50 protein-coding genes and 1 tRNA gene (1 of these 51 running past the window's edge) are annotated in these 57671 nt (G+C 40.1%); 36 read left to right on the top strand and 15 right to left on the bottom strand.

What is annotated here, in order from left to right; all coding sequences use genetic code 11:
* The 6 genes from thrA to BMY70_RS29975 form a co-directional block, all read left to right on the top strand.
* A protein-coding gene (gene thrA / locus BMY70_RS30000; RefSeq protein ID WP_090342175.1) for a bifunctional aspartate kinase/homoserine dehydrogenase I crosses the window boundary here: on the top strand, positions 1-1262 show its 3' portion. The gene continues 1195 nt to the left of window position 1, outside the view; 1262 of the gene's 2457 nt are visible here — the last part of the coding sequence; its start codon lies off the left edge, out of view; it ends in the stop codon at positions 1260-1262.
* 43 nt (positions 1263-1305) lie between these two features.
* Complete coding sequence (locus tag BMY70_RS31745) at positions 1306-1644, top strand: nucleotidyltransferase domain-containing protein (protein ID WP_090342172.1); 339 nt, start codon at positions 1306-1308, stop codon at positions 1642-1644.
* Entirely contained in the window at positions 1641-2009 is a 369-nt protein-coding gene (locus BMY70_RS29990; RefSeq protein WP_090342168.1) for a HEPN domain-containing protein, read from the top strand. Before BMY70_RS31745 ends, BMY70_RS29990 begins: the two co-directional genes overlap by 4 nt.
* A 19-nt stretch (positions 2010-2028) precedes the next feature.
* On the top strand, positions 2029-2967 hold the full coding sequence (locus BMY70_RS29985) for a homoserine kinase (RefSeq protein WP_090342165.1): 939 nt from the start codon (positions 2029-2031) through the stop codon (positions 2965-2967).
* A 114-nt stretch (positions 2968-3081) separates the two neighbouring features.
* Positions 3082-3408: a HesB/IscA family protein gene (locus BMY70_RS29980; RefSeq protein WP_090342161.1), complete on the top strand. Its 327-nt coding sequence runs from the start codon at positions 3082-3084 to the stop codon at positions 3406-3408.
* 242 nt (positions 3409-3650) lie between these two features.
* On the top strand, positions 3651-4550 hold the full coding sequence (locus BMY70_RS29975; protein ID WP_090342157.1) for a nucleotidyltransferase family protein: 900 nt from the start codon (positions 3651-3653) through the stop codon (positions 4548-4550).
* A 78-nt stretch (positions 4551-4628) separates the two neighbouring features.
* On the opposite strand, the gene BMY70_RS29970 is transcribed toward BMY70_RS29975, so the two are convergent.
* From BMY70_RS29970 to modA, 4 genes are all read right to left on the bottom strand, one after another.
* The gene (locus tag BMY70_RS29970; protein ID WP_090342153.1) at positions 4629-5306 is read right to left on the bottom strand and encodes an SGNH/GDSL hydrolase family protein; all 678 of its coding nucleotides are present in this window, start codon (positions 5304-5306) and stop codon (positions 4629-4631) included.
* A gap of 92 nt (positions 5307-5398) precedes the next feature.
* On the bottom strand, positions 5399-6289 hold the full coding sequence (locus BMY70_RS29965) for an ABC transporter ATP-binding protein (RefSeq protein WP_229209828.1): 891 nt from the start codon (positions 6287-6289) through the stop codon (positions 5399-5401).
* Positions 6270-6944: a molybdate ABC transporter permease subunit gene (gene modB / locus BMY70_RS29960; protein WP_090342150.1), complete on the bottom strand. Its 675-nt coding sequence runs from the start codon at positions 6942-6944 to the stop codon at positions 6270-6272. Before modB ends, BMY70_RS29965 begins: the two co-directional genes overlap by 20 nt.
* A 59-nt stretch (positions 6945-7003) precedes the next feature.
* The gene (gene modA / locus BMY70_RS29955) at positions 7004-7756 is read right to left on the bottom strand and encodes a molybdate ABC transporter substrate-binding protein (RefSeq protein WP_090342145.1); all 753 of its coding nucleotides are present in this window, start codon (positions 7754-7756) and stop codon (positions 7004-7006) included.
* Positions 7757-8085: 329 nt separating this feature from the next.
* On the opposite strand from modA, the gene BMY70_RS29950 reads away from it, so the two are divergent.
* From BMY70_RS29950 to BMY70_RS29940, 3 genes are all read left to right on the top strand, one after another.
* Positions 8086-9243, top strand: a complete 1158-nt coding sequence (locus BMY70_RS29950) for a pyridoxal phosphate-dependent aminotransferase (RefSeq protein WP_090342141.1) — start codon at positions 8086-8088, stop codon at positions 9241-9243.
* A gap of 64 nt (positions 9244-9307) precedes the next feature.
* Positions 9308-10165 (top strand): prephenate dehydrogenase, encoded by an 858-nt coding sequence (locus tag BMY70_RS29945; RefSeq protein WP_090342344.1) that lies wholly within the window; start codon positions 9308-9310, stop codon positions 10163-10165.
* A gap of 54 nt (positions 10166-10219) precedes the next feature.
* Complete coding sequence (locus BMY70_RS29940; RefSeq protein WP_090342136.1) at positions 10220-10789, top strand: Uma2 family endonuclease; 570 nt, start codon at positions 10220-10222, stop codon at positions 10787-10789.
* Between the two features lie 67 nt (positions 10790-10856).
* Here BMY70_RS29940 and BMY70_RS29935 read toward each other — a convergent pair whose 3' ends face one another.
* Positions 10857-13334: a hypothetical protein gene (locus BMY70_RS29935; protein ID WP_090342132.1), complete on the bottom strand. Its 2478-nt coding sequence runs from the start codon at positions 13332-13334 to the stop codon at positions 10857-10859.
* Between the two features lie 318 nt (positions 13335-13652).
* Between BMY70_RS29935 and pfkA the strand changes: the two genes are divergently transcribed.
* Positions 13653-14627 carry a 6-phosphofructokinase gene (gene pfkA / locus BMY70_RS29930; RefSeq protein ID WP_090342129.1) on the top strand — a complete coding sequence of 325 codons (975 nt, stop codon included), beginning with the start codon at positions 13653-13655 and terminating at the stop codon, positions 14625-14627.
* Between the two features lie 95 nt (positions 14628-14722).
* On the opposite strand, the gene BMY70_RS29925 is transcribed toward pfkA, so the two are convergent.
* Positions 14723-15493 carry a YdcF family protein gene (locus BMY70_RS29925; RefSeq protein ID WP_090342127.1) on the bottom strand — a complete coding sequence of 257 codons (771 nt, stop codon included), beginning with the start codon at positions 15491-15493 and terminating at the stop codon, positions 14723-14725.
* 103 nt (positions 15494-15596) lie between these two features.
* Between BMY70_RS29925 and BMY70_RS29920 the strand changes: the two genes are divergently transcribed.
* On the top strand, positions 15597-17006 hold the full coding sequence (locus BMY70_RS29920; RefSeq protein WP_090342124.1) for a TlpA family protein disulfide reductase: 1410 nt from the start codon (positions 15597-15599) through the stop codon (positions 17004-17006).
* Between the two features lie 85 nt (positions 17007-17091).
* Here BMY70_RS29920 and BMY70_RS29915 read toward each other — a convergent pair whose 3' ends face one another.
* Positions 17092-18195 carry a lactonase family protein gene (locus BMY70_RS29915; protein ID WP_090342122.1) on the bottom strand — a complete coding sequence of 368 codons (1104 nt, stop codon included), beginning with the start codon at positions 18193-18195 and terminating at the stop codon, positions 17092-17094.
* Between the two features lie 117 nt (positions 18196-18312).
* Here BMY70_RS29915 and BMY70_RS29910 point away from each other — a divergent pair, with 117 nt between their 5' ends.
* The 12 genes from BMY70_RS29910 (at position 18313) to BMY70_RS29855 (ending at position 30663) form a co-directional block, all read left to right on the top strand.
* Positions 18313-18651 carry a tRNA-binding protein gene (locus BMY70_RS29910; RefSeq protein ID WP_090342120.1) on the top strand — a complete coding sequence of 113 codons (339 nt, stop codon included), beginning with the start codon at positions 18313-18315 and terminating at the stop codon, positions 18649-18651.
* Between the two features lie 92 nt (positions 18652-18743).
* The gene (locus tag BMY70_RS29905; protein ID WP_090342117.1) at positions 18744-20981 is read left to right on the top strand and encodes a heavy metal translocating P-type ATPase; all 2238 of its coding nucleotides are present in this window, start codon (positions 18744-18746) and stop codon (positions 20979-20981) included.
* Between the two features lie 73 nt (positions 20982-21054).
* Positions 21055-22269 carry an alginate lyase family protein gene (locus tag BMY70_RS29900; protein ID WP_177197167.1) on the top strand — a complete coding sequence of 405 codons (1215 nt, stop codon included), beginning with the start codon at positions 21055-21057 and terminating at the stop codon, positions 22267-22269.
* Between the two features lie 111 nt (positions 22270-22380).
* Entirely contained in the window at positions 22381-22950 is a 570-nt protein-coding gene (locus BMY70_RS29895) for a Uma2 family endonuclease (protein WP_090342114.1), read from the top strand.
* 156 nt (positions 22951-23106) lie between these two features.
* Positions 23107-23322, top strand: a complete 216-nt coding sequence (locus tag BMY70_RS29890; protein WP_090342111.1) for a heavy-metal-associated domain-containing protein — start codon at positions 23107-23109, stop codon at positions 23320-23322.
* A gap of 75 nt (positions 23323-23397) precedes the next feature.
* A complete protein-coding gene (locus BMY70_RS29885) occupies positions 23398-23862 on the top strand; it encodes an HYC_CC_PP family protein (RefSeq protein ID WP_090342108.1) in 465 nt (154 codons plus the stop codon).
* Between the two features lie 81 nt (positions 23863-23943).
* Positions 23944-26178, top strand: coding sequence for a TonB-dependent receptor (locus BMY70_RS29880; RefSeq protein ID WP_090342103.1), 2235 nt, complete (start codon positions 23944-23946; stop codon positions 26176-26178).
* A gap of 54 nt (positions 26179-26232) precedes the next feature.
* Positions 26233-26814: a helix-turn-helix domain-containing protein gene (locus BMY70_RS29875; RefSeq protein WP_090342101.1), complete on the top strand. Its 582-nt coding sequence runs from the start codon at positions 26233-26235 to the stop codon at positions 26812-26814.
* A gap of 25 nt (positions 26815-26839) precedes the next feature.
* Positions 26840-27085, top strand: a complete 246-nt coding sequence (locus BMY70_RS29870; RefSeq protein WP_090342337.1) for a heavy metal-binding domain-containing protein — start codon at positions 26840-26842, stop codon at positions 27083-27085.
* 29 nt (positions 27086-27114) lie between these two features.
* Positions 27115-27459, top strand: a complete 345-nt coding sequence (locus BMY70_RS29865) for a heavy-metal-associated domain-containing protein (protein ID WP_090342098.1) — start codon at positions 27115-27117, stop codon at positions 27457-27459.
* Positions 27460-27477: 18 nt separating this feature from the next.
* On the top strand, positions 27478-28881 hold the full coding sequence (locus BMY70_RS29860; protein ID WP_090342095.1) for a TonB-dependent receptor: 1404 nt from the start codon (positions 27478-27480) through the stop codon (positions 28879-28881).
* 1038 nt (positions 28882-29919) lie between these two features.
* Positions 29920-30663, top strand: coding sequence for a class I SAM-dependent methyltransferase (locus BMY70_RS29855; RefSeq protein ID WP_090342092.1), 744 nt, complete (start codon positions 29920-29922; stop codon positions 30661-30663).
* Here the strand turns inward: BMY70_RS29855 and BMY70_RS29850 are convergent, their stop codons facing one another.
* The 3 genes from BMY70_RS29850 to BMY70_RS29840 all read right to left on the bottom strand — a co-directional run bounded on the left by BMY70_RS29850 (position 30664) and on the right by BMY70_RS29840 (position 33276).
* Complete coding sequence (locus tag BMY70_RS29850; protein WP_090342088.1) at positions 30664-31185, bottom strand: DUF6691 family protein; 522 nt, start codon at positions 31183-31185, stop codon at positions 30664-30666.
* A gap of 28 nt (positions 31186-31213) precedes the next feature.
* Positions 31214-31789 carry a YeeE/YedE family protein gene (locus tag BMY70_RS29845; protein WP_090342086.1) on the bottom strand — a complete coding sequence of 192 codons (576 nt, stop codon included), beginning with the start codon at positions 31787-31789 and terminating at the stop codon, positions 31214-31216.
* Between the two features lie 95 nt (positions 31790-31884).
* On the bottom strand, positions 31885-33276 hold the full coding sequence (locus BMY70_RS29840; protein ID WP_090342083.1) for an MBL fold metallo-hydrolase: 1392 nt from the start codon (positions 33274-33276) through the stop codon (positions 31885-31887).
* Between the two features lie 438 nt (positions 33277-33714).
* Between BMY70_RS29840 and BMY70_RS29835 the strand changes: the two genes are divergently transcribed.
* Positions 33715-39099, top strand: a complete 5385-nt coding sequence (locus BMY70_RS29835) for a S8 family serine peptidase (protein ID WP_090342081.1) — start codon at positions 33715-33717, stop codon at positions 39097-39099.
* Between the two features lie 97 nt (positions 39100-39196).
* On the opposite strand, the gene BMY70_RS29830 is transcribed toward BMY70_RS29835, so the two are convergent.
* The gene (locus BMY70_RS29830; RefSeq protein ID WP_090342078.1) at positions 39197-40582 is read right to left on the bottom strand and encodes an MATE family efflux transporter; all 1386 of its coding nucleotides are present in this window, start codon (positions 40580-40582) and stop codon (positions 39197-39199) included.
* 333 nt (positions 40583-40915) lie between these two features.
* On the opposite strand from BMY70_RS29830, the gene hflX reads away from it, so the two are divergent.
* From hflX to BMY70_RS29785, 9 genes are all read left to right on the top strand, one after another.
* Positions 40916-42166 (top strand): GTPase HflX, encoded by a 1251-nt coding sequence (hflX, locus tag BMY70_RS29825; protein WP_090342076.1) that lies wholly within the window; start codon positions 40916-40918, stop codon positions 42164-42166.
* 77 nt (positions 42167-42243) lie between these two features.
* A tRNA-Arg gene (locus BMY70_RS29820) sits at positions 42244-42315 on the top strand.
* Positions 42316-42499: 184 nt separating this feature from the next.
* Positions 42500-43687, top strand: a complete 1188-nt coding sequence (locus tag BMY70_RS29815) for a site-specific integrase (RefSeq protein WP_090342074.1) — start codon at positions 42500-42502, stop codon at positions 43685-43687.
* A 2-nt stretch (positions 43688-43689) separates the two neighbouring features.
* Positions 43690-44451 (top strand): hypothetical protein, encoded by a 762-nt coding sequence (locus BMY70_RS29810; protein WP_090342072.1) that lies wholly within the window; start codon positions 43690-43692, stop codon positions 44449-44451.
* A gap of 84 nt (positions 44452-44535) precedes the next feature.
* On the top strand, positions 44536-44811 hold the full coding sequence (locus tag BMY70_RS29805) for a helix-turn-helix domain-containing protein (protein ID WP_090342070.1): 276 nt from the start codon (positions 44536-44538) through the stop codon (positions 44809-44811).
* A 102-nt stretch (positions 44812-44913) separates the two neighbouring features.
* Positions 44914-45303 carry a S24 family peptidase gene (locus tag BMY70_RS29800; RefSeq protein WP_090342068.1) on the top strand — a complete coding sequence of 130 codons (390 nt, stop codon included), beginning with the start codon at positions 44914-44916 and terminating at the stop codon, positions 45301-45303.
* Between the two features lie 101 nt (positions 45304-45404).
* Positions 45405-46691: a primase-helicase family protein gene (locus BMY70_RS29795; protein WP_090342064.1), complete on the top strand. Its 1287-nt coding sequence runs from the start codon at positions 45405-45407 to the stop codon at positions 46689-46691.
* A gap of 441 nt (positions 46692-47132) precedes the next feature.
* Positions 47133-48005, top strand: coding sequence for a DUF8464 domain-containing protein (locus BMY70_RS29790; RefSeq protein ID WP_090342061.1), 873 nt, complete (start codon positions 47133-47135; stop codon positions 48003-48005).
* A 382-nt stretch (positions 48006-48387) separates the two neighbouring features.
* Entirely contained in the window at positions 48388-49470 is a 1083-nt protein-coding gene (locus BMY70_RS29785) for an ATP-grasp domain-containing protein (protein WP_090342058.1), read from the top strand.
* 336 nt (positions 49471-49806) lie between these two features.
* Here the strand turns inward: BMY70_RS29785 and BMY70_RS29775 are convergent, their stop codons facing one another.
* The 3 genes from BMY70_RS29775 to BMY70_RS29765 all read right to left on the bottom strand — a co-directional run bounded on the left by BMY70_RS29775 (position 49807) and on the right by BMY70_RS29765 (position 52755).
* Complete coding sequence (locus tag BMY70_RS29775; RefSeq protein ID WP_090342052.1) at positions 49807-50241, bottom strand: hypothetical protein; 435 nt, start codon at positions 50239-50241, stop codon at positions 49807-49809.
* A gap of 26 nt (positions 50242-50267) precedes the next feature.
* Positions 50268-51230 (bottom strand): RES domain-containing protein, encoded by a 963-nt coding sequence (locus BMY70_RS29770; RefSeq protein WP_090342050.1) that lies wholly within the window; start codon positions 51228-51230, stop codon positions 50268-50270.
* Positions 51231-51717: 487 nt separating this feature from the next.
* The gene (locus BMY70_RS29765; protein WP_090342047.1) at positions 51718-52755 is read right to left on the bottom strand and encodes a DUF4917 family protein; all 1038 of its coding nucleotides are present in this window, start codon (positions 52753-52755) and stop codon (positions 51718-51720) included.
* A gap of 408 nt (positions 52756-53163) precedes the next feature.
* Here BMY70_RS29765 and BMY70_RS29760 point away from each other — a divergent pair, with 408 nt between their 5' ends.
* The 3 genes from BMY70_RS29760 (at position 53164) to BMY70_RS29750 (ending at position 57343) form a co-directional block, all read left to right on the top strand.
* Positions 53164-53982, top strand: coding sequence for an FRG domain-containing protein (locus tag BMY70_RS29760; protein ID WP_090342044.1), 819 nt, complete (start codon positions 53164-53166; stop codon positions 53980-53982).
* 77 nt (positions 53983-54059) lie between these two features.
* On the top strand, positions 54060-54818 hold the full coding sequence (locus tag BMY70_RS29755) for a methylamine utilization protein MauJ (RefSeq protein ID WP_090342042.1): 759 nt from the start codon (positions 54060-54062) through the stop codon (positions 54816-54818).
* Positions 54819-54868: 50 nt separating this feature from the next.
* Entirely contained in the window at positions 54869-57343 is a 2475-nt protein-coding gene (locus BMY70_RS29750; protein WP_143072181.1) for a type ISP restriction/modification enzyme, read from the top strand.
* Positions 57344-57420: 77 nt separating this feature from the next.
* Here BMY70_RS29750 and BMY70_RS29745 read toward each other — a convergent pair.
* Positions 57421-57671 (bottom strand): ATP-binding protein (locus BMY70_RS29745; RefSeq protein WP_177197092.1); only part of this gene is annotated, 251 nt, incomplete at its 5' end.

The following is a 57671-nucleotide window of genomic DNA, read 5'->3' as shown; positions in this document are numbered from 1 at the left end:
CGATTGTGGGAGAGGGCATGAAAAAAAGCACGGGTGTTTCCGGTAAACTTTTTTCTGTTTTAGGTAAAAACGGTATCAACGTCGTGGCTACGGCTCAGGGTTCTTCCGAGTTAAATATTTCCGTTGTGATTGCAAAAAGTGATTTGTCCAAAGCGCTGAATGCAATTCACGGTGTTTTCTTCCATTCGGAAACCCGTTCTCTCAACTTGTTTGTCGTTGGGGTTGGACTTATCGGGAAAACACTTTTAGAACAAATAAAAAATCAGACAAAGTATCTGCGGGAAGAAAAATTCCTGAATCTGAATATTGCCGGACTTTCGAACACGAAAAAAATGCTGCTTGATCCGGACGGAGTCGGATCGGCACATTGGAAGGAAAGAATTGAAGGTGAAGGTGTAAAAACCAGTTTGCCGGCTTTCGTTCAGCGGATGATCGAACTGAACCTGCCAAACAGCGTTTTTGTGGATTGTACTTCTGATAAGGATATCGTACAATATTATAATATGCTGCTCGATGCCAGCATATCCGTTGTTACTCCTAATAAAGTAGCAAATTCAGGTACCTATGCAGAATATATTTCCCTGCAAAGAACGGCATTGAAGAGAGGCGTTAAGTTTTTATATGAGACCAACGTGGGTGCGGGATTGCCGATCATTAATACGATCCAGGGACTAATGTCAAGCGGTGATAAATTTCTGAAAATTGAGGCGATTCTTTCCGGAACTTTATCCTATATTTTTAACTCATTCGGGCCGGGAATACGGTTTGTGGATGTTGTTAAGGAAGCAAAAGCAAAAGGTTTTACCGAACCGGATCCACGCGACGATTTGAGCGGCGCTGATGTGGCGCGTAAAATATTAATTCTGGCTCGTGAAGTAGGTGTTCCGCTTGAATCAGAAGACGTAAAAGTCGCACAGCTTTTACCGGATAATTGTTTGCAGGCGCCGACAGTTGAATCATTTTTTGATGAGTTGATTATTTCAAATGATTATTTTGCAACGTTGCAGGCAAATGCAGAAGCCAATGGTGAAGTGCTGCGCTTTATTGCAACTTTGGAAAATGGAAAAGCGGTTGTTGAATTGCGAACTGTAAATCAGCAGCACCCGTTTTATACTTTGTCAGGAAGTGATAACATTATTTCTTTTACAACAGAAAGGTATAAAGATCGTCCTTTGGTAATTAAAGGCCCTGGTGCAGGAGCGGAAGTTACCGCGTCAGGAGTGTTTGCAGATATTATGAGCATCAGTAGTTATTTGGGGTAGAAGGTTTTAAATTGATGTAGATTTTCAGATAGCCATTTGAACTATGAGCAATAGAAAGATTCCGGAATCGGTAGCCAGGTTAACTGAGGATTTCATAACTCATGTTGATAAATTACATGGCGAAAGGCTAGATAAAGTAATTCTATACGGATCATACGCAAGAGGAGAAGAACGGATAGACTCAGATGTAGATTATCTGGTTATACTAAATGATGATGAAATCCGAACTTTTAAAGAGATAAGTAATCTATCTCCGGTAACGTTTGAGCTATCTATTCAATATTCCGTTTCGGTTTCTGCTATTCCTGTGTCTAAGTCGAAGTTTATGCAAGAATGGTCTCCACTATACCACAATGTTCGTAATGAAGGTATTGTAATATGAGTTACCATTCAATAGCGAATATAATATCAAAAGCATCTGATTGTCTGGATGATTCGATGTTGCTATTGTCAGAGGAAAGTTATGATGCAGCATTAAATAGGTCATACTATGCAATGTTTCATAGTATTCAAGCGCTACTTTTAACAATCAGCTTCGTTGCAAAATCTCATTCAGGTGCACATAATGCTTTTCACAAGCAATTTATTCTAACACAGATATCGCCTCGCAATCTCGGTCTGGTACTTAAAAGAACCTTTGAAAAGCAACAGTTTGGAGATTATGACTATGATGAGGTGCTGTTTGAAGATGCCAAGGAATCTGTGGAAGATGCGAGACTTTTTTCGAAGCAACTGTCCTCTATTTAAAGGAAAATAATTTTTTAAAGTGAATTATATAAAAGCTTTTGCCCCGGCCACAGTTGCCAATGTTTCCTGTGGATTTGACATTTTCGGTTTTGCCATTGAAGAACCAGGTGATGTGGTTGAAATATGGCGCCGCGACGAACCGGGAATTATTATTAAAGACATTTTTGGTGACGAAGGCAGATTGCCACGAAATCCTGAAAAAAATGCAGTGACGGGCGTGATGATTCATTTGCTGAAACATCTTGGCATTACCAATTTTGGCTGTGAAGTAGCGCTTCATAAAAATATGCCATTGGGAAGTGGTATGGGATCAAGTGCTGCCAGTGCCGTAGCAGGTGTTGTCGCGATGAATGAACTTCTTGACTGCCCGCTTGCAAGAACAGAACTTCTGCCATTCGCGATGGAAGGCGAGCGCATAGCTTCCGGTTCTGCTCATGCCGACAATGTTGGTCCTGCACTTTTGGGTGGTTTTGTGATCATAAGAAGTTATAGTCCTTTGGATGTTTTCTCTATTCCTGTACCAAAAGATCTTTATTGCACATTAGTTCATCCCGATATTGAGATCAATACAAAAGATGCCCGGTATATTCTTAGGGATGAAGTTTCGCTCAAAAATACCATTTCTCAAATGGGAAATGTCGCCGGTTTGGTTGCTGGGCTTATGAAGGAAGACTATGATCTGATCAGCCGATCGATGGTTGATGTGATTATTGAACCTGTTCGTTCCATACTGATTCCCGAATTCAATAAGGTAAAACAGGCAGCTCTGGATCATGGCGCTTTGGGGTGCAGTATTTCTGGCTCGGGGCCTTCCATGTTTGCTTTGAGCCGTGGGATTGAAAATGCGAAAAAGGTAGGAGAAGTGATGAAAAGAACGTTTTCCGAAGCCGGGATTGAATCCAGTACGCATGTTTCGCTTATTAACCAGGGCGGGCCGCTTATTATGGAAAAGAATTAATCTTCATTGACAACAAATATTTTACAATTACCGCAGCGTTTAAACTTGTCTTTTTCTGAACTTTCTGCGTAATTTTAAATGTTACATAATCCATAAGCATTAAATAAAAAGATCATGGTTACTGTAAGTGATACTGCGAAGAATAAAATCATAGAATTACGTAAGGCTGATGGGCACGAGGATGATTACCAGATCCGTGTTGGTGTTTTAGGTGGAGGTTGTTCAGGGTTGACATACAATCTTGAATTTAACTCAGATACCAATCCTAATGACATGGTCTTTGAAGATAAGGGCGTTAAGATTATCGTCGATAAAAAAAGCATTCTCTATCTGGCAGGTACTACGTTAGACTTTTCTGACGGCCTGAACGGTAAAGGATTTCAGTTTGTTAATCCAAATGCCACACGTACTTGTGGTTGTGGCGAAAGTTTTGCCGTATAAATTTTAGATTTTGTGGATAATAGTAAAGGCGTTGTGACTTATCACGGCGCTTTTTTTCATTTTGTGACGAAGCAAAAAAGAAGAAGTAGTATATTTTCCTTATTTTATTGTTTTTTTGTGGAAGGAAAGCGTTTGTCCGGTATCAGGTTGCTTCAATTTGTATGAAACCAAGCCGGGAAACAAAATCCAACCGTATCAGCGGACCGTTTTCAATTTTCCACTTTCAATTTTCAACCTAATAAATGAAACCAACTCTTTTAATTTTGGCTGCCGGAATAGGAAGCCGTTATGGAGGTATTAAACAACTTGACCAATTCGGTCCCAATGGAGAAACCATTATTGATTACTCTTTATATGATGCAATTCGCAGTGGTTTTGGCAAGGTGGTATTTATAGTACGTAAGGAAATAAAGGATGAAGCGGAAGCATTATTTGCTCCAAAATTAAAAGGAAAGATTGACTACGATTTCGCGATTCAGGGCGTGCAGTCTTATGTGCCGGAAGATCTTGGAGCCGTTGAGCGTGTGAAACCCTGGGGAACGGGGCACGCAACATTATGCGCATGGGAACAAACTGATACTCCTTTTGCCGTAATCAATGCGGATGATTTTTACGGTCTGGGTGCTTTTGAAACCATGTCCAAATTTTTGAGTACAGATACCAATGACAAGCAGCATGCGATGATTGGTTATGAAATAAAAAGAACACTTTCAGAAAACGGCACGGTTTCAAGAGGTGTTTGTATTGAAAGAGAAGATCAGAATCTTGCTTCAGTTGTTGAAAGGACCAAAATTTTTGAAGAGGACGGGACTATTTATTTTGAAGAAGAAGGTGAAAAAACAGAGCTTGCTCCTGAAACACCGGTTTCTATGAATTTCTGGGGCTTCAAACCTTCGATGTTCCCAATCACGAAAGAATTATTCGAGGAGTATGCACGTATTAATCTAAACACACCCAAAGCTGAGTTTTATATTCCAACTGTGATGACTTACATCATTGAAAATGGACTGGGCGATTGCAGGGTTTTCCGCAGTTCATCCGATTGGTTTGGCGTTACTTATCCGGAAGATAAACCGAAAGTTCAGGCATCGCTTGCATCCCTGCACGATTCAGGAGAGTATCCTGCAAAACTTTGGGAATAGAGTAGTTATTTATAAGAACAAAAAGTCAAGGCTAGGTTTGACTTTTTGTTCTTCTTCTATTCAGGAAATATGTTCAACTTATTTCTTTAATAACGCTTCCATCATTTTCTCAGCCAGGAATTTATTTCCTGTTTCATTTAGATGAACGCGGTCTGTCGTCAGAATTTCCTTCTCTTTGTTTTCAGGATTGTTTTTCACTTCATATTCCTGGAAATATTTTCTCAGATCACAAAGCTGAAGGTTATTTTTAGCGGCAATGTCACGGATCAGTTTTGAATAATGATTAAGATCGCCATCCTGCATATTTGAATTATCATTTCTTTCTCCAATCACAGTCGGCGTACAAAGAATCACGCGGATATTTTGTGCCTTCATTTTTTTGATAAGCGCCTCGTAAAACTTCACATATTTGTCAGGATCAGTCCCCGTCCCCATCGAACTTTTGTGCCAAACGTCATTAATTCCGACGTATATAAAGACAACATCCGGTTTTTTGGATAACACGTCATCTTCCAGACGCAAATACAGATCATAAACCTTATTTCCTCCAATACCTGCACCCATCAACTCAAACTGACCACTTTGATTATTTGTTTTCAGCATTTCTGTCATCATCGTGATATAACCCTTCGGTCCAACACCAGCCTGCGTAATAGAATCACCAAAAAATATAACGCGCAATGGCTTATCCTGCTTCATAGCGAGCAATGGGAAAGCGATAAGTGCAATTTGTAAAAGTCTGAAAATAATTCGCATGAGTTTAAAAAGATTAGTTTTTAGAGGAAAAGACAGAGATATATAAAAGTTACCCTGAAATATTATTTTCCATTTCAGACAAGAATCCGAGATTATTTTATCAATTCGATTTCAGGAATATCAAGCGAATAACGAAGTGCAAAAGCTCGTCCGGGCGACATATCCGGCTGCCATTGAAGGGGAAGTTTGATGGTCCGGACAGCTTGCTGAATTAAGGCGGTGACCAATAAATGATTATCAAAAACAGTACAGGTTAAAACTTCTCCAAACAAAACCAGTTGCTCGTCTGTTTGATGTTTTGGTAAATAGACCTCTGACGGCGTCCCCTGATTGATAATCTGGCCATTTTCTATAACAATCACCTGATGTGCCATTCGGAAAATTTCACCAAGGTCATGGGTGACGATAATCATTGTAAAACCGTGTTCCTGTTGAAGATTCAGCAAATATTCCTGCAAGCGCCGCCGCATATGATGATCCAATGCAGCAAGGGGTTCGTCAAGTAACATTAAATCTGGTTTTCTTACGAGCGCGCGGGCCAGTGCGGCACGTTGCTGTTGCCCTCCGGAAAGCTGATGAGGTTTTCGTTCTGAAAGCTGGGTGAGCTCAACGGCATTTAGCAGGTCGTCTACAATTTTTTTATCAGAATTTTTGTCAAGTGCAAAGAGAAGATTTTCTCTCACACTCAGGTGTGGAAATAAAGCATAATCCTGAAAAACAAAACCGATACTCCTGTGCTGCGGGGAAATTGAAAAGTTGACAGAAGTGTTTAACCAGACGTCATTGCCAAACCTGATTTTCCCTGAATCCGGAGTGATTAATCCCGAAATTTGGCGTAACAATGTGGTTTTACCTGCACCAGACGGTCCGGTAATTGCTGTGATACTCCCTTTTGGGGCAGAAAATACAATATCCATCGGAAGAATTCCGCTGGCTGTTTGTAAGGAATGCCTGATGGAAATATCAAGAAGTTTGTCGGACACTTAATAAGCGGTTGTTGATAGAATATACCAAAAGTAAGATAATAAAAGTGACGGTAAAAAGTACCAAAGCGTATTGGTTGGCACCAGCATAATTTAATGCTTCCACTTCATTGTATATTGCAACCGAAGCAACCTTGGTTACACCCGGGATATTTCCCCCGATCATTAATACGACTCCAAATTCGCCAACTGTATGAGCAAATGTGAGTACGATCGCAGTCAAAATCGCAGATTTGCTATTGGGTAAAAGGATTTTGTAAAATGTTTCAAACTGACTTTTTCCCAGTGTATAAGAAGCTTCTCGCAAAGATGCAGGAAGAGATTGCAAACCGGCTCGTAACGGATATACCATAAAAGGCAGGCTGTAAATAACAGAACCAATGACCAATCCGGGAAATGAAAATACGAGCCGCAAACCTAAAATATTTTCAATCCAGGCGCCAAACCAGTAGGATGGACTAAATGCGAGCAATAAGTAAAAACCCAAAACGGACGGTGGAAGAACCAGTGGCATTCCAATTACCGCCTCAACCAAACCCCGCCCCTTAAACTTTGCAAAAGCCAGCCAATAGGCAAGAGGAAGGGCGACGACAAAAAGAATAATCGACGTGATGATTGCCAGCCTGAATGTGAGCCAAAGTGGTTGCCAATCCATATTAATTTTGATTGATAGAATGAGTGAATGATAGAATGTATCGCCCGTTTCGAATTTGTTTACTTATATCCGTATTTTTTAAAAATCGTTTTTGCCTTTGGTGAGTACAGGAAGTCGTAAAATTTCTGACTTGTTTCTTTTTTTGGAGAATTTTCACTGTGGCGAAGGAGCAACGCTGCTTGCGCGATTGGATTGTATAAGCTTGAATCCACAAGCGAATAATGTCCTTTATCTTTCATTTCCGGCGCCAGTATTACCGAAAGGGCGGTAAATCCTGCTTCTACATTGCCAGTCGTGATATACTGTGCTGCCTGTGCGATGCTTTCTCCGTAAACAATTTTATTTTTTATTGGTTCGAATAAATTTTGCTTCGTTAAGGCCTGAATTGCTGCGTCGCCATACGGGGCAAGTTTTGGATTTGGTAGTGCTATTTTTTTGACCTTATCCGAGTTTAAGATGCTCAGATTTAAATCCTTTTCAGGAATTGTGAGAGACCATAAAGCTAATGTCCCATAAGCGTAAATTTTAGGTTCCACATCGGAGCCTCCGTTTTTATAAATTTCGCCGGGATATTTGGTATCTGCTGAGACGAATACGTCAAAGGGTGCGCCTTCGCGAATTTGTGCTGTTAGTTTTCCGGAAGAACTGACTACAATTTCAATCTCCTTGCCGGATTCTTTTTCAAATTCAGCCTTTAACTCTTTCATAACGTATTGTACGTTGGCCGCCGTGGCAACGATAATTTTTTCCGAAGGTTTTGAACAACCTCCAAGAAGAATCAAAATCAGAAGAAAAATGTGTTTCCGGTTCATTTCGCTAATTTAACGCATTACGATGAATAGACACACAAAATCAAAAAAACCAAAATCAACACAGCCCTGAAAGGGCGCGATATCTTGGCATGGGGCATCGCCCTGTGGCTGTGATGCCGGATGTTAATATGGTGCCGTAATGACTATATTATTTGATGGGCGTTATTAATAGGGCGTTGCCCTATTCTCAGATATAGCGCCCTTTCAGGGCTTTCGGCTTGGAAAGTTTTGGATCGTTGTCTGCTAATTGCATCCATTGTATTTAAATATCGTAAATTGCGTCCCATTTTGACCGGCACAGCCGGAAATAATAATTAATGCGTTAAACAATGATAATAGAAACTGCCCAGCGCACCCGGCAAACGTCGGAGTATTACTTTTCAGTAAAGCTGGCCGAAGTAAGAAAATTAGTAGCCGAAGGACATGACGTGATCAATCTTGGGATTGGAAATCCGGACATGATGCCTTCTGAGCAAACGCTAACAGCACTTTCAGAGGCCGCTTTAAAGCCTCAGGCACATGGTTATCAACCGTATGTCGGTACTGTATCTTTTCGGAATGCAATTGCAGAATATTATCAAAGGACCTATGGAGTTACCCTAAATCCAAGTTCTGAAATCCTTCCTTTGATTGGATCGAAAGAAGGGATTACACATATTTCTCTGACATTTCTTGATCCGGGAGATGAAGTGCTGGTTCCCGAATTAGGTTATCCTGCTTATCGTGCCGTCAGCCAGATGGTCGGTGCAGCGGTGAAAGAATATCCCTTACAGGAAGAGTCCGGATGGCAGCCGAACTGGGAAGTGATGGAAGAATTGGTCACGCCGCGGACCAAAATAATGTGGCTTAATTATCCGCATATGCCAACGGGTGCTCCTGCAACCGAAGAATTATTTGAGGCAGCGGTCGCTTTTGCCAAAAAGCACAAGGTATTGCTTTGCCATGACAATCCATATAGCCTCGTTTTGAACAAAAAAGAACCGATCAGTTTGTTGTCGGTCACTGGCGCAAAAGATGTTGCGATCGAGCTTAATTCGATGAGTAAATCACACAACATGGCTGGCTGGCGATTAGGCTGGCTGGCAGGTGCGAAACCTTACATCGATGCCGTTTTGACAATAAAGAGCAACGTCGATTCCGGAATGTTCTGGGCTTTACAGGAGGCGGCGGTTGCTGCGCTTGGAAATTCTCAGGAATGGCATGACGATAGGAATGCTGTATATCAGGGACGTCTGGAAGCATCCGAAGCATTTTTAAATGCTGTCGGCTGTACGTGGGATAAAAAGCAGGAAGGGATGTTTTTATGGGGAAAACTACCAGATTCAGTCGAGTCTGCTGAAAAACTGGTAAACAACCTGTTGACAGAAAAGCATGTTTTCATCGCACCCGGATTTATATTTGGACCAAAAGGGCAGCGTTATATCCGTCTTTCTCTTTGTATGCCAAAAGAAAGAATCTGGGAAGCCGTTGAGCGTCTCAAAAGTTAATTATTATTCTTATAAAATCTCATATCCTGCAAGAAGTCTTCTTGCAGGAAAATTTTCAATATACATGATAATCAGCATTATAGGAGTGGGCCTGCTTGGCGGCTCATTCGCATTATCGCTCCGGGAAAAATACCCGAATATGAAATTTGTTGGTGTTGACCAATCCGTTGTCAATCAAAAAATTGCGCTTGCAAAAGGGATCGTCGACGAAATCATGACGCTGGAAGAAGCGTTACAGGTGGCAGAACTGAATATTCTGGCAACACCTGTTGATGCTATTACTTTACTTTTGCCAAAAATATTGGATCAGATTCCTGAGGGCAGAACACTGATGGATTTTGGCTCTACAAAAGAATTGATTTGTAAAGTGGCAGATGCGCATCCAAAACGTACACAATTCGTAGCCGTTCATCCTATGGCCGGTACTGAAAACTCGGGACCGGGTGCTGCGTTCAAAGAATTATTGCCGGGAAAAAACGTGATCATTTGTGATAAGGAAAAAAGTGATACCGACTGTCTGACATTGGCCGATACTTTCCTGCGGGACATCGGTATGAAAATTCATTACATGAAACCAGTTGAACATGACCTTCACCTGGCCTATGTTTCGCATTTAAGTCACATCAGCTCTTTTGCACTTGGCCTTACAGTGCTTGAAAAGGAACGTGATGAAAAGGCAATTTTTGATATGGCAAGTACCGGGTTTTCTTCAACAGTTCGTCTGGCAAAAAGCTCTCCGCAAATGTGGGCGCCAATTTTTGACCAGAATAAACAGAATGTTTCAAAAGCACTTGGAGATTATATCGAATTCCTGAAAAAATTTAAAGTTGCCATTGACAGTGAAGACCTACCAACAAGTCTGGATTTTATGTCGAAAGCAAATGATATCGGCAGGATTTTGAGTGGTATAGAAAAAAAGTAAACCATCTGATGCCTGAAATTTGTTATATTTCGTAATCACTAGAAATGTAATCGCATGGAATTTCCGTTAATCATACGTCCCGTGGCCGGTCTTACTGAGGATATGTTCTTCGATCTTTGTCAGGCGAATGAGCAGCTTTGCATGGAGCGAGATAAAGACGGAAATATAATTGTTATGGCGCCGACAGGATCAGATACGGGGAATTATAATTTTGAATTTGGTTTAGAGCTTGGGCTTTGGAATAGGGAAACTAAGTTAGGTTACGTTTTCGATTCTTCATCCGGTTTTACCTTGCCAAATGGAGCTGTAAGATCTCCTGATCTTTCCTGGATTTCTAAAAGTAGATGGGAAGCTTTAACAGAAGCAGATCGTAAAAAATTTGCGCCTATATGTCCTGATCTTGTTGTAGAAGTCCGTTCTTTAAGTGATGATATCTCTGATCTCCATGATAAGATGAGAGAGTATCAATTGAATGGTTGCCTTTTAGGATGGCTCATCGATCGAATCAACAAAAAAATCCACATTTACAGACAAGACGGTTCTGTTGAAGTTAAAGTAAATATTCCAGTAAAGTTGAGTGGTGAGGATATACTTCCTGGTTTGATTGTAGAAACGAGATTTTGATTACAACATAACAAAAACACCCCGGCAAATTTATTTGCCGGGGTGTTTTTGTTATGATCTATTTTGTCTAACTCTTCTTCTTCACTTCAACAACCACCGCACCGACAACCAGAGCGATCAAAAGCAGCGAACTTACCAGATCAATTTTATTTCCGACAGCGATTGAAACAGGTTCGAATCGGAATTGAATCGTATGTTTTCCGGCTGGAACACGCAGCGCACGAAGCACATAATTCGCCCGGATCATGTCGGCAGGTTTTCCGTCGATCGTTACTTTCCATTCATTGCGAACGTTATAGTAGATTTCCGAGAATACCGCTAAGCCTTCATTTTTCGCATTGCTTTCATAGATCAGTTCATTCGGCTTATAAGTAATCAGACTGATTTTATCAGTAGAATCTGTTGCCAGTTTTAATCCTGTCAACTTATCGGCAAAACGCTGATCGATCACAGCGGTTTCTCTCGGTTTTAAAGAATCAAGTGCCGCCATTTCTGCATCCGCATTTGGCACCAGTTTATAATTGCTAACAAACCAGGCATGACCAAAAGCGTCAGGATTTGGCTGAGCAACCTGCTGCCCCTGCTGATCAACACTTAAAATGTACTTCGTATTAAGCATATTCAGGATGCCTGGATTCGCATTTTGCTTCGCGATCTGATGCTCAAATAATTCCTGATAACGTCTCAGTTTTGCTCCGTGGTACCCCCCCAGAGATTTATGGTAATAAGAAGCGTCAGCACTGTTAAACGTACTTCTTGACACATCCAGAACTTTATAGTCAGGATCCGGATCGGCCATAATTCTTTCATCGGCAGGACTCGGCGCAAGAGCCGCCTGCGATGCACTTTTACTAACAAAGTCAGCATTGTTCAGATACCTTTTGTCGATACCGAACATATCAAAAATCATCAATAAAAGTAAGATTGGATATAGCAGAGCAGTTTTAATCTTGTCTCTCATCCACATCCAGATCAAACCAGCTGTTACAACAATGAAAAATAAGCTGCGGAAAGCATCGGTACGCATCAAACCGGCACGATCCTGAACGATGGCGTTAACTATTTGCTGCCCGAAAGCTTTATCGTTTGCCTGCTGTCCAAAGTTTTCAGCCAGTTGCTGATCGCTTAATCCCTGGAAATTGAAAAACAAGGTTGGCATAAGAGCCAGAATTAGAGAAATCCCACCTGTAATTGCCAGACTTATCAGCAATGGACGTTGCAAATCTTTCCAGCTGATCTTCTTTTGTGCCAACGTATGAAGGGCTAAAACGGCCAGGAAAACCATTAAAAGCTGCACAAGTGCCAGAACCATTGTGATTGCTCTGAACTTGTTGAACATTGGGAAATAATCGTAAAAGAGATAATTGAAAGTAGCGAAGTTTTTACCCCACGACCAGAATAAGTAAAGTACAACTGCGCCTGCAATCCAGTTTTTTATCGGCCCTTTCACGATAAATAAACCCAAAATAAACAAGAAGAATATAATCGCACCCGCGTAGACCGGACCACTTACGATCGGTTGATCTCCCCAATACAATGGCAAGGATTGAACGACACTGCTCGCAGTTGCTGCGTCAAGGCCTCTGTTTACCAATACTTTATAAGTTTCTGATGTATTGGAAAGTGACGCTCCATTAGAACCGCCATAAGCGTTTGGTATCAGTAAAGTAAGTGTTTCCCCAATTCCATAACTGTAAGAAAAGGCATATTCCTTGTCTAACCCACTTTGTTTTTCATCCGTTTTTACACCATTCGAAACACTCAGTTCAGGTTTGCCACGGATGGTTTCATTGCTGTAATCATATCCATTCCATAAGCGTGTTGTATGTGTTCCGACAGCAACAGCCGCGGAAAATGCCAGACCGATAATGATAAATGAAAGTTTTTTTATCTCACCGCTTTTGATCAGCGGAAGACTTTCAATGATTACCAAAATAATAATTCCGATTCCCAGATAATAAGTGATCTGAACGTGGTTTGCGTAAAGTTCAAGAGACAGAAAAATAGCCGTTACTGCCGCTCCTGCCAGCCAGTTTTTCCGGAAAGCCAAAATTACACCAGCCAAAACCCCCGGCGCATAATAAATCGCCAGCATCTTGGAAACGTGCCCCGCTTCCAGACTCACAAGATTCCAGGCTGCAAAGCCGAATGAAATAGCTCCCAATGCGGAAAGCCAGATTCCCGCACCGGCGACAAGGAACAGAATATAGGCGCTGACACAGCCGATCAGAAAATAATTGGCAGGAGCAGGTAAAATCTTATTCACAGCCTGTCCAATTTTTGTCGAGATACTCGTTGGATAATCTCCGGCAATCATGTAGGCTGGCATTCCGGCAAACATACTATTGGTCCAGTTTGACCATTCGCCTGTTTTTTCGTGGTAAGTAACTACTTCACGTGCAGCAGCTTTTGCCTGTACATCGTCATGCTGATTCAGTTTTTTGCCTTCCAGAACCGGGAATGCATACATCAGCGACAAAAACATAAAGCCTACTACTGCAACCAGATGCGGCCAGATTCGTTGCCAGGAGAATAAATTTTTCATTTTGATAATAGTAAACCGAAAGGGTATTAAAAATGATGATGTTATAATATCAATAATACGTACAAATGTGACTTTTCTTTCACAATACTCCCAAAGATCATTTAACCTTGTACGTTAATTTTTTGTTAACAAGCGCAAATATAAAAGTATTGATATATGTTTGGGATGTAAAATTTGAATCTGTTTTTGGTATTTTTTTGATAGAAATCCGAAATAGGACGTAAAATTTCAGAAAATACCCGATAAATTTGCAGAAATTGTGCCTTCAAGTTAGATCACAACAGAAATAGGATTGATTAGTAGTAACCCGATATATAAATGAAAAGAATTGGAGTTTTTACCTCAGGAGGAGATGCACCCGGAATGAACGCTTGTATCCGTGCGGTTGTGCGCGGTGCTGTGTACCATGGAATTGAAGTGTATGGAATCCGCAGAGGATATAGTGGTATGATTGCCGGAGATGTCTATAAAATGGAATCACACTCGGTGAGTAATATTGTACAACGTGGCGGAACAATACTTAAATCTGCTCGTAGTAAAGAATTTATGACGCCGGAGGGCCGTAAAAAAGCGTACGATCAACTCAACGAACATGGTATTGAAGGGTTGGTTGCGATTGGTGGAAACGGAACGTTTACTGGTGCAATGATTTTTGGTAATGAATATGGAATTCCTACCGTAGGCGCGCCGGGAACAATCGATAATGACTTGTATGGAACAGATTATACAATTGGTTTTGATACTGCAGTAAATACAGCTTTGGACGCGATCGACCGGATCCGTGATACTGCAAGTTCTCACGACCGTATCTTTTTTATTGAAGTAATGGGCCGCGATTCAGGTTATATCGCTGTACAGTCTGGTATTGCAGGTGGTGCTGAGTTGGTAATGGTGCCGGAAGTTCTTACGCCGTTGTCAGAGGTTGTTGAAACTTTGAAACAAGGATGGAGCCGTTCAAAATCTTCTTCGATTATCGTTGTTGCAGAGGGTGATGAAGCAGGTAGTGCAGTGGAAGTTGCAGAAAAAATTAAATCTCAGGTGGATGAAAACGCGGATATCCGTGTAACAACTTTGGGACATACACAGCGCGGAGGTTCCCCTTCTGCTTATGACCGTATTCTTGCCAGCCGTTTAGGTTTGGGCGCATTGGAAGGACTTATCGGCGGACAGAAAAATGTAATGGCAGGTATTATAAACAATGACCTTGTCTATACACCGTTCGAAGATACAATCCGTCTTCCCAAACCAATCAGCGATGATTTGTTGAGAATGGTTAAAATATTGAGCGTTTAGTTATAAGAAATTTGTAGTCAGGAATAGTCACTTGTTGTTACGCATTGAATGGTAACAATAAATGACAATTACCTGACTTGCATCACGAGCAACTTTTAACAGTAACCCATAATTTTATAGATTACAATTCCTACCAGCTCTCTAAATAAAAGTTGTGAATATCCGAGTACTTCTGGACTTGGAATAAAATATTCTTTGATCTGCGGATCATAATTATTGCCATAAAAATCGGCGGGGAACTGATCAGTTTTAATTCCTGCTTTTTCAAAACAGCCAACCGACCGGCGCATATGGAAAGCAGAGGTTATCAGAAGATAGCTGCCTTTGGGAAATTCCCGATTTAAGATTTTTGCCGTGAAAAGTGCGTTTTCTCTCGTGTTTCGGGCACTTTGTTCCAAAATAATATCGTTCGGATTAACTCCCCATTGTATTAAAAAATTTGCCGCTTGCTGCGCTTCTCCCTTTCCAATATCTGTAAATTGTTTTCCGCTGGCTCCTGTGATAACTATCTTTTTAATTTTTCCGGCTTTGTATAATTCGTAAGTCTGTAAAAAACGGTCTGCATGAAGTCCAAGACCAGGATCGGAAGACAATCCAGGAATATTTATTAATCCTCCGGTAAGCAAAATACCGGCGTCATACATTTTAGAAACCTCTCTGATTTTGACAGGTTTATATTCCCACCAGACAAAGGCCTTATTGATCAGATAAGAATTGGATATTAAAAACAGAATCAGAAAAGACAGTACGACAGCATTTTTCTTACGTTTTGGTTTTTTAGTGCCAAGTGCATATAGTAAAAGAATCAGGCTGATACTTAGCGGCATCAAGAGGAAATCGATCGTTTTGGATAGAAAAAAAAACATTTGGGTACGAAGCTGGTAGAAGTAAGCGTTTTGATTTTAATTTTGTGTTCAAGTCACGATTTAGCTTAATAATTATACAGATCATAATTTCCCCTCATTTCAAATGAAAAAAACGACGCACACGGCATTTTTGACTTCTTTGTTTCTCCTCAGTTTAGTGGCGTACTCTTTCGGTCAGGGATACCGTATCGAGGCGACTTTGAAAGGCGTCAGGGATAGTTCTTTTGTCCTTGGCCATTATAGTTACAGCAACAAACAGTTCGTAGCAAAAGATACTGCAAAAGCGGATGCGAATGGTCATATGGTCTTTGAAGGCAAAACAAATTTGCCGGGCGGACTTTATCTGTTGCTTTTTCCGGGCAATCAGAAATGGATCGAGATTGTTTATTCGGGAAAGGAAACCAACTTTTCCATGGAAACAGACACGGCCAGTTTAGTTGAAAGTATGCAGGTGAAAGGCTCTAAAGATAATCAGCTATTTTATGCTTATCAGAAAGAACTGAAAAAAGGAGTTCAGCAAATCGAAGCGCTGAATCAAAATAAAACGGCTGATACTCCGGCAAAAATGAAGGCTGCACAAGATAATTTCAAAACTTACCGCGATAAATTTTTTAAAGAGAACGCAGATTCTTTTACAATAAAATTATTTAAAATGTCCAGCGAGCCTGAGGTGCCGGCGGCTCCGAAACTTGCTAACGGTAAAACAGATTCACTTTGGGTGTTTAATTATTATAAAGGACACTATTGGGACGAAATCGATTTTTCAGACGACAGAATCTTGCGTACTCCTTTTCTGGAAGCAAAAATTGATCGCTATATCAAAAATCTGGTTGTTCAAACGCCTGATTCCTTAATCAAGGACACGGACTGGCTGGTAGCAAAAGCATCAGCGAATAAGGACGTGAAATCGTATGTAGTTTTTTACATAATCAACCAATACGAAAATCCAAAAACCGTAGGAACTGAGGCGCTTTGGGTTCATATGGCGAATAAATATTATTTGTCCGGGGATATGGGGATTTCGGAAGATGCTAAAAAACGTATCTCGGAGAAGGTCAACACGCTTAAAGATGTGTTGGTAAACAAAACTTTCCCACCCTTGCCTGTAACAGATGCGGCGGGGAAAAAGATTAATCTTCAAGCAATTGACGCCAGTTATACCGTTCTGTTTTTCTACGCAGCAACATGCGGACATTGCAAGGAGGCATCTCCGGTATTGAAATCTTTTTATGATAAAAATAAAGCTGACGGTGTGAAAGTAATTGCCATTGATACGGAGCATAACCAGGAAGAATGGAAATCATTTGTTAAAACCTACCATCTGGAAGAACTGATCAACGGTTTTGATCCATTAAATCAGGTTGATTTTAATAAAAGGTTCGATGTGGTAACAACGCCAACGATTTATGTTTTGGATAAAAACAAAAAGATTATCGCACGTAAAATGCCAGTTGAACAGCTGGATGATTTCCTGAATTATTACAAGAAAAAACAACTGGCTTCTGCCAAATAGTATTCTAGATTTTAGCAAACAAAAACGCCGCAAAAGATAGCTTTTGCGGCGTTTTTGTTAGTTCCAGATTGAATCTGAAATGATTTTATAAAAATGCTACGCAAATTGGCAGTTTTGCCGATATGCTCTCGTGTTTAAAAGTTAGTTTCCCCGTTTTAGCATTCACTTCATAAACAACAAGATTATCCTTATCCTGATTCGCTACGATCATATATTTGCCCGTCGGGTCGATATTGAAATCACGTGGCGTTTTGATTGCCTGTGTCTGTTCATCCACTTTTTGTAACGTCCCATCAGCTTTGATCTGAAAAGCGCTGATACTGTTATGACCGCGGTTTGAAGTGTAAACAAATTTTCCATTTGGATGTAAGCGAATGGCAGAACTGGTACTTGGGTCTTTGAAATCTGCCGGAATAGTCGGATAACTTGCGATCGCTGTGATCACGCCGACATCATTGATGGAACAGGCCGTCACGGTCAGGTCTAGTTCATTGAGGATAAACATATTTTTTCCTGACGGAGTAATCACAAAATGTCTTGGTCCGGCGCCAGGTTTTGCTTCAAATGCAGCTTGTGCGGGATTCGGTTTTAACTCACCTGTTTGCGTATTAACTACATAATTCATCACATGATCCGTCCCCAGATCCACTGTATAAACGTATTTTCCGTTTGGTGACGCCGCCGAAAAATGCGCGTGTGCTTTTTCCTGACGTTTTTCGTTAGGGCCTTTTCCGGTGAATTGTTGCGAAAAAGTTGGTGGATTTACTTTCCCATCGGCTGCTAGTGTATAAGCCGTAAAACTTCCACCTGTATAGTTAGAGGCAAAAGCCATTTTCCCGGACGGATCTACCGAAACATGGCAAGGGTTCATACCTTCGGAAGACTGGCTGTTCAAATACGTTAATTTGTGATCTGTTCCGATGGCATATGCGGAGATCTTATTATCACCGGTAACTGCGTATAAGTTTTTTTTACTTGGAGAAATACTTACATAACCGGGTGCTGGTGCCGTTTTAAAAGATTCTTTCAGCACGATCTGTCCGGTCGCCAAATCGAGTTCGGCCAGTGAAATTGCAGCATTTTCAGATTTGTCCTGTGAACCAATATAGAACAGAACCGTTTTATCTTTAAACGAAAAGGCTGATAAACCCAGAGCGAGGACAAATATCAAACTTATTAGTTTTCTCATGAGAGTGTAGTTTTGATTTTATGGAATAATCAGCAAAGGGGAATTGACTGTATTTTTAATGTACAAATCTGTTTTATAAATCAGAAAAGAATATTTTAATCAATAAAGTGAAAAATAATGGATGCAATTACCTGGCAGGATTTTGAAAAAGTTGATCAGAGAGTTGGCACAATTATCCGGGTCGAAGATTTTCCGAAAGCGCGAAAACCGGCCTATAAAATTTGGATTGATCTTGGCGAAGAAATTGGAGTAAAACAAAGCTCCGCACAAATCACGAAACGATATTCGAAAGAGGAATTAGTTGGAAAACAGGTTTTATGCGTCGTCAATTTTCCAATAAAACAGATTGCTGATTTTCGTTCGGAAGTATTGACGACCGGATTTGTTCTGGATGATGGTGAGGTTGTTCTGGCGGTTGCGGACCAATCTTTGCCAAATGGTACCAGGCTAGCATAAGCGTTTCATAATCATGTAAGTCCGGACTGGAATTCTGTAATAAAATCGGCGTCGGCTTACCGTATCTTTGATACATAGATTTTAGAAATACCATGGATACGGATCAAAAAGTTTTAAATACAAAAAAAGTCACATTACCAGTAATGGGAATGTCCTGTGCGGCATGTGCGGTAAGTGTGGAATCCATGCTTAAAAGTACTTCCGGAGTTGCTGACGCCGGTGTCAATTATGCAAATCAATCTGCGTGGGTCGATTTCGATCCCAAAACGACAGATTTACTATCACTGGATAAGGTTTTGCAAAGTGTTGGTTACGGCTTTATCATTAATGAGGACGAAGACGAAAGTATCGCGGAGCAGGAAAAATTGAAGCTGGAACATTATCATAAACTGAAAAGTAAAACAATCCGGACAGGAATTTTGTCCGTTCCGGTTGTTATTATCGGGATGTTCTTCATGGATATGCCCTATGGCAATTATATCATGATGGCGCTGACTGCACCGGTACTGTTCATTTTTGGAAAAGATTTTTTTATAAATGCCTTCAATCAAGCGAAACATGGAAAGTCAAACATGGACACGCTGGTCGCATTGAGTACCGGAATTGCTTTTTTATTCAGCACTTTTAATACATTTTACCCACAGTTCTGGCACGAAAAAGGGTTGCATCCGCATGTGTATTTCGAAGCAGCCGCGGTGATTGTTTTTTTTATTTTACTTGGGAAATTGCTGGAAGAGAAGGCTAAAACAAATACGTCGAATGCGCTTAAAAAGCTGATTGGATTACAGCCAAAAACAATCAAAGTAATACGGGATAATGCCGAACAGGAAATTCCTGTTAAAGATGTTCTGCTGCATGACGAAATTGTAATTCGTTCTGGAGAAAAAATTCCAGTGGACGGAAAGGTAGTCAGCGGGAGTTCGTATGTGGATGAAAGTTTAATGACTGGAGAGCCCATCCCTTCTGAAAAAACGGCCGGCGCACAGGTTTTTGCAGGAACAATCAACCAGCAGGGAAGCTTCACTTTTGTCGCTGAAAAAATCGGTAAAAACACGTTACTCGCCCAAATTATCAAGACCGTTCAGGCTGCTCAGGGAAGCAAGGCACCGGTTCAAAGACTGGTTGATAAAATTGCCGGGATTTTTGTTCCGGTTGTGATTGCCATTTCTATTGTTACATTTATTTTGTGGATGATTTTCGGCGGTGAAAATGCCTTAACACAAGCTCTTTTGGCTGCTGTTTCGGTGCTAGTTATTGCTTGCCCATGTGCACTTGGTCTGGCTACGCCGACAGCCATTATGGTAGGTGTTGGAAAAGGCGCAGAAAATAATATCCTTATCCGTGATGCAGAAAGTCTGGAAAAAGCGCATGAGGTGAATGCAGTAATTTTGGACAAAACCGGAACATTAACGCAGGGACATCCACAAGTTACAAATTGGAAGTGGAGCTCAAATATCTCTGATCATGCCAAACATGCTCTCGCAATAAAGCTTTTAGAATCTCGTTCCGAACATCCCCTGGCTTCTGCGGTTGTGGGTTTTGTTAAAGAAAATGGTAACGCCAAAGTCGAGAATTTTAAATCCGTAACAGGAAACGGAGTCAGAGGAATTGTTGATGGTAATGAATACCTGATTGGAACTCTGTCGTTTCTTCAAAAAGAAAAGGTGACACTTGATAGTGATCTGGAAGAATTGGCTGACATGCAAAGAGAAGCGGCCCAAACAGTAATTGGAGTCAGTGTGAATAAAGCTCAGATTGCTTTGATATCAATCGCGGATCAGCTGAAAGCAACTTCTGCGGATGCTGTTAAGAAATTAAAGGAACAGGGGATTGAAGTATATATGCTGACGGGAGATAATAATCAGACGGCTGCTGAGGTTGCACGTCAGGTGGGTATCAAAAATTATCTGGCCGAAGTAAAACCGGATGATAAAATGCAGTTTGTAAAAAAATTGCAGGCCGAAGGTAAAATCGTAGCAATGGTCGGAGATGGAGTTAATGATTCGCAGGCATTGGCGCAGGCTGATGTCAGTATCGCGATGGGAAAAGGATCTGATATTGCGATGGACGTTGCCAAAATGACTTTGATAACTTCCGATCTGATGACCTTGCCGAAAGCATTAAGGCTTTCTAAAAAAACGGTTAGAACGATCAAACAAAATCTCTTCTGGGCGTTTATTTACAATTTGATCGGAATTCCTGTTGCCGCCGGAATTTTGTATCCATTCAACGGGTTTCTATTAAATCCGATGATTGCGGGAGCGGCGATGGCGCTGAGTTCTGTATCTGTCGTGACCAATAGTTTAAGATTGCGCAGTGCAAAATTGTAGTTGATCAGTGGGGGAGAATGGCCAGTCGCTTGTCTTTGTTGTAAAGCAGTTCAATCCATTAGCCAGATAAATCATGCTCATCAATTTTCTTTGCAGATTGTTTGAAAACCAAAGATTTAGCCATACGCTTAATCCTTTGGTTTTTTGTTTTATAGTCTTCCCCAATTTCAGTTTTGGACAGGGAAATGCAGTCGAGTCGGAAGTGATCTGGACGCTGCGAACGCATATTATGACCGAAGCAGGGTGGGCAATGATGCAGGAGCCTGTCACCGTGACCGCAGAAACAAGTCCAAGAAGCCAGGGAGGAAAACATGATTTTTATTCCGAAGGCGATTATTGGTGGCCGGATTCACTCAATCCTGACGGTCCGTATATACAACGTGACGGTTTGACAAATCCTGCAATTTTTACAGCTCATAGGCTGGCAATGATCCGGTTTAGCCGGATTGTCGGTGCTCTGGCTTCGGCATATAAAATAACCGGAGAAGATAAGTATGCGACGCAGGCTTTCCGGCATATCAATGCATGGTTTGTTGATTCTGAAACAAGAATGAATCCGTCGCTGCTTTTTGCACAGGCTATCAAAGGACGCGCAACAGGACGGGGAATTGGTATAATCGATACCATTCATTTAATGGAAGTGGCACAGGGAATTATTGTAATGCAACAGGCAAAGTCGGTCAGGCAAAAAGATGTTGCGCAAATAAAAGACTGGTTCGCTGACTATATCAACTGGCTGATGACGCATCAGTATGGTAAGGACGAAATGGAAGCAAAAAATAATCATGGGACATGCTGGGCCATGCAGGTCGCTTCCTTTGCTAAATTAACTGAAAATAAAGAAGTTATGGATTTTTGCAGAAACCGATATAAATCCGTTTTTCTGCCGTATCAAATGAATGCGAACGGAAGTTTTCCTCAAGAATTAAGAAGAACAAAACCTTATGGGTATTCTATTTTTAATCTGGATGCGATGGTAATGCTTTGCCAGATTTTGTCTGACAAGGAAAATAATTTGTGGATATACCAGACCATCGATGGAAGGAGTATTAAAAGAGGAATTTTATATCTCTATCCTTTCATCGCAAACAAGAAAAAATGGCCGTTAAAACCGGATGTGATGTATTGGGACAATTGGCCAGTTGCGCAACCTTTCCTGGTTTTTGGCGCCCAGGCGTTCAACGAAGACGACTGGCTTGAAACATGGAAGAAGCTGGATCACAATCCCAAAGTTGAAGAAGTGCTGCGGAATTTACCCGTGAGAAATCCCGTAATCTGGTTTGAGTGATTTTAAGCGTAGATAAATATTCAAATTTGGAATAAAGAGTTTTTTGGTGGTATGATCAGTTTGGGAATTTTGTAAATTTGATGATATCCACACACTATTTTTAAGCTTTTTATGCAAACAGCAACGCTTGTGACGCACGAAGAATATTTTGACCTTTCAGCGAAATCTGATGTAAAACTGGAATATAATTCCGGAGAGGTGACTGCTATGGCCGGCACTCAGCCTGCTCATAATATTCTGGCGGCGAACCTGTTTATTGAATTTGGAAAGTGCCTGAAAAAGAAGGGCTGTGTTTTGTTTTCCGGCGATCAATTAATCAAAGTTGAGCATTGCGATAAATATACTTTCTCTGATTTGGTTATTGTTTGTTCTAAACCAATATACGAGAAGTCTCCACAAGGCCTGAATGCACTACAAAATCCGGAAATCATAATCGAAGTATTATCTGATTCTACTGAGCCTTATGACCGCTCCGAAAAATTTGACTGCTACAAAACAATTGACTCATTTAGGGAATATATTCTTGTTTCTTCCCGAAAAAAAAGAATTGAAGTAATCAAGAAACTTAATGAAGCGGAATGGCTCAGTCATACTTATACCAAGGACAATGAAAGTGTCCAAATTGGTGATTGCCTGGTCTTACTGGAAGACATATACAGCACGATTAACTTTTCGGAATAATATTGTGTTTTGAAAAACGGGGACTGAAAATTCCTGAAAACCAAAAACTCTGTAACGCCTCTCCTTAATTCTGTAATAATCATTCCGGGTTTCATGCCGATCTTTGCAAAGAGGTAATTATCAAGGATTATCTCAATTTAAAAATCATTAAATCAAATGGAAACTCTAAAATTCAAAACCAATATAAAATGCGGAGGCTGTATTGCCGCTGTTACTCCTTTTTTAACTGCTGAAAACGGTATTGATAAATGGGAGGTTGACCTTCAGAATCCTGACCGCATTTTGTCAGTAGAAACCGATAAATCTGCCGGTGAAGTGGCTGAGGTTTTAAAGAAAGCAGGGTATGCCGCTGAGCCGATTGCATCTTTATAGCCATAATTAATAAGAATAAGTTAGCCGAAGGCAATCTGTTTGGTATTGCTTCAATAAGGTTTTACTTTTGTACAAATGGAAAATAAATTTCATAAATTCATCACCATCTTCATGGCCACCCTTGTGCTCGTTAGCAGCACAGGATTCGGGCTGATAGAGCATCAGTGTATGATGCGGGGCATGACTATGAAGTTCGTTTCCGAGAAAAAAGCTGATTCTTGTGAGAAGAAAGTCATTTCTTCCTGTTGTGCAAAAAGCAAAGCGCTGCAAGAATCCGGTAAGGTTTTTTTCAAAAAAACAGAGTGCTGCAAGGATCAACAAAAATTTGAAAAAGTTGACGTTGTTTCCTCTCTGGCACAAATGCATGCCAAAGCACTGAAAATGATTGCTGACGGTGACCTTTGGTCGGTTCAGTCTTTCGTTTTCCTTTCGCAGGAATGGATTTACCCTCCTGCCAGCTCTTTTTCCAATACCATATCATTCTCTTCTCTATTTCATGGGAGAAGTATGCTCTCTTTTGTACAGACTTTTCTAATATAAATTACTGATTGTTAAATATTTAATGTTGTAACAGGTTTTCCTGTAACACATTAGTTTTTCTCACATCGTGATTTATTGTCAATGAAAAGATATCTAATCGGAGCAATCTTGCTTCTCTATACGCAATCTTCTTTTGCGCAGCGCATTACCGGAAAAGTTTACGAACAACTGGTAAATGATAAAAAACTCAAGCCACTGACCGGGGCCAATGTTTATTGGGCAGGAACTACACAAGCTTCATCGACGGATTCTGTTGGGAGATTTTCAATTCCGAGAATTCTACATTCCAATCAATTAATTATCAGTTTTGTAGGATTTAAGAATGATACCATAAAGATCGGAGCCGAAAGTGAGCTGGAAGTGATTTTGAAAAGCGACCAGACTTTGAATGAAGTGGTTGTAAAAGCAAATGCAACTTCGGTTGACCGCTTATCCCCGCATCAAACAGAAATCATTACCACAAGGGCACTTGCCAAAGCGGCTTGCTGCAACCTGTCAGAGAGTTTTGAAACTAACGCGTCTGTTTCCGTTTCTTACAGTGATGCCGTGACGGGCTCTAAACAAATTCAAATGCTCGGTTTGAGTGGAACATACATTCAGACAAACGTTGAAAATATTCCGACAATCCGGGGTTTGGCTTCAACTTTTGGGATGAACTTTGTGCCCGGAACCTGGATTCAATCCATTGATGTGGGTAAGGGTGCAGGTTCGGTCGTCAATGGATATGAGTCGATGACTGGCCAGATCAATGTTGAACTTCAAAAACCGGATACGCAGGAAAAGCTTTATTTTAATACCTATTTAAATAATTTTGGCCGGGCCGAACTGAATCTAAATCTGGCCCATCAGCTGAACGAAAAGTGGAGTACTGGTTTATTGACACATGCCAGTACGCTCCAAAACAGAATTGATAAAAATGGCGACGGGTTTCTGGATCTTCCATTATATACGCAGTATAACGTAATCAATCGCTGGAAATATCAGAGCAACCGGATGATGGCGCAATTTGGCGTGAAAGCTTTGCATGAAGACCGGCTCGGCGGACAATCCGATTTTCGGGAAGAAATGAAAGGGACTACTCAGGCATACGGCTTTGGCGCGAAAGTGAACCGATATGAGTTTTTCTCAAAAATAGCCAGATTATTTCCCGACAAACCGTATAAAGGTCTGGGCCTGATCATAAATGCTTCGGTACATGATTCAAAATCCTATTTTGGTCTGACAAATTATAATGGCCGCCAGGAAACTTTGTATAGCAATCTTATCTATCAATCAATCCTGGGAAACACCAACCATTCCTACAAGGCCGGAATCAGTTACATGCTGGACAATTATGATGAAAAGTATAAGGACACGACATTGCTTAGGAAAGAATCTGTTCCGGGTGTATTTGTTGAATATACATACAATAACCTTGATAAATTCGTGTTGGTTGCCGGTTCGCGGGTCGATTTTCATAACCTGTTTGGAAGGCAGTTCACGCCGCGTCTGCATTTGAAATACAGTTTGACAAACAATACCACCTTACGCGCCTCGGCGGGAAGAGGTTTCCGGGTTGCTAATCCGCTGGCTGAATATTACGGAAATCTGGTAAGTTCCCGTCAGGTTGTTTTTCTCGAAAAACTTCGTCCGGAAGTTTCGTGGAACTACGGTGTAAGTCTTACGCAGGAATTTAAAATAGGGGAAATGAATGGAACTTTCATAACTGATTTCTATCGGACAAATTTTGAAAACCAGTTGGTCGCAGATTTCGAAAATCCGAAATATCTGCGTTTTTACAATCTGAATGGAAAGGCATATGCGAACAGTTTCCAGGCGGAAGTTAATCTTACGCCGATTAAACGTTTTGATCTGAAACTGGCTTATCGCTTTTTTGACGTAAAACAGACGCTTTACGGGCTGGATAATGAGAATGTTTTGCTTCCCAAAATGCTTGTGAGCCGTGATCGTGTACTGTTTAACGCTGGTTATGCGCTACCGTATGACAAATGGAAATTTGATGCAACAGTTCAATGGAACGGGAAACGCCGTTTGCCAAGTATGGATCCAATGTATGGTATGCCGGGGCATGGTGAAATATGGTCTGAAGCGTCAACGGAAGCTCCTTCTTTTTATAATCTAAATGCCCAGATCACGCGTACTTTTCCCAAATGGGATATTTATCTTGGGGGAGAAAATTTGAATAATTTCCGGCAAAAAAATCCGATTTATGCTGCCAATACTCCTTTCGGAAAAGAATTTGATGCTGGAATGGCATGGGGGCCGGTTGTCGGCAGGATGATTTATGCGGGAGTGAGATTCAAAATCATCCGATAATTGTTGAGTCGAATATAAGTAGATGACTAATTTATCATTAACCAGAAGCAATCAATGAAATTGTATATCAAAAATATGGTTTGCGATCGATGTATTAAAGTTGTCAGGGAGGAATTTGATAAAATTAATATAGGCCTCAAGCATATTGAACTAGGGGAAGTTGACACAGAATCAGAACTGAACGAGGCGAAAATCTCAGAAGTTAGACAAATGCTGCAAACAAACGGCTTTGAATTATTGGACGACAAACGGGCGACGCTCGTCGAAAATATCAGAACGTTGATCATTGAGGAAGTGCAGTATCTGAAAGGGCATAAGCCGGCGTCGTTAAACTTCTCGGATTACCTTTCTCAAAAAACAGGGTATGAATATTCTTATCTGAGCAATTTGTTTTCATCTGAAACCGGACAAACCATAGAGCAATACATCATTGCACAAAAAGTTGAAAAAGTTAAGGAGTGGCTGTCTTACAATGAGTTAAGTTTAAGTGAAATGGCGTGGAGGTTATCATACAGTAGTGCGGCGCATTTAAGCAATCAATTTAAAAAAGTAACAGGACTTACGCCCGGAGAATTTAAAAAAACGAATATGCTGCCAAGAAAAACCCTTGACCGGGTAGGTGAGACTAAAATTTGAAACATTTATATAAATCATGAGAAAGATGAAAAACGTACTTTTTGCACTACCCTTAACATTGTTGCTGGCTTGTTCAGGAAATCAGGAAAAAGCTAAAGAGGCTGAAAATAAAACTGGGACCGTGTCAACTGCGGATGCTAAAAAATATGCCTGCCCGATGCAATGTGAGGGAGATAAAACCTATGCAAAAGAGGGGAAATGCCCGGTTTGTAAGATGGATCTGCAGGAAGTGGCATTGGCAGAAACGGATTCGACTGCACACAATCACTAATTTATTGACCATATTAATTAAACACAATCATGAAAAAGACCATCATTTTATTCGTAACAGCGCTGTTTCTATCCGTGAATTTTGTTCATGCTGATGGAAAAGACAAGGAAGTGAAATTCAAGACTTCTGCGATTTGTGAAATGTGTAAAGCGCGTCTTGAACGCAATCTGGGACTGTCAAAAGGTGTGAAAGAGTCGAATCTCGATCTCTCCGACAAAGTAATAACAGTAAAATATAATCCCGATAAGACGAATGAAGCTGCGATAAAAGCTACGATCAATAATACCGGATATGACGCAGATCTTTCGCCGGCAAATCAGAAAGCGCATGATAAACTGCCGAGTTGCTGCCGTAAAACTGCCGCAGCACATTAAAAATTTAGAGTTTAACTCATGACATTGAAACAATTAATATTTCTGGTTTCGGGAAGTTTGTTCGTTGCATCCCGATCTGTTTTTGCGCAGCATAATCATATGGAAATGCCTGCAAAAAAGGATACGACGAAGCATGAAATGCATGACCATTCTATGGAAATGCATGTTATGGATACGAAACAAAAACCTGATTCCGTACATCACATGAAAATGCAGATGAACCACGCATTTTCATTGAGTCTTCCCATGAACCGTAATGGATCCGGGACAGGCTGGCAGCCGGATGCGACGCCCATGTATGCGTATATGAAACATGGCAGCAAATGGAACTATATGCTGCACGGAAGTTTGTACCTGCGTTATACGAGCCAAAATCTTAATAATGATGAAAAACGCGGATCATCTTCGAAAGTCAGTGTGCCTAACTATATTATGGGAATGGCGCAGAGACAGGTCGGTAAAAATGGGTTGTTTACAGTCCGTTCGATGATTTCCCTCGACAGGATTTTTGACGGAGGCTCAGGGTATCCATTACTATTTCAATCGGGAGAAACCTGGAAAGGGAAACCGCTTATTGATCGTCAGCATCCGCATGATCTGATTTCCGAGTTGGCCGTTGGTTATACGCACAGGATAAATAAGAAATTGGACATTAGCATTTATGCCGGTTATCCTGGCGAACCTGCCTTGGGGCCAACTGCATTTATGCATAGGATGTCGGCGTTCAATAATCCTGATGCCGTACTTGGGCACCATTGGCAGGATGCAACGCATATCACTTTTGGAGTGGTGACTGCCGGTGTTCGTTATGGCAAATTTAAAATGGAAGGTTCCAGTTTTACCGGCCGTGAGCCGAATGAAAACCGTTTCAATTTTGATAAACCACGATTTGATTCTTACAGTTACCGTTTACTGTTTAACCCGTCGGCGAACTGGGCGATACAGGCTTCCCGTGGTTTTATAAAAAGTCCTGAGCTTAATCACGCCGAAGAAGATGTGAACAGAACAACGGCTTCTGTGCAGCATAGTTTAAATCTGGGATCAGAAAATTGCTGGATTTCTTCGTCGGTCGTTTACGGATTAAATGATTCAGGAGACGATCATAAGGAAAGTTCTTTGCTGGCTGAGTCAAATCTTCAACTAAATAAATGGTCGGTATACGGAAGATACGAATGGGTTGAAAAAAGTCAGGAGGAGCTGGATTTATATCCGGTTGATGCCTCACATGATCAAAAATTCCCAGTTTCTGCTTTCACACTGGGATTAAACCGTCAGCTTTTTTCGTTTGCAAATACGCTTTTACAAGCCGGAATTCAGACCAGCGTCTTTGCAATTGGTGATGATTTGAAAGCTGCATATGGAAAAATTCCTGTTTCCGGCCAGGTTTACCTTCGCCTGACGCCCGGATTGATGAGAATGTAGAAGTTATAGAACTTCGCTTAAAAGGCAGTCTTCTCCGACATTTGTTAAACGCAGTGTTAAGGGAGTTTTTCACGGAGTTTCGAAGGGTTTATTATCTTAGCGCAACTACATTGTCAAACGAGCTCATTATTATATTCATTTTGATTTATAATAAACAACTCCTTTAACTCAGCGTAAAACTTCCAAAACCCTGCGTTTAACAATTTTAACCTATTTTTACAGAACTTAAACGCCCACAACATTGGCCTGTTATCAAAACGCAGTGTTAAAGGAGTTTGTCACGGAGTTTTGAAGGGTTTATTATCTTAGCGCAACTATGTTGTCAAACGCAGAGCTCTAAACAACTCCTCTAACTCAGCGTAAAACTTCCAAAACCCTGCGTTTAACAATTTAACCTATTTTTACAGAAATTAAACGCCCACAACATTGGCTTGTTATCAAAACGCAGTGTTAAGGGACTTTGTCACGGAGTTTCGAAGGGTGTATTATCTTAGCGCAACTATGTTGTAAAAGGCAGAGCTCTAAACAACTCCTCTAACTCAGCGTAAAACTTCCAAAACCCTGCGTTTAACAATTTTAACCTATTTTTGCAGAAATTTAAACCCCCACAACATTGGCTTGTTATCAAAACGCAGTATTAAAGGAGTTTGTCACGGAGTTTTGAAGGGTTTATTATCTTAGCGCAACTACATTGTCAAACGCAGAGCTCATTATTATACTCATTTTGATTTATAATAAATAACTCCTCTAACTCAGCGTAAAACTTCCAAGACCCTGCGTTTAACGATTTTAACCTATTTCTACAGAAATTAAACGCCCACAACATTGGCCTGTTATCAAAACGCAGTGTTAAAGGAGTTTGTCACGGAGTTTTAAAGGGTTTATTATCTTAGCGCAACTACATTGTCAAACGCAGAGCTCATTATTATATTCATTTTGATTTATAATAAACAACTCCTCTATCTCAGCGTAAAACTTCCAAAACCCTGCGTTTAACAATTTTAACCTATTTTTGCAGAAATTTAAACCCCCACCACATTGGCCTGGTATCATACATATTTTAAAGGTTTGCCTCAGAAGGCCTGGAAACAGAATCAGGACGATGAGTATACGGAATACGAAGTCGATTTTCTTCGCGACACGCTCGATCTGAAAGAAGGCAGTAAGGTTCTGGACGTGATGGCCGGCTATGGTCGTCATGCTTTGCCGCTTGCTGATTTTGGTGCGCAACTTACCTGTGTCGACTTATCATCAGAGTATTGTGAAGAATTGGAGAAAATATCGTCTCAGGAAAATTTGCCGGTTACTGTGATCTGCGAAGATATACTGACCGTCACATTTGAAAATAATTCATTCGATGCGGCGTACTGTTTTGGCAATAGTTTTAGTTTTTTTCCGCGGGAAGATATGCAGAAATTCTTGCAAAAGATTTCAGATATCCTTGTAGATGGCGGACTTTTCAGCATTCATACGGAAAATCTGGCTGAAAGTATTTTTCCAAATTTTCAGGTAAGAAACTGGATGCCCGTGGAAGGGAATATAACTTATCTTGCTCAAAACGATTACAATCCGGAAGAAGGGTATATAGAAGCTGAACAAACTTTTATTTCGGATTCGGAGCGGGTAACACTCAATGTCCGCCAGCATATTTATACCTTAGGTGAGTTAAATTTCATGTTCCGATCCGCAGGACTAAAGATCATTGGCGCTTTCGGAAACCTGGAAGCAGATCCTTTTATGCTGGGAGATGAGCAGTTATATCTCGTCGCCAAAAAAATATAATCAATGCGGGAGTCTGGAGCGAAGTAATCCATAAGTCCAGGTTCCCACGATTGCGCTTAATAAAGTAATAATCACGACAAGAAATCCACTTCCAATTTGTGCAAATAACGGGCCAGGGCAGGCACCTGTTATTGCCCATCCCAGGCCAAATAAGAACCCGCCGAAAATTTGGCCTTTATTGAAAATTTTTGGTGGTACATTAATTTTTTCCCCACTGACCGTTTTTATTTTAAACCGTTTGATTATCTGCAGCGAAACCAAGCCCGTGAGCACAGCGGATCCAATCACTCCATACATATGAAATGAGTCAAGTCTGAACATTTCCTGGATTCTGAACCATGAAACAATTTCTGCTTTTACAAAAACAATTCCGAAAAATAGTCCGACAATAAGGTATTTCAGGTTTGAAGTGAAATTTTCCTGAGTAGACTGTTGATTGGTGCCGTCATAATTATCTATGTCCTGATCAATCCGGTCAGTCAGCTCAATTTCAGAAGCAGAATTACTTTTAACAGTAGCCATAATGAACGAGAAATAAGTCAGAAAAAATTTAGTTGACGAGTTGTAAAAGCCACGGCAATAAAATCCAGGTTGAAAAAAATCCTCCTGCCATAAAAAATATTGTGGCAACCAAAGAAGGCCATTGCAAGTTGGAAAGTCCCATAATCGCATGGCCCGACGTGCAGCCCCCCGCATAACGTGTTCCAAAACCAACCAGAAAACCGCCCAGGATAAAAAATATCAATCCTTTTAAAGTGAAAATATTATCAATCGAAAAGATTTCAGCGGGCATCAGGCCGGAGTAGTCTGTGATTCCAAATTGAGAAAGAGTAGCTCTTGTTGCTTCTGACACAATTATGGATTCAGGATTTGTCAATAAAAAAGTAGCGATAAATCCACCTACCGTGATACCTGCGACAAAAAATAAATTCCAGACTTCCTTTTTCCAGTCGTATTTGAAAAAAGAAATATTGGCTGGTATAACTGCTGCACAGATGTGTCGTAATGAAGATGAAATTCCAAAAGACTTATTTCCTAAAAGCAGTAAGACCGGAACTGTCAAGCCAATAATAGGCCCGGCGACGTACCAGGGCCAAGGTTTTCGGATAATCTCAAATAAGTCCATTTAATCTATATTAGTTTTGTAGACTATTTAAACTTACATATTTTTTTTAACCAAATCAAAGCTATGCAAGTTTGAAATCAAGATGTTATGAATTTCTAGGCCGGTTTGGAAACTTCCACGTCAGTTTTGCTGATTTCTCCAAAACCACCCTCGATATTGATAACATCGTCAAATCCTCTGGCTTTTAAAATAGACGCTGCGATCATCGAACGGTATCCGCCGGCACAGTGGACGTACAAAGTTTCAGTTTTTGATAAAGCCGACATGTTGTCATTGATCGTATCGAGCGGAATGTTTTCAGCACCCATGACGTGCCCGACCTCAAATTCATCTGGTTTTCTGACGTCGATAACTTTAATACTACCATCTTTATACCTTTTCGCAAATTCTTCGGCGGGAAGAGAAATGATTGAGTCTGTTTCTTTTTCAGATTTTCCCCACGTCTGAAAACCATTATTCAGATATCCGATAGCGTAATCGTATCCAACCCTGGCCAGCCTGGTAACCACCTCTTCTTCTTTGCCCGGTTCAGTAACTAATAAAATGTTTTGCTTTAAATCAGGAATAAGGGCCCCCACCCAAGGTGCAAATCCACCGTCAATTCCGATGTTAATAGAATTTGGAATAAAACCTTTTGCGAAATCTTCGGGCTTTCTGGTATCTAAAACGAGTGCGCCGGTATGATTTGCTTTTGATTCGAATGCATCCGCAGATAAAGCCTGGTCTCCACGTTCTAAAACATCGTCAATACTTTCATAGCCATCGCGGTTCATTTTAACGTTTTCCGGAAAATATTGAGGCGGCACAGTCAGCCCGGAAGTTACCTCAGCAATAAATTCTTCCTTTGTCATATCTTTACGAAGCGCATAATTGAACCTTTTTTGATTACCCAGTGAGTCGCTGGTTTCTTTGCTCATGCTTTTTCCGCAGGCAGAACCGGCGCCATGTGCAGGATAAACAGTGATATCGTCAGGCAAAGTCATAATTTTTGAGCGAAGACTGTCAAATAGAATACCGGCCAGATCATTTTGTGTTACCGCCCCATTCTGAGCAAGATCCGGACGCCCGACATCACCGATAAAAAGTGTGTCGCCGCTAAAAAGTGCTATCTCTTTTCCATTTTCGTCTGAAAGCAAATAACAGGAAGATTCCATCGTGTGGCCAGGCGTGTGTAAAACCCTGATAGATATTTCTCCCACCTGAAATACCTCGTTATCTTTTGCAATATGAGCTGTGAAACCGGTCTCGGCATTTGGGCCGTAGACAATTTCAGCACCTGTTTTTTCAGCAAGATCAATATGGCCCGAAACAAAGTCGGCATGAAAATGTGTTTCAAAAACATACTTGATTTCCACATTCAGTTTTTTCGCTTTTTCAATATATGGCGCGACTTCCCGGAGAGGATCAATAACTGCTGCCTCGTTACCGGATGTAATAAAATAGGCTCCTTGCGACAGGCAGCCTGTATAAATTTGTTCGATCTTCATGTGGAATTTTTTATAACTAGTTCGCAGTAAGGTTATCGAACAGCCAACTAATTTTTAGTGTTTTTATCGGTTTTTCCAACCGTAAAATAAATTGTTTGCACATACTTAAACATAACTGCTTTAAAGAGGACTTTAGTTTCTTCCCGGAAAGTATGATTTAAGTGAAATCCTCGCTGTTTTGCTTCAAATGCGATATATGTCTACAAATGTTTCTATGCCGACGTAGTACTGCTACTAAATGCTCCTGCCCTTTTTTTAATTTAATTTCGTATCAGTCAAGTTGATAAAAAACAGATGACTTCGGGGGCATTTTTGTAGACGTGAAGTGAAGCAAAAAGAATTTTACATCCGCAAATACGTCGAAGTAGTTTTTTCAAAAAGTTAACTCCTACAAATTTATTCAATAAGAAAAAAATAAAATAACCCTCCACCATAGATATGTATGACACCAAATTTTATCTGTTTTGTCTGGCCCTGTTTTTCAATCTATCCAGTTTGCATCATGCCGAAGGACAGGTTAAGCCGGTACCTAAGCTTTATCTCAAAAGCGGAACAATAGTACCTGAAAATAATATTTCGGAAAATCTGACGAAGTCTGGTTTACGTACTTCCGGTGCGGGGGAAAAATCTTTGGTAATTATCCACTTCGACAAAGTACCTGCGGAATCAACCAGAGAAGAGTTAAAAAATGCCGGGGTTGAATTACTGGACTATATTCCGGATAATGCGTATACTGCTACCGTTAGTAATAGCTTTGATTTGAAGTTATTGAAAAAGACATTGGCACGGTCGATTATCACACTCAGTCCTGATCAGAAGATGCAGGCTGCTCTGGCAAATAATCATTTCCCAGTTCATGCTGAAAAGGTTGCAGGCAAAATAGATTTGTGGCTGAATTTTCCAAAGTCTTTTAGCTTTGAAGAAGTAAAAAAGGAGCTCCTTTCCAGGAAGATAGAGATCATCTCGGAAAACCTGAAAGGTTATCAGGTTGTGGAAATTCGTATTCCTAAAACTTTATTAAAGGAAATTGCAGGTTTACCATTCGTCCAATATATCCAGGCAATTCCGGGAGAGGAGAAGTCATATAATTACAGAAGTATAGCCAGTTCGCGCGCCAATGCCCTAACCGGATCTTTGCCTTTAGGTTTTAACCTGAAAGGTGAGGGCGTGACAATCGGAGTTGGAGATAATGCCGATCCGCAGCAGCATATCGATTTTAGCACCAGAGTTATTAACCATTCCGGGATTAAAGGAAACTCGCATGGCGTGCATGTCATTGGTACTATTGCCGGCGCCGGAATTGTTGATGAAAGATACACGGGATATGCGCCGAAAAGCAGAGTTGTCGCTCAGATTAACAGTAATATTTGGGCTAATGCAGGCATGTATGTAAGAGATTACGGAATGGTCATTACAAACAACTCTTATGGTGTTGATGCAGGATCTTGCAGTGATTTTGGAGATTATACCCTGACGTCGAAAATTTTGGATCAGCAAGCTTTTGACTTTCCCTATTTGCAACATGTGTTTGCTGCAGGAAATAGCGGATTAGTGAATTTATGCGCGGGTGTTCCTTCTGGCTTTGGAAATGTTTTAGGGGGTTATACTTCCGCCAAAAATGTAATAACTGTTGGAAACGCTTTGGAATCAGGTATTTTGAACAACATTTCCAGTAAAGGCCCAACAAAGGATGGGCGAATGAAACCGGATTTAACGGCGACCGGATCGTCGGTCATCTCTACGGTTCCCACAGATCAATATAATGTTAGTACCGGAACAAGTATGGCCAGTGCGTCGGTTTCCGGCGGACTGGTTTTGATGTATCAGCGCTACCGTCAGCTGCATAATGGAAATAACCCCCAAAATGCACTGATGAAAGCGCTTTTGTGTAATGGAGCCACGGATCAGGGACTGGCCGGACCCGACTATGGTAACGGATATGGCGGAATTAATTTATTACGGTCAATTAAAATGCTTGATCAGAATAGTTATTTTGAAAGTGGAGTCTCAAATGGGTCTGCTGCACAACATACGATAAAAGTACCTGCCAATACAGCGCAATTAAAGGTCATGTTGTATTGGAATGATCCGGCTCCCTCAGTTTTAAGCGGAAAGGCTCTGGTTAATAATCTTGATCTTCGTGTCATTTCCCCTGATTCACCTTCATTGCTGCCACAGCTGCTGGATCCTAAGAATATCTTGTCTGCAGCCGGAAACGGAACGGACGATACGAATAATATGGAACAAATTGTCATCAATAATCCGGGAGCTGGGGATTATACAATTGTAATAAACGGAACAACGGTTACGCAGGGAAATCAGAATTATGTTGTCGTTTATGATAATATTCCCGTCTCCACAGCGCTGACATACCCGGCCGGACAGGAGCATCTTGCGAGTGGTGAAGATATTTACATCAACTGGGATGCCTATGGAAATGACGGAAAGACTTTCAAAATCGAATATTCTCTAAACAACGGAGGTTCATGGACATCCATTCAAGATACGGTAAATGCTGATCTGAGACAAATCAAATGGACTTTGCCAGCTGTGTCAACAAGCGGGGCGAAGGTTCGGATTAAGAGAGATGGCACGGATATCGTCAGCGAAAGTGAACCGTTTACAATCCTGGGTGTGCCGGCAGTTGCCTTATCGCCGACGCAATGCGAAGGCTATATTGCTATTCAATGGCCGGCGATAGATGGTGCTTCCGATTACGAAATTATGACATTGAAAGGTGATGAAATGTCGTTTTGGGCTACCACTACGAGTACCAGTTTTGCTTTAAAAGGATTGTCAAAAGATTCGACCTACTATGTTTCGGTCAGGGCCCGCATCAATGGAAATCCGGGAAGACGCAGTCCTGCGATTATCAGGAAACCAAACCAGGGAAACTGTGAAGGAAGTATCTCAGACAACGATTTGAAACTTGAAACCATTATTTCTCCCGCGCAGTCTGGCAGAATTCACACCTCTTCTGAGCTCTCGGCTTCTAATCCTGTTACAATTCGTATAAAAAATCTTGACGATCAGGTTTCGGATCAAAATATTCAGGTTGGTTATTCAATTGGAGATGATAACAGCACCATTATATGGGAAACGATCAAACCGTCGATCCAGCCAGGAGGGACTTATGATCATACTTTCGCAGCAACTGCAAATTTGGGAGATGTCGCCTCATACCGTTTTCGGGTTTTTGTTAAAAAAACAGGAGATCCGGTTGAAGAAAATAACGCAGTCACCCAAATTTTCAAGCAGCTTGACAATGCACCTGTAACGCTTCCGTTTATGGAACAATTTGAAAATTATCCAGTCCAGCAGACGAATTTTAAACAAGTTGGTCTGATTGGCGGAGATCGTTTTGATATTATCGGCTCGACAGCTTATGGAAGACTTCGCACCTATGTCGGCTCGGACATGGCATATTCAGGAAGCCGTGCTCTGACACTGGATGTTAATAAAAATGTTTCAGCCGGAAACGTAAATTATTTAGTTGGAACTTTTAATTTATCGCAGTTCAACCCGGCAAACGATGATTTGCGTTTATCGTTCTGGTTTAATAATCATGGGCAGTATTACAATGAAAATGACAAGGTATGGATTCGTGCAAAAGATACAGATCCCTGGATCGAAGCTGATAATCTTTACGTTTATCACAGTTCTCCGGGAGAAGGGTATAAGCGTGCAGTTATACAATTAAGCAAAATTCTCACTTCAAATAGCAAGACTTTCTCGGCAAGTTTTCAGATTCGGTTTGGCCAGTATGGTGAAAAGGTGACAGCAAATCAGTATGGAGGTGCGGGATATAGCTTCGACGATATTCAGATCACGAAAGAATCCAATGATATCGAACTGGTGAAAATCATTCCTCCCGTGTCAAATAATTTGATTTACAATAATCAAAGAATAAGTGTCGTCGTCAGAAATAATTCCGCTGGCGACGTATATGACGTTCCTATTAAGCTGCAAATGAATAATGGAACGGTAGTCAGTCAGAATATTTCATATATTAAGGGTGAGGCAGATGTGACTTACCAGTTTTCGAATATTATTAATTTTTCATCCATAGGCACTTATTCGATCAAGGTATGGACCGAAAATAACTGGGATTCAAAACCGGACAATAATTCGGTACAAATTGATGTTGTCAGTACCGCAATCATTTCATCTTTTCCATATTTACAAAATTTTGAAGCTGAGGCAGGAAATTGGCAAAGTGCAGGAATTAATAATTCCTGGGCATATGGAAGTCCGGTTTCGGCGAAGATTAATAGTGCAGCAAGCGGGTCGAAAGCCTGGAAAACAAATTTATCGGGAACATACAACGCTTCCGAAAAATCGTTTTTGTATTCGCCTGGATTTGCAATTGCAGGAATGTCGAATCCGACGCTGAGTTTCAGTCTCGCTATCGATTTGAAAAAATGCCCGGATAAACTCTGTGACTTTGCGTATGTCGAGTATTCAACCGACGGAAATATCTGGACTAAACTTGGCATCTATGGTTCGGGTACGAATTGGTACAACTTGAAATCTGATAAGGACGTGTGGAGTGTGGAGGATTATACAAGATGGCATGTGAGCACAGTCCCGATTCCGCAAGGCCTGAAGAACGTCCGGTTCCGTTTTGCAATGCAGAGCGATGACAGCGATAACCGGGAGGGAATTGCGATCGACGATGTGCATATTTACGATCTTGCAAATCCGATTTATTCCTCCGGACCGGAATCTTCGACAGTTTCAAAATCAGATGTAAATGGAGCAAGCTGGATTAATTTCACCGAAAATGATAAAATAATAGCCTCAATTCAACCCAATCAGGATTTAGGGAAAATAGTTGTTCAAACATATTTAAATCAGGCTGCCGTGCGTAACAGCAATGGTCAGTATTATCACAATAGGAATTTTACGATTAAACCGGAGAGTACTTCTTTCTCAGAATTCGCGGTGATCAGGCTTTATTTTACAGATTCAGAGACTGAACAGCTACTTTCGGCCACAGGATGTGGCGGATGCGCAAAACCTGCTTCGGCTTACGATCTGGCGATTTCCAAGTATAGTGATTTTCGTAAAGAACTTGAAGATGGGACACTTTCGAACAATACCAATGGCAGCTGGTCCTTATTGTCGGCAGACGATGTAGTGAAAGTGCCTTACGACAACGGATATTATGTAGAATTCAAGACAAAAAGTTTATCAGAGTTCTGGCTTGCCAAAGGCAGCCTTCAGTCTGCCACGCCTCTGCCGGTTGAGCTGACCAGATTTACAGCTAAAAAAGTTGATGTAACAGAAGCATATAATAGTGTTTTACTCGAATGGACGACTGCCGCTGAGAAAGATTTCAGTCACTTCGAAATTGAAATGGCTTCGGGAGAAAAAGAATTAAATCAGAGTCTATTTACAAAAATCGGCGAGGTTAATGGAAAAGCTAATTCCGCTTCGATAACGAAATATCAATTTACGGATCAGCAAATTACGGGTTACCCGACGCGTTATTACCGGTTAAAAATGGTCGATAAGGATGAGACTTTCAATTATTCAGCGATCCGTTCTGTAACCTTTTCAGAGAAAGTAAACTGGAGAGTATATCCAAATCCATCAAACGGTGTCTTTAATGTGGACTTTCAGACGGAGAAAAGCAATCTGGTGAATGTCAATGTTTTTGATGTCAGCGGCAGACTTTTGGAACAAAAAACGATCATTTCCTCAGGTTCCCTACAAACGCAGCAAATCAATATTTCAGGAGCCGCGGTAAAATCCGGGATATATTTTCTGGAAATAATGTCGGGACAACAGAAGCAGGTTTTCAAAATCTTAAAAGAATAATTCATTCACAACAACAGAAGGTTTTTGCCACGGATACACGAATTTTTCACGAATTCTAATCAGAAATTCGTGAAAAATTCGTGTATCCGTGGCACTTTTAAACTTTTACAGTTTTCCAATTACCTTTTTTAAATTGCCAGATACCCAGCAAGGCAAGAAAAGATTCGGCGACCGGAACCGAGATGAAAACGCCGATAGGGCCTAAGTTAAAAACGATCGCCAGCACATAAGCCAGAGGGATTTCGATTGCCCAGAAGCAGATCAGGTTCAGAATTGTCGGTGTTCTGGTATCGCCGGCGCCATTCAGAGACTGGATCACAACCATTCCATAAGCGTAAAATCCGTAACCCAGACACAAAACCCGCAAAGCCAGTTTTCCGGTATGAATGGCTTCCACGTTCGGGCTAAACCAGCCAATAATATGCTCTGCGCCGATGAACATAAACACCGAAAGACCTACCAGGAAAATTAAATTATAGGACGCACATTTCCACACGGAAAGCGCTGCACGTTCAGGTTTTTGTGCACCAAGATTTTGTCCGACCAAAGTGGCTGCTGCATTGGCAAGTCCCCAGGCTGGCAAAAGCGTAAACATGATCACACGGATCGCAATGGTATATCCTGCTACCACGTCGCTGCCAAATTCTGCGAGAATTCTTGTAAGGAAAATCCAGCTGGCAGATGAAATCAAAAACTGAACGGTGCCACCCGTTGCCACTTTGATCATGGCAATAATCGTTTCCCTGTGCGGCCTTAAATCGCGTAAGACGAAAGCTAAAGCTGTATTGACTCTGGTTAGAGAATAAAGTTGATAACCTACGCCAATCGAACGGCCGAGTGCTGTTGCGATCGCTGCCCCTGCCACTCCGAGTGCAGGAACCGGGCCAAATCCGAAAATTAAAATCGGTCCTAAAATCATATTTAGACAATTCGCCACGATGAGTGACCGCATAGCCGTTGCCGCAGCTCCCGCTCCGCGTAATGCGCCGCTCAAAGAATAGAGCAAGATCACAACGGGGGCACTTAAAAATTGTATTTGAGCGAAAATAGTACCTGTTTGGATCACTTTCGGGTCGGCACCCATCATTGATAATACATCTCCGGCAAATACAAAACCAAACAGCGCGATAGGGAATGAGATCGCTAGCGAAATCAGGACAACCTGGCCGATCGCGCGGCGCGCCTGCGCAGTATTTCCTTCGCCAATTCTTCGCGCAATAGTTGCCGTTGCAGCAGTGCTCAACCCGATCGCAATTGAATAAACCAGGGTAATAACAGACTCGGTAAGCCCGACCGTCGCGACAGCTTCTATACTTATTTTTGAAACAAAGAAAATATCAACAACAGCAAATAAGGATTCCATGACCATTTCCATGATCATGGGTACAGATAAAAGAAAAATTGCCCGGTTGATACTTCCGTCAGTAAAACTTTCTTCAGAACCGCGTAGTGCCTGACGAAGTAGTTGAAACCACTTTTTCATGGAGTAAGAAATAAAATCAGAATAATAATTTAGTGGACGCATTTATCGAAATGCGTAACGATGATCCCGGAAAACAGGATGAAAAAGACGGAGTGGCTTAAAGTAAGCCGGAGACGAGCACCAACATAAGCTTTTGTATATTTCGACAAAGATACAAAACTGTTTTTTTAATATTCAAATAAAAAACTGGAATACCAGCAGGTAAGTTGTATCTTCATCCCGAATGCACCTGAACTTTTGATGGCCGTATTCCGTTTTCTAATTACCCTTTTTCTTTAAATAAGGGTTGGTTTCTGATAAAATTGAGAAATCAGAACAATAACATGATATTGAATGATCGATAAAAGTAAATTATTTTCTACCGCTGTAAGACCGGAAACCGCAGTTCTTGTAGCTGTGAGTACGCAAAAACAAACGAGTGCAAAAACGAAAGAATACCTGGATGAGCTCGCTTTTTTGGCGACAACGCTGGGTGTGGAAACCGTTCAGAAATTTACTCAGAACCTGGAACGGGCTGATATTAAGACGTATGTAGGAAAAGGAAAACTTGAAGAAATAAATATTTTCGTTACGGCTAATCCGGTGGATATGATCATTTTCGATGATGATCTTTCTCCGTCTCAGGTGCGTAACCTGGAAGTGATTTTTAAAGATATTAAGGTACTGGACCGAAGCCTTCTGATCCTGGATATTTTCGCGATGCGTGCCAAAACGGCGCAGTCGAAATTACAGGTGGAGCTTGCCCAGTATCAATACATGTATCCACGATTGACCAGGCTATGGACCCACTTAAGCCGCCAGTCGGGCGCGGGAGTAGGTATGCGTGGTCCGGGGGAAACGGAACTTGAAACGGATAGACGTATCGTAAAAGACAGGATCGCATTTTTGCAGGAAAAGCTTGAAAAAGTAGACCGGCAGAGCATGACGCGCCGCAAGGAACGCGACCGTCTGGTGCGTGTTGCGATTGTGGGGTATACCAACGTCGGGAAATCAACTTTGATGCAGAGTCTGTCAAAATCAGATGTTTTTGCTGAAAATAAATTGTTTGCAACCGTAGATTCGACGGTTCGTAAGGTGAATATGGAAAATGTCCCATTCTTGCTGACCGATACCGTAGGGTTTATAAGAAAATTGCCAACCACCCTGATTGAATCTTTCAAATCCACTTTGGATGAGGTTCGGGAAGCGGATATTCTGGTCCACGTGGTTGACATTTCGCATGAATCTTTCGAAGAACATATTGAAGTTGTGAATAAAACGTTGGTTGATATTGGTGCAGCTGACAAGCCCACGATTCTGGTATTTAATAAAATAGATGTCTACAAGCCTGCACCACAGGCAGATACGTGGGAAGGAGAAGAGGAGCCGGAAAACGAGGAAGTTACGCCCGAAAATACATTAAGTCAGTTGAAGAAAAGCTATTTGTCGCACAAAGCCGATCAGGTTGTCTTCATTTCAGCGCAGAAAAAAGAAAATATGGAAGAGTTGCGTAACGTTTTGTTTTCGCTTGTGAAAGCAAAACACTTTGCCATCTATCCAAATTGGCTTGATTTAGGTTATTCTGCGATACAATCAGAAGAATAAGCATTTGTAATTGAATCGGATTTTTTTCAATTTTGCACCCCGATTGGTATTCATAGGAATATGGATACCAATTTTTTGACTGCGTAGTTCAACGGATAGAATAGGAGTTTCCTAAACTCTAGATATGGGTTCGATTCCCGTCGCGGTCACTAAGAATGTTCAAAAACACGGTTTAAACCGTGTTTTTGACTCATTTGCAAATAGTTAAAAAAAATCTGCTAAATGAAGTTTGGCAATAGATAGTTAATTATAGCAGAAATTATGCTACCCGTTTGATACTCATACAAAGTGAACCTTTTTAGTATACGTTTGCAGCATAACAGTTCAAACGGCATGTTCAAAGATCAATTTGTAAAGTATAAGGTAGTTTACGACCGAAAAAAACAAGCTATTAAAAAGGGAAAAGCCTTGGTTCAAATTGAAGCATATCAATACGGAGATCGGCGATACTTCTCTACAGGGATTTATCTAACACCAGCACAGTGGAGTCAGAAAAACCGAAATGCAAAAGATCTGTATCTATCTTCTCAGATCCGAAGCTTTATAACCAAGTTAGAAAAACACGAAAAGGAGTTTCGGTACTACAATGATGGTCATTTTACGCTTGCAGAATTCGATTCGTTGAAAGCGCAGATATCAGATCGGTTACCAGCAGAAAAGCAACCAACTTTCAATGAATTCTTTGCAGCTCAAATCAAAGCTCGGGACAAAGAATTTAAATGGAATACGTACAGGCAACAAACTGCTTGTATTAATCTGCTAAATGAATTTAACCCGTCCATTAGTTTTGGTGAACTTAAATTCAAGACAATTGACGGCCTACACCAATTCATGGTGAATAAAGGACACAATAATAGCACTTCCCAGAAGCGGCACAAGATCATCAAAGGCTATATTGAAAAGGCGATAAAGCTGGAATTGTTGACGGTCAACCCATATAATAATTTTACGATACCTAAGCCAGTCGTTAACAAAATGGCATTATTGCCTAGCGAGTTAAGGCAAATTGAGGAGTTACAATTTGAACCGGGACAAGAACGGCTAAAAAAAGTACGTGACATGTTCCTTTTCTCAGTATATACAGGCCTTCGTTGGGGCGATGTTGCAGAGCTTAGTGCCAATAGTTTCATTGATAGTGGTAATGAGCTTGTATTAAGTATAAAGGCCTCAAAGACAAACAAGCTGTTTCAACTACCTCTCAGCCTCACATTTGAGGGGAAAGGTCAGGAAATAGCCAAGCGGTACATCGCTTCGGCGAATACCAGTAAACTATTTAAGGGGATTTATAACGCTTTTGCGAACAAGAGCCTTAAGACCATTGGTTCACTTGCCGGTATAAAAAAGAGTCTGCACTTTCATATGGCCAGGCACACTGCCGCCACACTTATGGCACAACTTGTAGGGGTACTAGTAGCACAAAACATTCTGCAACACTCCAAGTTATCCACCACTCAAGACTATCTGCATTTGTCTGATCAAGATCGAAATGAAAGGCTACAAAATGTAAAAAATTGGTATTAACTATGGAAAATCAAGAAACACCGAAAAGGAAATATAAGAAGCATAAGGATGGCTTTAAAGTAACCATAAATCACAAGTTAAACACATCAGTTAAAAGCTTCATTCCGGGGTCCGAGCGCCCTTGCCCATTGTACGTTGAAGTTAGAGTGCATAGGCAACGAAGCTTTTTTCCAAGCCAGTTTGATTTTCACGTTTATCAAAATGACTTTGATAGCTTCTTAAAAAATGAGTTTGTTCAAAAATTTCTTATAGAGGAGTCTCTTGAAATAGGAAGACATATAGAACAACAGGCTAAAAGTAAGGATACCTTTGATATTACGGAATGGTTGAGCGATTATAAAAAAACCAGTAAAGCGGAGTTATTTAATTTTTTTTTATTCGATTATTCTAATAGACTTTTCCAAAGTCATGCATTAGGTGAGTCAATTTTACCATTAGTAGACGGACGGGACTGGCTCCGAAGTTTAAAAAATATTACTGCCATTTTTAAGTACTATGGAGAAACTTCCTTTAGTAATCTTCATGACATAATTGTTTCATATGAAATAATTGAAAACATTGTAGGGTACTACAGTTCAAATTGGCTAATGCCAGAAATTGATGCCAAATTAAATCTTGACCGCAGTATAACCGTCAATCAAATACTCGACACGAACTTTCTGAGGGATAAATTAGCTATAATGGAAGAATCCGATCCCGAAGACTATTTATCTAACATGGAGAGGATTAGGGAGTTCATCACAAGAGTTGATAAAAATGTGTAAATTTTATTTTTAGGGTTTTCTCATTTTAAATAATTATTGCTATGTTTGCAATGATAATAGACAACTATACTATTACTTGTAAACATGGTAAATCAATCAACATTCTCTCCGGCCGCTCAGGCCCAAATCGACCGTCTTACACGTCAGGTCAAAGATCTCCAAAATCAAATTAGGTCAGGAGGTGAAAATATTATAAAGGACTGGTACCGCCCCGCAGAAGTCTGTAAAATTCTCGGTATATCTCGTTCCAAATTTGAGAGCCTTAAAAGATCAGGAGCATTTTGTGCTCAAAAGGTGGGTGGCGTCGTTTACATAGCCGCATCGGAACTCACAGCCTACCTCCCGAAAGCAGGCCGGTAAGCAACAAAACCATACTCTAAATCACTAAACACAAAAAAGCCCGTGTCCTGGCAGACAACGGGCTCAAGGTCTCTATGTTCAAAACCTTAACAATTAACGATTATGACGAGCGCAAATTTAATCAAAATTAATACTACTCCAACTATAAAATTAAGCTCACATGAGGAGCCTGTTATCCATCATCAAATTGCCTCCTTTATAGCTTGTGATGAGTATTTTACAATGTATGGACAAGAAATGTATCCGGTTTATCAGCCTGGGCAAGTTATGATGTGTAAAGAACTTATCGACTGGGATTTTATCCCCTTCGGTAACGCATTTTTAGTAGTAACAGACTCTATGCGTTTAGTGAGGTACGTTAAAAAATCTTCGTGTCCTGACAGTGTTAAACTGGTTTCAGAAAATTCGCATTTCGATACTTTTGAAATACCTAAGTCATCTATAAAGCGCTTGTATATAGTTACGGCAACAATTAAAAGATGTGGTATTTAAAATATTCCTCCCTCTAAAAACTAAACAGCCCGGCGATATGACCGGGCTTTTGATCGTGTAGCGGTCGAACAATTTTTTAAATTTTAAAAATATGTAACGGTATGACTAATGAAAGTAAAGACGAAAAAGAAGAAGTTATAAGCAAAGATCCCAAAGTTTTATCGTTAGCAAAAAAGGCGGCGGAGCAGTTTATTCGAGTTGGCGATGATTACTATAAATGCACTTACAGACCGGATAAAAACGGCAAGTTACATAAGGTTCTTGCCAGAAGAAGTAAGTCTACTATCGTTGATGATCATACTAAAATTGTTTTGGCATACATAAAAAAATATGAAGACTTTGTAATTGTTCCTTCACATGTTAATTATAAGCAAGTTATACATGGTCACTATAATAAGTATCATCAAATATCCCATACGCCTGAGAAAGGTAATTGTGATATAATTATTGAATTTCTGACTCATTTGTTTGGCAAGGATTACCTGGAATTCATTCTGGATTATTTTAAATTATTGTATTTGGAGCCTACTCAAAACCTTCCAATAATTTTACTAGAATCGGAAGAGAAAAACACTGGAAAGAGTACGTTTGGCTTTTTTGTAGAAAAGATCTTTCAGTTCAATGCTGTTGCCGTGGGAAACAAAGATTTTGAATCGGATTTTAATTCGGTTTGGATTGATAAATTAATGATCGTTGTTGATGAAACCTCATTGGAAAAGCGTTCAATTATGCAGACTATCAAGAGGTTGTCAACTGAGAAAGGACAAGTACTGTCTAACGCGAAAGGAAAAGACAAAGTTAGTATAGAGTTTATTGGAAAGTTTATTTTCATATCAAACGACGAGGGCAGGGCTTTACCAATCGAAGGTGGAGAAAAGCGTTTTGCAGTGTTTAAAGTTTCCACCTTCTCCAATCGAGGTGTACAAGATGATCCTAATATTCTGGACAAATTGGAGGCGCAAATTCCATACTTTTTACATTATCTTAAAATCAGAAAACTCCATCATGAGGAAAAAACAAGAATGTATTTTGACACTGATGTATACTTTACCGAGCAGCTAAAACTTTACTTTAAAGGCAGTGCTAGTTATACAGCCAAGGCGATCAAGGACCTAATTAAGGATACGTTTCAGATGTATCCGGAAACCATGGAGCTAAGATTTTCGATTAGTGAGCTATTAACAGAACTAAATAAAGGAAGCTACCTGAAAAGTACAGATAGGCAGCAAATAAAAAGAGCAATTGAAGAAGAGTTAAAGTTGGAACCACAAAAGCGCAGCCGTTACATCTACCATTCTTTATATATGGCAGAATTAGACGAAACCGACCTTCTCCTTTCCGGAAGAAACAATAGAAATCTCATTCATTATGTCTTTGCAAAATCTTAATACTGGAAGTATTATTTTCTTAAAATAATACAATCTTATTTTTGTAGATGTCTGAATGGCAGGAACAAATTATGGAGGTCAATGGAATTTGGAACAACCTGGAACGCCATTAGGAACACTTGGACAAATTTGTTCTTTTCTTATAAGTTGATGATTTGTAGTAAATTAAATAAATAATGAAAATATGGGTAAAATTTTGGAACAATGGAACATTTGTTTTTAATATATTCATTATTAGTTATTTATAATATTATTAAGTGTTCCAAAAGTGTTCCTAAGCTGTTCCATTGTTCCATGGAAAATATGGAGTGTTCCATTGTTCCAAGTGTTCCATCAATTTAAAAACTCAAACAGATACACAGGTTGAGTGCAATTCTTATATTTCTAAAATTGGTTACCAAAGAGGCAGATATTGGCATTAGCCGCTAAAAGAAAAAGTGCATGTTATCATCTCAGCAAATTGAAAAATTAAAGGCCATTCCCATCACTCAGTACTTGGCATCCATTGGCCATTATCCGGATAAGGAAGCGGGAAAGGAATTGCAATATTATTCCCCGATACGTAACGAATCCACACCATCATTTTTTGTCAATCCCGATAAAAATGTATTTCATGATTTTGGAGGAGAAAGAGGTGACGTTATTCGCCTGGTGGGTTTAATTAACAAGTCCGGATTTGTTGAATCTTGTCAGAAACTACAGGCCTGGGGACCTGGTGAACTTGCGCCACTATCAGGATCCAGACAGCAGCAGATAACATCCGGATCCGGAGGTATTCAATTAATAAAGGCGATCCCTTTACAAAATAATGCTTTGAGCCGGTACGCTGAAAACAGACGTATTCCTTTTCTTTTAGCGGCCAAATACTGTAAGGAAGTTCACTATACAAACAAAGAGCAAAAGTATTACGCCCTTGGATTTGAAAGCGATAAGGGAGGCTATGAGCTACGTAATAACATCAATGGCAAAGATTTTAAATCCTGCATCTCGCCGAAAGGTATAACGTCCTTTCTTGTGCCGGGTAGCACTTCAGTATCTGTATTTGAGGGATTCTTTGACTTTCTGTCAGCCCTGGTATATTTCAATGTCCAGGCATCCAAAAACAGCGTTGTAGTTCTGAATTCAACTAGTAACCTCAATGCGGCCATTGAGACATTATCAAAATATACCAATATCTATTCTTACCTGGACAATGATAAAGGTGGCGTAGGTGCTTTAGATCAATTGAAAAAGCAGGGGTTACCCGTTATTGATAAATCAAACATTTATGCCGGATACAAAGACTTTTCAGAAATGATATGCAGATTGAAATGATGATCTGCTTTTTTGGTTAAATCTTCCGCTATTTATGGGCTATTGGCCTCAAAAAAAAGACTCATTTTTTATCAGAATGAGTCTTTTTTTTGTCCTTTTCCTCTGATAATAGGCTAAAAATAACATCATTCCGGTGTTTGAAAATGATTTCTCTTTGAATATCAATTAGTTATATCGAGAAAACAATCTTTTCTTTCCGCTCTTTCGTCATACTATTGCCCGCCCTGTATCGCTTTGGCAATTGCCAGTAGTCATTTCCGTTATATGCACGGCGGTGAAAATGTCTAAAAAATTAACGTTTTCATGTCGATGATTTTGCGTCCAATGATCTGATTTGTATTTGCCATAGTTTTGAAATGTTAATTCTAAAACATATAAAGCCATGAGCAAACTACATTTTTTCGTCCTGGCAACAGGTCAAGCAAGCAAATATCTTGTTTCTGCTATTGAGGAGCGCAAACATTCGTATGACAAACATAATCCGAATGATCTTTATCTATTTATATCTGATTCAATCAATGGATATGATAGGATATACAATGGATCAGTAAACCTTGAAGCTCCAAGCAGAATACTTTCAAAGAGCTATGATGCAGTGATCAGCCGTTTAGGCGATGGGTTAGAGCACGGCGCGAGCATTTTGCGACACCTCACAGAGAATTTGGGGATTTATTGTGCTCAAACTCCCGATGGTTTGGAAACTGCTAGCAATAAGCTTAAGACTACACAGAAACTCAGTTCAAGCGGTTTAAAGGTTCCGGTAACAACATATGCTAAAAATCCAGTTCACATTGAGTTTCTAATTAAGAAAATCGGCGGTTTGCCTGCGATCGGGAAAATGATCAGAGGCAGCCAGGGCAAAGGTGTATTTATACTTGAAACACCACAAGCGGCAAATACGAGCCTTCAAAGTTTCTATAACTTAAATGTGAGTATGAAGCTTCAGAAGTTTATCGAATCCGGATCCACTGATATTCGTGCAATAGTTGTAGGGGATAAGGTAGCCGTGGCTATGGAGCGTACGGGAAAAAAAGATTTTCGGGCTAATATATCTCAGGGAGGCAGTGGAAGAAAAGTTGAGCTATCTCAAGAGGATATTGATATCTGCGTGAAGGCTGCAAAGGTTGTAAACCTTGAATTTGCTGGGGTCGATATAATTAAGGACCAGAATGGAAAAACTTACATTATTGAGATTAATGGAAATCCAGGAACGAAGATCATTGATATAACCGGACACAATTACTTCGTTGACCTGGTTAAGCATATTGAAACAAAGGTTAGGAAGCAAAAGACTGAGGAAAAAGGTAATGAGGCTAATTCATCGATGGCGTTCGAAGGAAGAGAATTCTTGTCAAATCTCGCTTTGAAGTATCCTACTACCCCATCTAATCATAATGCTGAAAATGGCAGGAGTTCGATCGAACAGCTGAAAAAGAGATACGCCAAGTTAATGTCTGATTTATAATGGAAATTAAAACAAATAAAATTTCAACGTCGTTTGTTAAAGTACTGGACGTTCAAGCAAATTGGACTAAAAATGCAATCCTTCAAATGTTGGATCATGAAGATTTTGAAGAGCATCCGAAGATAAAGCTATGTAATGAATATTTAAATAACGTCAATTTGCAATCTCCAAAGGCAAGGAAGAAGCGAAAAAATGTTTGCCAATGATGTTGTTTTGATGGGAGCATTTATACGGATGATAAGAGCGGCTTAGCTGGCATGGTATCGCTTATTCGAGCGGTTCGTTTGGAATAGTTCAATTGTAATGAAAGCACTGGCATAAGCTAGTGCTTTCATTTTAAAGTCTTTCATCAAACAAAAAACGCTTTATCTTTTGCCAATAGGGCTTAATCCATATCTGGAGCCAAAATTCTTTTTTAACACCTTCGTCAATATTGCCTAATCCCCTCACCATCAAATATATGAGGGCAGCTCTTTTTAAGGATTCGTCCAGCGTCGTTTCATCCCAATCGTGTTTTAGTGAGTACAGATACACTGAATAAATTAAAGTTATTGATCCAATTAAAACTTCAAGTATCCCATACCAAAATTGTTCACTCTTTTTTAACCAATATAGAATTACAGCAGACCAAAATATTCCAAAACAGATTGATAGTGAATACAGAATATTATTATTATAATATGCTTTGAGGTAACTCCCGATTAAGGAAGCAGGGAAAACAAGGATAGCGGCAATGTTTAGAACTTTTTGCGAAAAGAAAGGCTTCGACATCGTTAATATATCAGTGTTAAGTTCTATTAAGCTCTATAATCTAAATGATCAACGCCCAGGTCATGAAAAATTTGCTGTTCATCAAGCTCATCTTCCATTTTTTTAAGTGCAAAATTTTCCAACGGAGTTTTGCCGTCAGAATCTGATATTGTTAGATTTTTGATAATACATTGGGGGCCATTTTTGTAGATCATACATTCACCAACCACCAATAAGTCCAACCTTTCGGAAGCATCGGGAAGTATTGCAATGTTAGTTGCCTCTCCATCGACACGACAACTAGGGTATATTATACCGTCATACTGACCTTTGCCCTTTTCAATTAACATTTGTGTGAATATTGATGTGACCAGATAGTTGTGATTGTCTGAATCAGTATGAGGTATCGAAAATTCAGATGCAATAAAGTGATGGAACTCCAAAATGTCTTCAGCAAATTCTGGATTATTATCATAAATACTCTTGATAGCTTGCGTTAAGTACTTACTGACGTGCGCATTACCAGCATATTCTGGCTTGAAAATTACGGGTATCAGATTCAAATCATTTTTAACAACCCAACGACTATATGTTACTTTCTGCATCCCCCGTGACGTTTTGTCCCTTAACCAGGGGACACCTTCCAAAGTGGGAGTTAATCTTGCTGGAATATCTGAGCCCCTATCATCCATTATAGCTCCGTAAAACATAGTCTGTTTCGGTGTGCTTGCACGTTGATAGGTGGTGTTGTAGCATTGAGGCTTGTAGGAAACCTCTTTTCTCATCGAAAACACCTCCGATACCGACGTATTTGGCCTTATTCTTAATATTTCAAAAAATGGAATGTTCTTGGCCTCGTCCCCTGGATGAAGTCCATAGACGCCCATGACCATTTTTTTGCCTATTATGTTCAGGATCTCCTGAAGTAAAGTCTCTACGGTTTGCTCAGGATCGTGTAATAATCGTGTGTTCTGTAAAGCGGTTGTGAGATGTTGAATTTTTGATGCCATTTGTTTGGGAGTTCTGCTGATTACCCAAGTTAAATTTTTTGATACCAATTTGCTACCATTTTGTTATAAACAATATTATTTATCGGATAATCAAATAGTTATATATTGCCGTCGTGGTCAGTTTAAGCCGCCTCAATTTTTGGGGCGTTTTTTTGGTCTTTTGGGTAAATGGTATTTTGAGTTGAAATTTGGTTTGTTGGGGTAGTGCTATTTAGGTGTTTTTTTCTTTGTTTAAGGCATAGATTGAATGGGTCTGTTAGGACACAGACAAGGAATAGGTAGGGAAGTATCATTTGGGGATCTTATCTTTATTTCAAGCACAGATCGAACATGTCTGTGAAGACACAGACCAAGGAATAGTTTAAGTGTTATTCAATCATGATTTTGAGATGGGTGATTTACCTTAGAACCAGATCGTTAACTCATCCATAACGTCTAGTTAAAGTTGGAATTAATAAATTTTTTCATCAAAGGCTAATTAACTTCTCTATTTCCAAATTGAAGTACTTGCAGCATCATAAAAATAAACAGAAAGGAGGGCTGCTCCTTTGGACTTCTTACTGTTAATAGCCTTTCTGTCTTCAATTAATTTTCCGGCTTTTAGAATTATATTCCTATTGGCCTGGCTTGTCGTGTCACCATAAATACTTACGAAGATGCTTTCAATTTTTGATTCGGGAATTAGATTGGTTATATGGTCATCGTTGTCAGCTAAAGAGTGGCCATAAATAAATAAACTACCTCCAATATTGGCAAAGCTTCTAATCCCTCTGGACAAATAGCCACTATGGCTAATTTTTTCACGTTTTTCGCTTGAGGATCCTTCTGACACGAATAAAGGATAAAAGTCTTTATCTAACGCTGCTGTGATTTGTTCTGTCAACTTTACTCCTGTATTAACCCATGTAAATTTTTGAAGTTCTTCTCCTGCGTCAAATAAATGCAAAGCTCCGTGTAAATAAAATACCGTCTGCTGATTTGTATTATTTATCTCCCATGTAACGTAGTCAGTTTTTCCATCACTTGGTGTTCTAAATCCATCGTCATGTTTAATTTTTAAACTGCTGAATGGTTCTTCATGCATCAATGTCCAATACAATAACAGATCGTAGTTCAAGGTATACTTGTTATCAAAATTAGAAAGGAATTTTCGGCAGGTTATGAATTCTATCTCAGTGATATCATTAGGTTGAGTTGGATGGGATGAAGCAATAGTACTTACCAATATACTTTTGAGTCGCAATGAATCTTCAGTCATTTTATTTTTGTACGAATTCCCTTTGTCATAAATTTCACTTAACAGTGATGCATTTTTTAAAGACTTCATGACAACCTCAAAATCTTTGGTGTCAATTACTTTAAAAGCATCGTTTAATTGTGTATTGAATTTAGGCTGTGCTTGGGTAAATAAATTTCCGTAGGTAAATATTGAAGGACGGCAAGAAATTGAAAACCCATTTCCTAGTAATAGATGTTTCTTTCCTTTTGCTAGCGCTAGGCAATCATCGAATGACATTAATTCCATAAATTATTCTGTTAGAGACGGGTGAAAATTTCGAGAATGAAAATGAAATACCTCGGTGTAAGATTGGTGATATTACAATTTGAAATTAAAGTCCAAAAAGTTAGTGAATTTAATGTTAAAAGGTCTTGAAAGCTTTGGGTAATTGTCAATACTTTAGATAGTCGGCTAATGACTTATTTCTGTAAACATAGGTTTGAGCGAAGGTGAAGTAGAAATCAAACCGGATTTTGAATCTTAGATTATCAAAACAGTATCTCTCTTTTCTTATAAAATCCGAGTATATGAATTTTTTTTCCTGAACACAGATTATCACTTTTGAAAGAGTTGTTCTTATAATGAGAGTGTTGCTCATGAGAAAAACTTAACTTTAAGGTGTTACGCTAAAACTTAATTCCACCGTAGGTATTTATGATAAAAAATCAAATAGAGATTAGAACCTGGGCTCAATTCACAGAAACCGTAACTGATGTGAGATTTCGGAGTTGGGCTTTCAGGGGCCAAGCAGACGCAAGTTGGCCGATAAAAAGCACTCTGAGTAGATATTTGACTGATTTTCATGTACATCGAGACGCTTGGTCGAAACAAGAGGCGCGATTACTGAGGATTTTTAAACGGAAATCTCATATTTTTTTATCTAAACTGCCAGATCCTGAGGATTCCTTCGAGTGGCTAGCTATAATGCAGCACCATGGAGCTCCAACAAGATTGTTAGATTTTACATGGTCACCTTATGTAGCTTGTTTTTTTGCTTTAGAAATGGCACAAAAAAATTGTGCTATTTGGGCTGTATACCCACCGGGCCTTTCAGTTAGAGGAAGTAGAACAATTCGAGCAAGCCAAACGGTATTACCAGATGAAATTGGACCCTGGGTAAAAGGTAGTTATGAAAAGTACTTTTTAACTAATGAAAATAGTTTCGTTTTTATAGGTGAACCAGATAACATGAATCAAAGATTAATTGCTCAATCAGGAACTTTTGTTATTCCAGGACGCTTGGACCAGCCGGTCAACGAATTGGTCGATGAGGAATCTATTGTGAAAATAACTCTAATTACAGAAGAGTTGAGAAAGCATGCTATGTCGGAATTGTATAAAATGAATATTACAAACGCAACGTTATTTCCAGGGTTGGATGGGCTCGCAAAGTCTTTGACATATGAACTTGAAACTCATTGGGCTTATGATCCCATAACAATGGAACCTTACAAAGGATTTCATATAGATTAACTTGCAAAAAACCAGTAAGGTGCAGAAGAAAAGTCCTTTATGCTTGATTATCCATTCTACTTTCCCTCTTTTAATAAATGAGAATATTTAGAGTTGAGCTGTCTATATTTGGTCAGATAGCAATCCAACGGCCAATTTCCTTTAATTTTCAAAAGGAACTGGATTTCGGAAGTGTATTTCAAAGTGATATTAAAATAATTCAACACGCTAAAGGGGTCAAAATATCTTCAACAGTAAATACCGCAGATCAGGAAAGAGCTTATAAAGTGGCATTACTTTTCGTAGGAAAGATGTTGGATGTTTTAGCTTTAAAAACTAACACTGCTCTTGTTGTTTCTAATATTGATTTAAGGCTTGCAGAAGAAAATAATGCTGTTAGAGCTATCATTGATGAAGATGAGTTTAGATGTTCATTCTTGCTTCCCCAAACGCTGAATCTACACGAAACCACATTTTTTAAGGGCCTGAATTGGTATAGGAAAGGGCTTTATACAGAGGATCCATTTGATAGATTTCTTGCTTTTTGGAACTCCATTAGCATTGTTGCGGGAAAGTATCATACACCTGATGATAGAACACGTGCAGGCATCATAAATCAAATATGGAGTTGCTTTACATTACTTTGGGGTGATAATAACAACTGGAATTTCGTGAATGGAGATGATCGTTGGATTAACCTAAATAATGATATTAGAACTAACATAGCACATGCACTTATACCTGTTGAAATTCAACATGTTGAAGATTTAATAAACAAACTTGATACGTTACAAAAGGTAGCGTACTCCTTCCTAACCCAATGGGCTAACAAAAGGCTTAATCAGCCTCTTTTATGATTGTCAGACATTTGGTGGCTTCTCTAACCTAAAATCCTAATTCACGTATAATGAAAGTTGCTGAATACGTTTCAATAATAAACTCCCGTTTTAAACGCGGAAACTCAACAGAGCATACTTTTAGAGGGGAGCTTACTCAATTACTAGAAAGTTTAGTTCCTGCTATACAGGCAACAAATGAACCCAAAAGACAAGCTTGTGGAGCTCCTGATTACATTATAACAAAAAATGATATTCCTGTTGGCTTTATTGAAGCAAAAGACATTGGTGATAGTGATCTTTATGGTGTAAAAAAAACGGGAAACAAAGAACAATTCGACCGGTATAAGGCGTCACTCAACAATTTGATCTTTACTGATTACCTGGATTTTCATTTGTATCACGAGGGCCAGTTTATAACCAAAATAGCCATTGGGGAAATTACTGATACCGGAATAAGACCTTTAACAGAAAACTTTTCGACTTTCGAAAATCTGATCAAAGACTTTTGTATCCATGTGGGGCAAACGATTAAAAGCTCCAGACAGCTTGCCGAAATGATGGCGGGCAAAGCGCGGTTGCTATCCGTAATCATTGAAAAAGCGCTGAACAGCGACGAAACCAACCAGGAAGACAGTACGCTGAAAGACCAGATGACGGCCTTCAAAGATGTGCTCATCCATGATATTACGCCCAAGGGTTTTGCTGATGTATATGCCCAAACCATTGCCTACGGCATGTTTGCCGCTCGTTTGCATGACCCTACGCTACCGACTTTCAGCAGGCAGGAAGCGGCGGAGCTGATCCCGAAATCGAACCCGTTTCTGCGAAAATTGTTTGGTTATATTGCCGGACCCGATATCGACGACCGTATTAAGTGGATTGTGGACAGCCTTGTGGAAATATTTTTGGCCTGTGATGTACATAAGCTTCTTAAAAATTACGGAAAGGCAACTAAAATGGAAGACCCAATTATCCATTTTTACGAAACATTTTTGAGTGAATATGATCCCACATTGCGCAAGGCGAGGGGTGTGTGGTATACGCCCGCTCCTGTGGTAAATTTTATTGTGCGGGCTGTGGACGATATCCTCAAAACGGAGTTTGGCTTACCTGCCGGGCTTGCCGACACCAGCAAAACGACTGTGAAGGTGAAATATCAGGTGAAAGCCACTGCCGATATGCGTTCTAAAACCAAAGAGGTAGAAAAGGACGAGGAAATTCACAGGGTACAAATACTGGACCCTGCAACGGGAACGGGAACGTTTTTGGCAGAAGTGGTGAAACACATCCATAAAAAATTTGAAGGACAGCAAGGTATATGGAGCAAGTATGTGGACTCACACTTGCTGCCAAGGCTCAATGGCTTTGAGTTATTGATGGCTTCCTACGCTATGGCGCATTTGAAACTAGACTTGCTGCTGACCGAAACAGGCTACAAACCAGTCAAAGACCAGCGCCTGAAAGTATACCTAACCAATAGCCTGGAAGAACACCATCCCGATACCGGAACGCTATTTGCTAATTGGCTGAGCTCGGAAGCCAATGAAGCCAACCGAATCAAACGCGACACGCCTGTCATGTGTGTGATTGGGAATCCGCCGTATAGTGTGAGCAGTAACAACAAAAGCCCTTGGATTGAAAAACTGACCGCTGACTATAAAAAGGATCTCAACGAGCGAAACATACAGCCTCTTTCGGATGATTACATCAAATTCATTCGTTTTGGACAACATTTCATTGATAAAAATGGAAGCGGGGTTTTGGCATATATTTCCAACAATAGCTTTTTGGATGGGATAATACATCGCCAAATGCGCAAGAATCTGCTGGAAACTTTCGACTCTATTTACATTTTGGATTTACACGGAAACAGCAAGAAAAAGGAAACCGCCCAAGACGGATCCGCTGATCAAAACGTGTTCGACATCATGCAGGGTGTTTCGATTAATCTTTTTGTAAAAACGGGTAAGAAGCAAGAAAACGAATTAGGGAAGCTTTATCATTATGACTTGCAGGGAAAGAGGGAAGCCAAGTATGAATTCTTAGAAAGTCACTCCATAAAAAGCGTCGTTTGGAAGAGTTTACTACCAAAGGAGCCGCATTTTTTTTTAGTTAATAAAGATTTCACAGGAAAAGATGGTTACGACAACGGGTTTAAACTAGATATTCTATTTATACAAGGAGCGGGTGGAATTGCCTCGCATAGAGATTTTTTTGTCATTGATGAGAATATCCAAAAACTAAAAGAACGGATTAATGACTTTTATAACTTAACTGGAAATGAATTAAAGAATAAGTATAAATTACAAGAAACAAGCGAGTGGCAAATAGCCGATGCTCAAAAGATTCCCAAAAATGATGTTAACTATGTTAACATTTCTTACCGGCCATTAGATACTAGGTTTATATATTACGAAGATAGCCTAATCACCCGAGGTAGAAGAGATTTAATGAAGCATTTTTTAAATGACAATATTGGAATTGTTACATGTAAAAGACAAGAAAATTTAACCACTGCCTTTATTACTGTAAGCGGTAACTAACAATGCACCAAAAATGGAAATTAGGAGTGCACCAAAATTGGCAACAGGAATGCACCACTTTGGCAAATATACATGGGTTAATTTTGGGGTTCAAAAAAAGTCTTTCTGTTTTTCATTCGGTAACTTTTTCCACTCATACTGATCACGTCGCATCTGTAAAGCAATCGGTCCAGTAAAGCCGTTGCAAGCACTTCGTCATCCAGCATTTTGGCCCATTCCGTTGCCATTTTATTGGTTGTAATAATAAAACAGGTTTTCTCGTAGAGCAGGTTGATGAAGTTAAACAATGAGACCGCCTGACTTTTTTCTACTGGAAAGAGCATGATAT

It is taken from the genome of Dyadobacter koreensis (assembly GCF_900108855.1).
Taxonomy (GTDB): domain Bacteria; phylum Bacteroidota; class Bacteroidia; order Cytophagales; family Spirosomataceae; genus Dyadobacter; species Dyadobacter koreensis.
Note: the sequence above shows the minus strand (reverse complement) of the source record. Positions and strands in the feature narration are given on the sequence as shown.

Excerpts from the sequence above, each read along its gene's own strand:
- BMY70_RS31745 (WP_090342172.1), top strand. The coding sequence starts at position 1,306 with ATGAGCAATAGAAAGATTCCGGAATCGGTAGCCAGGTTAACTGAGGAT.
- BMY70_RS29990 (WP_090342168.1), top strand. The coding sequence starts at position 1,641 with ATGAGTTACCATTCAATAGCGAATATAATATCAAAAGCATCTGATTGT.
- BMY70_RS29980 (WP_090342161.1), top strand. The coding sequence starts at position 3,082 with ATGGTTACTGTAAGTGATACTGCGAAGAATAAAATCATAGAATTACGT.
- BMY70_RS29975 (WP_090342157.1), top strand. The coding sequence starts at position 3,651 with ATGAAACCAACTCTTTTAATTTTGGCTGCCGGAATAGGAAGCCGTTAT.
- BMY70_RS29970 (WP_090342153.1), bottom strand. The coding sequence starts at position 5,306 with ATGCGAATTATTTTCAGACTTTTACAAATTGCACTTATCGCTTTCCCA.
- modB (WP_090342150.1), bottom strand. The coding sequence starts at position 6,944 with ATGGATTGGCAACCACTTTGGCTCACATTCAGGCTGGCAATCATCACG.
- modA (WP_090342145.1), bottom strand. The coding sequence starts at position 7,756 with ATGAACCGGAAACACATTTTTCTTCTGATTTTGATTCTTCTTGGAGGT.
- BMY70_RS29950 (WP_090342141.1), top strand. The coding sequence starts at position 8,086 with ATGATAATAGAAACTGCCCAGCGCACCCGGCAAACGTCGGAGTATTAC.
- BMY70_RS29945 (WP_090342344.1), top strand. The coding sequence starts at position 9,308 with ATGATAATCAGCATTATAGGAGTGGGCCTGCTTGGCGGCTCATTCGCA.
- BMY70_RS29940 (WP_090342136.1), top strand. The coding sequence starts at position 10,220 with ATGGAATTTCCGTTAATCATACGTCCCGTGGCCGGTCTTACTGAGGAT.
- BMY70_RS29935 (WP_090342132.1), bottom strand. The coding sequence starts at position 13,334 with ATGAAAAATTTATTCTCCTGGCAACGAATCTGGCCGCATCTGGTTGCA.
- pfkA (WP_090342129.1), top strand. The coding sequence starts at position 13,653 with ATGAAAAGAATTGGAGTTTTTACCTCAGGAGGAGATGCACCCGGAATG.
- BMY70_RS29925 (WP_090342127.1), bottom strand. The coding sequence starts at position 15,493 with ATGTTTTTTTTTCTATCCAAAACGATCGATTTCCTCTTGATGCCGCTA.
- BMY70_RS29920 (WP_090342124.1), top strand. The coding sequence starts at position 15,597 with ATGAAAAAAACGACGCACACGGCATTTTTGACTTCTTTGTTTCTCCTC.
- BMY70_RS29915 (WP_090342122.1), bottom strand. The coding sequence starts at position 18,195 with ATGAGAAAACTAATAAGTTTGATATTTGTCCTCGCTCTGGGTTTATCA.
- BMY70_RS29910 (WP_090342120.1), top strand. The coding sequence starts at position 18,313 with ATGGATGCAATTACCTGGCAGGATTTTGAAAAAGTTGATCAGAGAGTT.
- BMY70_RS29905 (WP_090342117.1), top strand. The coding sequence starts at position 18,744 with ATGGATACGGATCAAAAAGTTTTAAATACAAAAAAAGTCACATTACCA.
- BMY70_RS29900 (WP_177197167.1), top strand. The coding sequence starts at position 21,055 with ATGCTCATCAATTTTCTTTGCAGATTGTTTGAAAACCAAAGATTTAGC.
- BMY70_RS29895 (WP_090342114.1), top strand. The coding sequence starts at position 22,381 with ATGCAAACAGCAACGCTTGTGACGCACGAAGAATATTTTGACCTTTCA.
- BMY70_RS29890 (WP_090342111.1), top strand. The coding sequence starts at position 23,107 with ATGGAAACTCTAAAATTCAAAACCAATATAAAATGCGGAGGCTGTATT.
- BMY70_RS29885 (WP_090342108.1), top strand. The coding sequence starts at position 23,398 with ATGGAAAATAAATTTCATAAATTCATCACCATCTTCATGGCCACCCTT.
- BMY70_RS29880 (WP_090342103.1), top strand. The coding sequence starts at position 23,944 with ATGAAAAGATATCTAATCGGAGCAATCTTGCTTCTCTATACGCAATCT.
- BMY70_RS29875 (WP_090342101.1), top strand. The coding sequence starts at position 26,233 with ATGAAATTGTATATCAAAAATATGGTTTGCGATCGATGTATTAAAGTT.
- BMY70_RS29870 (WP_090342337.1), top strand. The coding sequence starts at position 26,840 with ATGAAAAACGTACTTTTTGCACTACCCTTAACATTGTTGCTGGCTTGT.
- BMY70_RS29865 (WP_090342098.1), top strand. The coding sequence starts at position 27,115 with ATGAAAAAGACCATCATTTTATTCGTAACAGCGCTGTTTCTATCCGTG.
- BMY70_RS29860 (WP_090342095.1), top strand. The coding sequence starts at position 27,478 with ATGACATTGAAACAATTAATATTTCTGGTTTCGGGAAGTTTGTTCGTT.
- BMY70_RS29850 (WP_090342088.1), bottom strand. The coding sequence starts at position 31,185 with ATGGCTACTGTTAAAAGTAATTCTGCTTCTGAAATTGAGCTGACTGAC.
- BMY70_RS29845 (WP_090342086.1), bottom strand. The coding sequence starts at position 31,789 with ATGGACTTATTTGAGATTATCCGAAAACCTTGGCCCTGGTACGTCGCC.
- BMY70_RS29840 (WP_090342083.1), bottom strand. The coding sequence starts at position 33,276 with ATGAAGATCGAACAAATTTATACAGGCTGCCTGTCGCAAGGAGCCTAT.
- BMY70_RS29835 (WP_090342081.1), top strand. The coding sequence starts at position 33,715 with ATGTATGACACCAAATTTTATCTGTTTTGTCTGGCCCTGTTTTTCAAT.
- BMY70_RS29830 (WP_090342078.1), bottom strand. The coding sequence starts at position 40,582 with ATGAAAAAGTGGTTTCAACTACTTCGTCAGGCACTACGCGGTTCTGAA.
- hflX (WP_090342076.1), top strand. The coding sequence starts at position 40,916 with ATGATCGATAAAAGTAAATTATTTTCTACCGCTGTAAGACCGGAAACC.
- BMY70_RS29815 (WP_090342074.1), top strand. The coding sequence starts at position 42,500 with ATGTTCAAAGATCAATTTGTAAAGTATAAGGTAGTTTACGACCGAAAA.
- BMY70_RS29810 (WP_090342072.1), top strand. The coding sequence starts at position 43,690 with ATGGAAAATCAAGAAACACCGAAAAGGAAATATAAGAAGCATAAGGAT.
- BMY70_RS29805 (WP_090342070.1), top strand. The coding sequence starts at position 44,536 with ATGGTAAATCAATCAACATTCTCTCCGGCCGCTCAGGCCCAAATCGAC.
- BMY70_RS29800 (WP_090342068.1), top strand. The coding sequence starts at position 44,914 with ATGACGAGCGCAAATTTAATCAAAATTAATACTACTCCAACTATAAAA.
- BMY70_RS29795 (WP_090342064.1), top strand. The coding sequence starts at position 45,405 with ATGACTAATGAAAGTAAAGACGAAAAAGAAGAAGTTATAAGCAAAGAT.
- BMY70_RS29790 (WP_090342061.1), top strand. The coding sequence starts at position 47,133 with ATGTTATCATCTCAGCAAATTGAAAAATTAAAGGCCATTCCCATCACT.
- BMY70_RS29785 (WP_090342058.1), top strand. The coding sequence starts at position 48,388 with ATGAGCAAACTACATTTTTTCGTCCTGGCAACAGGTCAAGCAAGCAAA.
- BMY70_RS29775 (WP_090342052.1), bottom strand. The coding sequence starts at position 50,241 with ATGTCGAAGCCTTTCTTTTCGCAAAAAGTTCTAAACATTGCCGCTATC.
- BMY70_RS29770 (WP_090342050.1), bottom strand. The coding sequence starts at position 51,230 with ATGGCATCAAAAATTCAACATCTCACAACCGCTTTACAGAACACACGA.
- BMY70_RS29765 (WP_090342047.1), bottom strand. The coding sequence starts at position 52,755 with ATGGAATTAATGTCATTCGATGATTGCCTAGCGCTAGCAAAAGGAAAG.
- BMY70_RS29760 (WP_090342044.1), top strand. The coding sequence starts at position 53,164 with ATGATAAAAAATCAAATAGAGATTAGAACCTGGGCTCAATTCACAGAA.
- BMY70_RS29755 (WP_090342042.1), top strand. The coding sequence starts at position 54,060 with ATGAGAATATTTAGAGTTGAGCTGTCTATATTTGGTCAGATAGCAATC.
- BMY70_RS29750 (WP_143072181.1), top strand. The coding sequence starts at position 54,869 with ATGAAAGTTGCTGAATACGTTTCAATAATAAACTCCCGTTTTAAACGC.